This window comes from Corynebacterium sp. NML180780 (assembly GCF_007786415.1).
Classification (GTDB): Bacteria; Actinomycetota; Actinomycetes; order Mycobacteriales; family Mycobacteriaceae; genus Corynebacterium; species Corynebacterium gottingense.
Genome location: NZ_VNKN01000002.1, coordinates 1 through 56,949, shown reverse-complemented (window position 1 = coordinate 56,949; position 56,949 = coordinate 1). Strand labels below are relative to the sequence as shown.

Sequence of the window (56,949 nt, the reverse complement as noted above, 5' to 3'; positions counted from 1 at the left end):
TGTTCGAATCCCTGTGGCGCGGCGAGATCCCCAAGGACATGGCCTCCCACATCCTGCTCGCCACCAACGAGCACAACCAGACCCACTTCGCCCCCACGCTCCGCTTCTTCGAGCAGGGCGAGGACCACATTGCGATCAGCGCGGTGCGCTCGATGGACATTACCCACGGCGCGTCGCACAACCAGCTCGGCGCGTTCATCATGAGCTCCATCGACGTCGTGCTGCAGGCGTTCGATTTCCTGGCCACCTCGTTCCCGACCCTGGTTACATGGGAGGACCCGCACAATGAGCACTAAAGACACACAAACCTACACCTCGCTCGTAACCATTGATCGCATCGCCGATGCGATGAGCGCGCACGGTGTCACGATCGAACCCGACGCCAGCGGCCGCGCCGCGGTGGCCAACCTCAACGGGTTCAACGTCCTCTTCGTCCTGCTGGACTCCGTGGCGATCATCCGCGCGGATGCGTCGACCGAGACCCCGGCGGACAGCCCCGACCCCACGGTTTATCTCGCCGCGAACCAGGTGAACTCGACCTTCCTCGACGCACGCGCGCTCGTGGTCAACAAGGCCGACACGCTCATCGTGCGCACCGAATCGGAGACCCAGGTCGCAGCCGGCATGACCGACGAACAGCTGCAAAGCGCGCTCAAGCTGAGTATCGACGGCGTCTTGCAGGCCCAGGACGCCATGCGCGCGCTTGTCGACGAAATGACGCAGGCCCGCGAGAACCGCGACTAGGACTCGGCGAGGCGCTTGAGTTCCTCGTCCTTGTCAAAGGTGGCTTCCGGCCACGTGAGGTCGAGGGACGCGAGGGCGTCGACAAGCAAGGTTTTGACCACGGCACGGCAATACTTCTTGTTGTCGGAGGGGATGCAGTACCAGGGGGCCTCATCCGTCGAGGTCCTGGTCAGCGCGATTTGGTAGGCGGCCATGTACTGCGACCACAATCTGCGGTCATCAATATCGCCCGGGTTGTACTTCCAGTGCTTGTCCGCCCGCTCGATGCGGTCTTTCAAGTTTTCCGCCTGGAAATCGCGGGAAATGTGCGGCATCACCTTGATGATCTTGGTGCCGCGGGCGGCCGCCTCCCTTTCAAAGTCCACGATCGCGCCGTAGCGGCGCTCGATTTCCTCCGGCGGCGCCATCTGCTTCACGCGCTGCACCAGCACGTCCTCGTAGTGTGAACGGTCGAAAACGCTGACCCCGCCCGGCTCGGGCAGGTGCGGGTAGAAACGCCAGAGGAAGTCGTGCTCTGCCTCCTCCTCGGTCGGCTTGCCAAACGCCTGAATGTGGACGCCCTGGGGATCCATTGTCTGCCCCACCACGTGCCGGATGAGGCCGCCCTTGCCGGACGTGTCCATTCCTTGCAACACCAAGAGGACCGAACCGGCGTCCTCGTTTCCCGCGCGGCCGTTGGCAAAGAGCAGCTTGTGCAGCTCGCTCAGCTCATCGTCGTACGCGTTGAACGCGTCGTCCACGTCGGACACGCCGGGGGTGGCGGCCGGGTCGACATCGTCGAGTTGAAAGTTGGGCCCGACCATGAACGACTTCGCGTCTTCGATCGTCACCTTGGACATGGTTCCTCCTGTGTTGCTCCCCTACGGTGCTGTATCTGTCAACGCAGGATACAGCGAAAGGTGCCCGCCTTTCGGCGAACACCTTTACGTTCTTCCACGTTCTTCCACGTTCTTCTCGTTGCTGCCTAGTTTTCCAGCTTCTCGGCGACAGCGGAGCGCGATTCGGGCGGGACCGCGGCGCCGGCGACGACAGCGGTGACGGCGCGCTGCGCATCATCGGCAGACGTTGCCTCCTGCTCGCCGACACCAGCTTCCTCGGTACCCTCGGCGCCCTCAGCGCCCACAGCATCCTCAGTGTCGTCGGCGAACGGTGCCTCCGGGGCGCCGCGCTGCGCGATACCGTCGAGCACGACGTTGATGTACGGCGACGCCGCCGCACCGGAGTACTCCGCCGCCATCTCCACGCCTTCCTTAATGGAAATCGGCGCGTCAACGTCCTCGTTGTACATGATCTCCCACGCACAGACGCGGAGGATCTGCCGATCCACGGCTGGCAAGCGGAAGAGCTCCCAGTCATCCACCAGGTAGCGCTCAATGGCATCGTCCAGGTCGTCGAGCTGCTCGGCGGCTCCGGAGATGATCTGGCGGGTGTAGTCCGCCACCGGCGCCACCGAGTTCTGTGGGTTTCGGGACAGCTCCGCCCGGTCTTCTACAATTTCCACCGGATCCACGTCGCGCGTTTCGGCCTCAAAGAGGATGTCCACCGCGCGGCGGCGGGCGCGGTAGCGCGCCCCGTGGCGTTTGTAGTCAGGCATTAGTTGCTCACGCGAGAGAGGTACTCACCCGTGCGAGTGTCCACCTTGACCACGTTGCCGGTCTCCAGGAACAGCGGAACCTGGATCTCAGCACCGGTCTCCAGCGTCGCCGGCTTGGTGCCGCCGGAGGAGCGGTCACCCTGCAGGCCCGGCTCGGTGTGCTCGACCTTGAGGTCGACGGAGATCGGCAGCTCGGCGAACAGCGCCTCACCCTCGTGGAAAGAAACCTGCACGCGCATGTTCTCCAGCAGGAAGCGTGCCGCGTCGCCGAACTTGTCAGCGGGCAGCTCGAACTGCTCGAAGGTCTTGTCGTCCATGACGACATAGCTCGTGCCGTCGTTGTACAGGTAGGTCATGTCGCGGCGGTCCACGGTCGCGGTCTCGACCTTCACACCGGCATTCCAGGTCTTGTCAACGGTCTTGCCGGTGACAACGTCCTTGAGCTTCGTGCGCACGAATGCGGGGCCCTTACCCGGCTTGACGTGCTGGAACTCAATGATCTGCTGGAGCTTGCCCTCGTTCTTGAGTACGAGGCCGTTCTTGAAATCGGCGGTAGTTGCCACGTGAAACCTTTCTTCTGGCGTGCCACAAAGCGTGGCTCAACGATGTTGAGACAGTGCGTTCAACAGTGTGCAAACACAACAATGCTACAGCACTGTCAAGTCCTTGGGGAACTTCGTGATCACCTTCGGCGTGCCGGAGGTAATGAACAGGGTGTCCTCGATCCTCACACCGCCGCGCCCCGGAACGTAAATCCCCGGCTCAATGGTCAACGTCATCCCTTCCTGCAGCGTACCTTTGCCGGTCTTCGCTGCGTACGGCGCCTCGTGGACGTTCAGGCCCACGCCGTGCCCGGTGGAGTGGACAAAGTACTCGCCGTACCCGGCAGCCTCGATCACGTCGCGGCAGGCGGCATCCACGTCGACCAGCTTCGCCCCCGGTACCGCCGCGCGAACGCCGGCGAGCTGGGACTGCAGGGTGACCTCGTAGATCTCGCGCAGGAAATCGTTCGGCTCCCCCAGCGCGAACGTGCGCGTCATGTCGGAGTTGAAGCCGAGTCGGAACATGCCGTAATCAATGGTGACCAGGTCGCCCGTTTCCAGCGTCCGCTCGCCTGCGCCGTGGTGCGGCTTGGCAGAGTTCGGCCCGGAGGCGACGATGGTGTCAAAGCTGGGGCGCTCCGCACCGAGTTTGCGCATACGGTATTCCAGGTCCGCGGCGACGTCGCGTTCGGAGCGCCCGGGGGCGAGCTCGTCGGCGTCGATAAGCTGCTCGAGCGCCTGCGTGGCCAAATCGGCCGCCTCCTCGAGTCTGGTCAGCTCGAGCTGGTCCTTGAGCAGGCGGATCTCCTCGACCGCGCCACTGACGGGCACCAGCGTAACGCCCTCCGGGCAGGCCTTGCGCAGCGCTTCCAGCTCGGAGACGCTGACGTAGTCGGCCTCGAAGCCCACGCGGTGGCCGTCCACCACTCCCGCCAGCAGCTCGGTGGCCACCTTGCGGGTGATCGTTGCCGGGACGTCAGGGACCTCTTCCGAAATCTGCGTGGCGTAGCGGCCATCTGTCGCCACCTTCGCGGTACGGTCCTTGGACACCAGCAGGGCGCCGTTGGAGCCGGTAAAGCCGGAGAAGTAGCGCACGTGGATCAGGTGGGTCAGCAACATGTCGTCGATCCGCTGCGCCGCCAGGCTCGAGGCCAGCTTGCGGCGCCGGGTTTCAAAACGAGTATCTGCCAGTGACATTCTTTCCTCCTGACGCGAGTTGTACGTGAAAGTTCTACTCTACGTTGTTGGCAAAATATTCGAGGGCGAGCAGATAGCCCTGCGTGCCAAGCCCTACGATTACACCGCGCGCGATCGGCGACAGGTACGAGTGGTGGCGGAACTCCTCCCTCGCGTGCACGTTGGAAATGTGCAGCTCAATGAACCCGCGATGGTCCGTCAGCTCCACGAGCGCATCGCGCAGCGCCACCGAGGTGTGCGTCCACCCGCCCGGGTTGATGATGACGGGCCAGCGTTTGTCTGCAGCCTCGTGGACCCAGTCCAGCATCTCGCCCTCTTGGTTGGTCTGGCGCACCTCGACCTCCACACCGAGCTCGGCTGCGCGATCGTGCAGCCGCTTCTCGACGTCCCCCAGCGTCTCACTCCCGTACACCTCCGGCTGCCGCTTGCCGAGCCGGTTGAGGTTCGGGCCATTGAGCACAAGAATTTTCACAGTTACGCCTCCTGGGTGGGTTGGGAAATTGCGTCATACGCCGCGCGCATCTCCTCGACGGTTGCATCCTCGAGCCGCGTGCACGAGCCGAGGGCGTTGAGCACCACGAAGCGGATGCGGCCGTCGCGGTTCTTCTTGTCGTGCGTCATCGCCTCGTATAGCTCGTCGAAGGCGCCCGGTTCGTACGTCGTGGGCAGGCCGACAAGGGTGAGGATCTCGCGGTGGAGGTCCAGCAGGGTGGCGTCGATAAGCCCGCGCTCGTGCGCGAGGTGCGCCGCAAACATCATGCCGACACCGACCGCGTTGCCGTGGCGCCAGGTGTATTGCTCGCGACGCTCGATAGCGTGGCCGAGCGTGTGCCCGTAGTTGAGGATTTCGCGCAGCCCGGATTCGGTGAGGTCGCGGCTGACCACGGCCGCCTTGACGGCGACGGAGCGGCGCACCAGCTCCTCCCAATTCCACTCACCGCGGGCGCTGCCGTCGCGGTAGAGGTCGAGGATCTTCGGGTCCGCGATAAAACCGGTCTTGACCAACTCGGCGGAGCCGGACACGATCTCCTCCTCCGGCAGCGTAAAGATCCGCTCGAGGTCAATGAACACGGAGTCCGGCTCATGGAACGCGCCGACCAGATTCTTCCCTACCTCGGTGTTCATGCCGGTCTTGCCGCCCACAGCGGCGTCCACCATCGCGAGCAGCGTGGTCGGAACCTGGATGACCTTGATGCCGCGCATCCACGTCGCGGCGACGAAACCCGCAATGTCTGTTGCCGCGCCGCCGCCGAGGCCGATCACCGCATCCTGGCGCGAGAAGCCGCTCGTACCCAGGAGGTCCCACAGCGTGCTTGCCGTGTCCAGGGACTTGCCCGCCTCCGCGTCCGGGATCTCCGCCATCACCGGCTGAACGCCCACGGCCTCGAGGTCGCCCGCGATGCCACGCGCCACCGCCTTGAGCGCAGCCTGGTGCACGATCGCCACCTTGCGCGCCCCAATCTCTTTGGCGCGAGGCGCGACCTGATCAGTAATGCGGTGCGCGATGTTGATGGTGTACGGCGAAGGCCCGGTGACCTCGACGTGTGCCATAGTGTGCTCCTTTGTGGACGGGTGCGACTGTGGTCCGATTCTTCCCCAGAATGCCCTCGTGCGCCTGCTCCGGCACGCGCTTGTCCGCGCCTACTCCTCCGAGGACTCGATGATCCCCAGAATCTCCGCGACCACACGCTGTGGGGGGCGCTGGTCCGTGCGAACGCGGTAGTCCGCAACCTCGCGGTAGAACGGCTCGCGGGTAGCCAGGAGGTCGCGGTAGTGCTGCGCTGGGTCGTCCGCGTTGAGGACTGGACGCGACGTCTCGTTCGCGGTCCTGCGGATGCCCTCCTCCGCACTCACGTCGATCCACACCACCGTGTGGCGCTGCAGCAGCTGGCGCGTCGAGGCGGTGAGGATTGCCCCTCCGCCCAGGCTCACTACGCCGCCGGTCGCGAGAGCGCGTGCAACGCACCCTGCCTCGATCTCACGGAAGCGCTCCTCACCGACCTCGGAGAAGATTTCCCCGCAGGCTTTGCCCTCGGATTGCTCGATGAGCAGATCAGAGTCCACGATCGGCAGGTTCAGGGCGCTGGCAATCCGGCGCCCGATCGTCGATTTTCCGGCGCCCGGCGGGCCGACCAGCACGATCCTGGGGACGGACGCAACGACGGAGGCCTGCGCAGTGGGCTGGGAATCCGGCGAGGTATCCAGCTCGGGGGTGGTCGCTTCGTCGCGCTCCTGCGCTGACTCAGTGAACGTCATTGGCGTTGCCTTCCTTCTTCTCTCCTGCTGCCTCATGCACCGCGCCGTCTGCAAAATTGAGGCGGCGGCGCACGTCTTCGTTGTACGCGTCGATGTTGCGCTTCGTCTCCTCAAGGCCGTCGCCGCCGAACTTTTCCAGCACCGCGCGCGCAAGCACGAGCGCCACCATGGCCTCGGCGACCACGCCACCGGCGGGGACCGCGCACACGTCGGAGCGCTGGTGAATGCCCGTCGCGGCCTCGCCCGTGGACATGTCGACCGTCTGCAGGGCTCGGGGGACGGTGGAGATCGGCTTCATCGCCGCACGCACGCGCAGCTGCTCGCCATTGGTCATGCCGCCCTCCAAGCCGCCCGCGCGGTTGGTCAGACGGTGCACGCCGTCCTCGTCGCGCACCATTTCGTCGTGGGCCTCGGAGCCGCGACGACGGGCTTCCTCGAAGCCGTCGCCAATCTCCACGCCCTTGACCGACTGGATCCCCATGAGCGCGGCAGCGAGCTGCGAGTCCAGGCGGTGGTCACCAGAAATGTGGGACCCGAGCCCGATGGGCAGTCCATCCACGATGACCTCGACGATGCCACCTAGGGTGTCGCCGGACTTCTTGGCCGCCTCGATGCAGGACACCATGTCCTCTTCGGCCTCCTTGGAGTACGCGCGCACCGGGGACGCATCAATCGCATCAGTGTCCGCGTACGTGGGCGCGGGGCCTGCGTACGGCGCAGACTCGCCGATCGAGATCACGTGCGAGAACACTTCGACGCCCAACGTTTCGCGCAGCAGCGAGCGCGCGACAGTCGCCGCAGCGACGCGTGCCGCGGTCTCGCGGGCGGAGGAGCGCTCCAGGACCGGCCGAGCGGAATCGAACCCATACTTGAGCATGCCGGCAAAGTCTGCGTGGCCCGGGCGCGGGCGAGTCAGGCGCGCCCCGCGCCCGGACGACATCGCCTTTGCCACCTCGTCGTCTTCCATGTCCAGTGGGTGCGGCGACATGATCGTCGTCCACTTCGCCCACTCGGAATTGCCAATTTGAATAGCGATTGGGCTACCGAGCGTTCTGCCGTGCAAAATGCCTGTGAGCAGCGTCAGCTCGTCTGCTTCAAACTTCATGCGCGCGCCACGGCCGTATCCAAGTCGGCGGCGGGCGAGGTGGTGCCCGATCTCCTCCTGGGTCACCGACACTCCGGCGGGCATATTTTCAATGAGCGCAATCAGCGCTTGTCCATGGGATTCCCCAGCGGTAGTCCAACGAAGCATGAAGGCATTGTCTCACAACGCCGCCGCGATCGAGCTCTTTAGCCCAACAAATGTTCCAACGGCCCAAGCCGCTGCCAGCATCTGGGGGCCGTGCGGCAGTGCCGCTCGCCCTGCCATCCACCCGCGCACAACCGTGAGCAGTCCCGCGAGCCCTACCGCGGCGAGCACCGCGAACGGACCTCCAAGCGCAGCGAGAAGCACTCCGAGCGGGACCGCAAGCTTTACATCACCGCCGCCCATGCCGGGGCCAGCGAGGTAGGCGGCAGGCCACACAAGGCCCCACGCGAGGTACGGCGAGGCGACGCAGGCTGCCAGGGCAACGAGCGCGGGCGGGGCCGTCAGCCCATTGGGCAAACGTGAGTGCCTCGTGTCAATGCGCGCGAGCGCCACGCTCCACCCGACGAACGTGCACAGCGCCAGCCAGGTGACGCCGGCTGGCCCAAATAATGCGAATTCCGCGCTGAAGAGCGCTCCCCCAATCCCCATGGGGTGAAAGTCTAGGCCGCCGCCCCGCGCGCCGCAGAGCGAGCACGGTGCTAGCGCGATGCTAGCGCGATGCCCCCGCTTCCCCGGCACCACTGGCCGGCTCGTCCCAGTGGCGCATCAGTGCATCACGCATGGCGTCGCGGGGCGCCGCAACGCCGGTGAACTGTTCGAACTGCGAGTACGACTGCCCGGCGAGCATCGTGAGCCCGCCGACCGTCGGGTACCCGTTCGCGGCGGCTCGCACTGCCAGCGGCGTCGGCCACGGGTTATAGATCACGTCGAGCACCGGCGCGTGGCCAAGCTGCACGTCGTAGGGCGCGACCACAGCAGCCGGGACGGTGGAGACAATGACGTCGGCGCGAACTGCAAGTGCTTCGAGGTCGCCGGTGTAGCCGTGGAATTGGAAGTCCACGCCTTCCACCAGCGAGGCGATCTCGCCCGATCGATCGGAGCGGTTCACCACGTCTATGCGCGCTACACCCGCGTGGCGCAGCGCCCACAGTGCCGGGCGCGCCGTGCCGCCGGCGCCGATGACCAGGGCAGTGCGCGGCGTCGCCGCACCGAGCAGCGCGGAGAGCGCCGCGGCAATTCCCTCGCAATCGGTGTTGTCGGCGTACCAGCCGTCGTCGGTACGCACGAGCGTGTTTGCGGAGCCGATCGCGGTGGCCCGCTCTGACGCCGTGGCAGCAAACTCCAGGGCCGCAAACTTGGCGGGCATGGTGACGGAGAACCCGCGGTATGTGGGATCGGCCCCACCCACAATCGCCGGCAGCGTCTCTGCGGTGCACTCGATGCGCTCGTACACCCAGCCGTCGAGGCCCGCAGCCCGGTACCCAGCGGTGTGGAGCACGGGCGACAACGAGTGTTCGATTGGGCTGCCAAGGACCGCCGCGCGGTGCGTGGGTGGCTGCGTCATGCTGGTCCGCCCCTACCGCTGGGAGTCAAGCACGCCGGAGTCGATCGCGCGGCGCGTGTCTTCCTGGTGCTGCTCGAAGGTTTCGTTGAACACGGTCGTGCCGTCCTTGTCCACGGTGACGAAGAACAGCCAATTGCCGTCGGCGGGGTGCTCCATCGCGTCGAGGGCCTCGACGGACGGCGAGGCGATCGGGGTCTGCGGCAGCCCGTCCATGGCGTAGGTGTTCCACGGGGTGACGCGCTGGCGGTCCTCGTCCGTGGTCGCGACCTCGACGTTGGGCAGGCCGTAGTTCACGGTGGAGTCAAACTCCAGGCGCATCGGCTCGTTGAGGCGGTTCAGGATCACTCGGGCAACCTTGTCAAACTCGCCTGCCGGCGCTTCGCGCTCAACCAGCGAGGCGGCAACCAGCAGCTCGTACGGGCTGAGGCCCACGTTTTCTGAACGGGACGCGATGTCGGTGGAGTTGTACACCTCAGCGGAGCGGGTAATCAGGTCCGTGAGGATCTGCTCAGCCGTTGCACCCGGGTCAATGATGTATTCGCCCGGTGCGATCAGGCCCTCCAGGCGCTTCGCGTCGCCCTTCCGCGCGTCCACCGTCTCGACGGCCCACTCCGGCACGCCCAGGCTCGCCGCGTCCGCATCGGACGCCACGTGGTTGAGGCGCTCGACGTCCACGCAGCCCTGCGCCATCTCACTGCCGCACGTCACGTTCTGAATCATGGTGAGGATGCCTTCGCGCTTCTGCCCACCGACCACGTTGATGTCCATGAGCGTCGCGCCGCCGTAGACCTGGAGCGGGGTGACCTTCTTGTTCGGGTCCAGCAGCGCAGACACGGCGCTCTCCGCGCTCATTTCCTTTTCCAGGCGGTAGAAGCCCGGCTGGATGTTGTCGGAGTCTGGGTCGCTCGCAGCCGCGGCCTGGAACGCCTTGTTGGAGCCGACGATGCCGCGCTCCTCAAGCTCGGGGCCGAGCGCGGAGATATTCGAGCCCTCGGGGATCTCCACGACCTGCTCCTCGCCGTTGCCTTCGCCCTTAAAGTCGTCCGGCGAGGCGGTTTGGTGCGCAATGGCGATCCACGCAATGAGGCCGATGATCAGCAGGATTGAGGCGACAAGGACCGCGATCCCTCGCGTCCGCCGCTGGGCGTTGTTTCGGGAAGTCACGATTCGTTCTCCTTGAGGTAGTTGTGCCGGCCATCAAGCCACGTTTGCAAGATCTCCACTGCCGCCGCTTGGTCGATCACGGCACGCTGGTCCTTTTCGCTGCGGCCGGAGGCCCGCATCGCGTGCGTCGCCGCGACAGTCGTCAGCCGCTCGTCCGCCATCCGTACGGCCACGTCGCCGTTGCGCCGCCGGATACGGAAGGCGATCTCCTTGGCGTGCTTCACGCTCTTGGAGCCGTTTCCTTTGAGGTCGCGGGGAAGCCCGACAACGACTTCGACGGCCCCGTAGGCGTCGATAAGCTCGAGCAACCGCTCGATGTCCTCGCCGTCCCGGTCCTTAAACCCGGTGACGCGTTTGACAGTCTCCACTGGCATAGCCAGCTTTGCGTCGCGGTCCGACGCCGCGACACCAATGCGGACCGTGCCCACATCGATACCGAGTCTGCGCCCCGGGCCGGGGTCTTCGACGCCCGGTGTGTCAGGCTCAACCTTCAAAAGTTTCTCCGATCTACAGGTCGGGGCTCATGCGTACAAGCAATCGCTAGTCGACGCCAGCGTCAAACCGCGTACGGCGCTCACAGCCAAAATACCGTCTACACACAAAAGGCCAGGACACGCCGACGGCGTGTCCCTTGACCAATTTGTTACATTTGCAGCTTACTTGCCGGCGAGCTCCTCGCGCAGCGCGGCCAGGCCAGCCGTAATGCCGTCCGCATTGCTGCCGGAGCCCTGCGCCAGGTCCGGCTTGCCGCCACCCTTACCGTCAATGTAGCCGCCGACCAGCTTGACCAGGTCCCCAGACTTCACGCCGGCGGCGACGGCCTCCTTGTTTGCGGCCACGGCGAACGGGACCTTGCCGCCGTCGTTGGACGCCAGGGCCACCACGGAAGGCTCGGTGCCGAGCTTGCCTCGGACGTCCTGGGCGATGGTGCGAAGATCGCCGCCGGACACTCCGTCCGGAAGGTGGACGGCGACGAGCTTGAACGCACCGACGTGCTCCGCGTTCTTTGCCAGGCCCGCCGTCTGCGCGAGCAGCTGCTGGCGGTGCAGCGCCTCGATCTCCTTCTCCGCGGCGCGGAGGCGCTCGGTGAGCTGCGCGATGCGGTCAGGCAGTTGGTCGGTCGGGGTCTTCAGCTCCGCGGCGATGCCGGAAGCAAGGGCCGCCTCCTTGGAGAAGTAATCGAAGGAGTGCATGCCCGAATAGGCCTCGATACGCCGCGCGCCGGAGCCGACGGAGGACTCGCCCAGCACGGCGACCGGGCCGATCTGCGAGGAGTGCGCGACGTGCGTGCCGCCGCACAGCTCGATGGAGAACGGGCCGCCGATCTCCACCACACGCACCTGGTCGCCGTAGTTCTCGCCGAACAGCGCCATCGCTCCCATTTCCTTGGCCTTGTCCAGGGAGGTCTCGATGGTGTTGACGGCAAAGTCCGCGTCGACCGCCTGGTTGGTCACGGTGGCGATCTCTTTGAGCTGGGCGTCGGTGAGCTGGTCGGTGTAGTTGAAGTCGAAGCGCAGGTAGCCCGGCTTGTTCAGTGAGCCGGCCTGGACCGCGGTGGGCCCAAGCACCTGGCGCAGCGCAGCGTGGATCAGGTGCGTTGCGGTGTGTGCCTGGCGCGCGCCGTGGCGCCAGGCCTCGTCCACCTCCGCCGTCACGGTCTGGCCGAGGTCCAGCCCGCCGTGCTCCACGGTGGCCTTGTGCACCCAGAGCTTCTTGCCCACCTTCTGCACGTCGTTGACGTTGAGCACGGTGTCGCCCACCACGATGCGGCCGCGGTCTGCCATTTGGCCGCCGGCCTCGGCGTACATCGGGGTGACATCGAGGATGACCTCGACCTCGTCGCCTGCCGTCGCCTCGTTCACCTTCGCGCCGTCGCGCACGAGGCCGAGCACCTTGCCCACGTGCGACAGCTCGCCGTAGCCCACGAACTCGGTGGGGTGCGCGTCAACCCACTCGCGGTAGAGCGACTCGTCGATGTTGCCCTGCTTCTTCGCCTTATTGTCCGCCTTCGCGCGCGCACGCTGCTCCTGCATCGCCGCGTCGAACGCCGCCATGTCCACGTCGAGGCCAGCCTCGCGCGCCATCTCCAGCGTCAGGTCGATCGGGAACCCGTAGGTGTCGTGCAGCTCAAAGGCCTGCTCGCCCGGCAGCGTCGTGGCGCCGGACTCGCGCAGCGCGGACGCAGCCTCGTCGAAGCGGCTGGTGCCGGAGGCGAGCGTCTTCAGGAAGGCGCGCTCCTCGGCCACGGCGACGCGCAGGATGCGCTCGCGGTTGTCCGCGATCTCCGGGAACGAAGGCGTCATGGTGTCCATGATCGTGTTCATGAAGACCTCGAGCACCTTTCCCTCGGCGCCAAGCAGGCGGGCGGAGCGGACGATGCGGCGCAGCAGGCGGCGCAGGATGTAGCCGCGGCCCTCGTTGGACGGGGTCACGCCGTCCAGGATGATCATCATGCCGGTGCGGGAGTGGTCCGCAATGACGCGGAAGCGCACATCATCCTCGTGCTTCCCTGCGTCGTACTGGGTGCCGGTGAGCCTGACGGCCTCGTCGATCACCGGCCGCAGCAGGTCGGTCTCGTACACGTTGTCAACGCCCTGGAGGAGGCACGCGACGCGCTCGATGCCCAGGCCGGTATCGATGTTCTTCTTCGGCAGCTCGCCAAGCAGGTCGAAGCCGCCCTTCTTGTCGCCTTCGCCGCGGATGGATTCCATGAACACCAGGTTCCAGATCTCCATGTAGCGGGAGTCGTCCGCCTCCGGGCCGCCCTCCTTGCCGTACTCAGGGCCACGGTCGTAGTAAATCTCGGAGCACGGACCGCACGGGCCGGGCACGCCCATGGACCAGAAGTTGTCCTCCATCCCCATGCGCTGAATGCGCGACTCCGGCACGCCAATCTTGTCGCGCCAGATTTCCAGGGCCTCGTCGTCGTCCAGGTAGACGGTGACCCACAGGCGCTCCGGGTCCAGGCCGAAGCCACCGTCCTCAACCGAGTTGGTCAACAGCGTCCACGCGTGAGTAATCGCACCTTCCTTGAAGTACTGGCCAAAGGAGAAGTTGCCAGCCATCTGGAAGAAGGTGTTGTGGCGGGTGGTCACGCCCACCTCTTCAATATCCAGCGTGCGCACGCACTTCTGAATCGAGGTTGCAAGGCCGTTTTCAAACGGCGGGTTCTGCTGGCCCAGGAAGTACGGCTTGAAAGGCACCATGCCGGCGTTGACAAAGAGCAGCTGCGGGTCGTCCAGGATCAGCGAAGCGCTCGGCACGGGCGTGTGCCCTGCCTGAACAAAGTGGTTGGTAAACCGCTCACGGATCTCATGTGTCTGCACGAGGTGATGTCCTTTCAAAGCTCGTATTTGTCCCGCACTACTCTACCCCGGCGTGTGAATCCGGAGACAGTGCGCGTCGATAAGCAATGCCCGCGCTTAGTCCTTTCCCCGAATCACGCGGCGCAGCCGACCGAGGAAATCGCGGATCCGCTTCTCCGCGCCGTGATCGGTCGGCGTGTAGTACTCCGCGCCCAGCAACTCGTCGGGGAGGTACTGCTGTGTCACCACGCCGCGGGGGTCATCGTGCGGGTACTTGTAGCCGACGGCGTTGCCCATCGCCTTCGCGCCCTCGTAGTGGCCGTCGCGCAGGTGCGGGGGCACCGCGCCGATGTTGCCGGCGGCGACGTCCTGCTGCGCGCGGGTGATCCCCTGGATGACCGACGGCGACTTCGGCGCGGTGGCGAGGTGAATCGTCGCCTGCGCGAGCGGGAGCCGGCCCTCCGGCATCCCGATGAACTGCACCGCGTTCGCCGCGGCGATGGCCGTCTGCAGCGCGGTCGGATCCGCCATCCCGATGTCCTCGGACGCGTGGATGACCAGGCGTCGGGCGATGAAGCGGGGGTCCTCGCCCGCCTCGATCATCCGTGCCAGGTAATGCAGCGCGGCGTCCACGTCGGAGCCGCGGATCGATTTAATAAACGCGGAGACGACGTCGTAGTGCTGGTCGCCGTCCCGGTCGTAGCGCACCACCGCGCGGTTCACGTTGTCGCGCAGCGTATCCACCGTGATCGTCCCGCCGGCGGGCACCGCCTCGGCCGCCGCCTCCAGGTAGGTCAGCGCGCGCCGCGCGTCGCCGCCGGCCAGTGTGATCAGCTGCTCGCGCGCGTCGTCCGCAAGCTCCACCGTGCCGGCGAGCCCGCGCTGTGCCACGACCGCGTTCTCAATCACCTTGCGCAGGTCCTCGCGAGAGAGCGACTCCAGCTTGAGCAGCAACGAACGGGACAGCAGCGGGGCGACGACGCTGAACGAGGGGTTCTCCGTCGTCGCTGCAACCAGCAGGACCGTGCGGTTCTCCACCGCCCCCAGCAGCGCGTCCTGCTGGGTTTTGGAGAAGCGGTGGACCTCGTCAATAAACAGCACCGTCTTCTCGCCCCGGATGAGGTCGCGCCGCGCTTGGTCAATGACCTGGCGCACCTCTTTCACGCCGCTGGACAGGGCAGAAAGGCCGACGAAATTCTGCTCCATCGACTGCGCGATCAGCGACGCGATCGTCGTCTTGCCCGTTCCGGGCGGCCCGTACAGGATGACGGAGGCAGCCCCCGAGCCCTCGACGAGGCGGCGCAACGGCTTCCCCTCGCTGAGCAAATGCGCCTGCCCCGCGATCTCATCAAGCGAGCGCGGGCGCATCCGCGCAGCCAGCGGGGCGGTTTGCCCCGCCTCGAAGAAGCTCGCGCCGCGCAGACCTGCCGCGGGGCCACCGGGGTCACCGGGGTCACCGGGGTCACCGGGGCCGGGAGTTGGCCCGCCGAGCCCGCCGCCAAACAAATCTTCTTGTGCCATTGCCACCCCGCCTACGCAAACCGCTTCGCCACGGTGCGGGCAAAGTCAGCGATCACGAGGTACGCCGTGTCGCGCCCGGTGCCGGCAAACGCGGCGAGCGCCTCGAACGTCTCCTGCAGGTCGCGGCGCACGAGCTGCTCCTCCTCGGTGAACGGTCCCTGGCTCTGCGGGCGGAGGATGTCCGAGCCGCCGTGTAGCGTCTCCGCGCCGCTCGCCGCTTCGCCCTGCGCGGTGAGCCGTTCGCTGTGGGGTGCGACGCCGGCGTCGATAAGCTCTTGCGCGAGCTCGGCATCACTGGCCGCAAGCTCGGCGACGGTGAACTGCCCCATCACGGAGAGGCTGGACAGCGCCCACGCGACCATGGCGCCGGTGATCCGGGCGTGGAGCGTGTCCTCGTGCAGGAATGCGGGCCAGATCCCGCGGACCTCCTGCACCCACGCGCTGATGAACGCCTCGATGGCCACGTCACTGTAGCCCCACGCGGAGACGTAGAGCGGGAACCCGGCGACCACGAACGCCACGTCGAAGGAGACGTCGCGGAAACCCGCCCACTCGTAGTCCAGGAACTGCGTGCGGTCCGCGTAGATGATGTTGTCGGGCGACAGGTCAAAGGGAGTAAACGCCCGCGAGCCCCCTTTGAACAGGCGCTTGCGCACGTTGGCGGCGGTCAGCCGAACCTCCGTCGGCACGTCGAGCCCGCTGCGTTCGAGCATGTCCAGGCCAAAGTCGAAGCGGTGCGCAAGCAGGCGCTCGCGCAGGTGCTGCATCGTATCAGCTCCGCTGCGCTGGCGGGCCGCTTGTGCGAACAGTACGTCGAACGCGTCCTCGCGGCCGGCCGAGCCGACGTGCATCCGCCCCAGCGCAGTGCCGAGGTTGCGCAGCAGCTGCACGTGCTGCTCCTCATCCGCGCTGTCCAGCAGCGTGGCCAGGGTGTCGCCTTCGCCCGAATCGGAAATAATGACGATGCGCTGGTCAATGTCGTAGCCAAGAAGGACCGGGCCTGGCCGGACATCTTCGCTTAACGACGTCGTGAACTGGTAGGCAACCACTTCCCGCAAAAAGGCAGCGTCCTCCAGCACGTTGCCGGTCTCTGGCGAGTACTTCACCACAACGGTCCGGTGCTGCAGGAACGGGTTGTTGGACACGCGGGCACGGAACACACTGGCAACGCCGGAGCCACCCAGACGCTGTACCTCGCCGAGCGTCTGGGTGCCGCCGTAGCGCCGAGTGAGAATCTCCTCCGCCTCGGCGATGATCTGCTCTTGGTCCATGCTGAACCTCTCCTTGCGGGTTACTCGGTTCTCAGTGTGACATACCAGTGGCCCCGGGCGCGACGTTTCCGCCATTCCCGGGGCCGTGGAACCGAATTGGCTCTTACTCAGCCTTTTCGTCGGCCTTTGGCTTGAAATCCACGCCGGACTCCTTGCGCTGCTCCTTCGTAATCGGGGCGGGCGCGTCGGTCAGCGGGTCGACGCCGCCGCCGGACTTCGGGAACGCGATGACGTCGCGGATGGAGTCGAAGCCGCCGAGCAGGGATACGATGCGGTCCCAGCCGAAGGCGATGCCGCCGTGCGGGGGTGCACCGAACGCGAACGCGTCGAGCAGGAAGCCGAACTTCTCGCGGGCCTCTTCCTCGCTGATGCCCATGACGTCGAAGACGCGCTCCTGCACGTCGCGCTGGTGGATACGGATCGAGCCGCCGCCGATCTCGTTGCCGTTGCAGACGATGTCGTAGGCGTACGCCAGTGCCTCGCCCGGATTCTTATCAAAGTTGTCCAAGTACTCCGGCTTCGGCGAGGTGAACGCGTGGTGGACGGCGGTCCACTTCGAGTGGCCGAGGGCGACGTCGCCGGACGCGGTGGCGTCCGCAGACGGCTCGAACAGCGGCGCGTCGACGACCCAGGTGAACGCCCAGTCGCCGTCCTTGATCAGGTCGAGCTTCTTCGCAATCTCGCCACGGGCAGCGCCGAGGAGCGCGCGGGAGGCCTTGGTTTCGCCCGCAGCGAAGAAGATGCAGTCGCCCGGCTTCGCACCGACGTGATCGGCAATGCCGGCCTTCTCCTCGTCCGTAATGTTCTTGGCCACCGGGCCGCCCAGGGAGCCGTCCTCCTGCACGAGGATGTAGGCCAGGCCCTTGGCGCCGCGCTGCTTGGCCCAGTCCTGCCACGCATCGAGCTGGCGACGCGGCTGGGAGGCGCCGCCGTCCATCACAACAGCGCCGACGTACTCAGCGTTGAAGACGCGGAAGGTGGTGTCCTTGAAAAACTCGGTGCAGTCCTGCAGCTGGATGTCAAAGCGCAGGTCCGGCTTGTCCGAGCCGTACTTCTCCATCGCGTCCTTGTAGGTCATGCGCGGGATCGGGGTGGTGATCTCGTAGCCGATCAGCTTCCACAGTTCCGTGACGATCTGCTCGGCCAGGGCGATGACGTCGTCCTGGTCCACGAAGCTCGCCTCGACGTCCAGCTGGGTGAACTCCGGCTGGCGGTCGGCGCGGAAGTCCTCGTCGCGGTAGCACCGCGCGATCTGGTAGTAGCGCTCCATGCCGGCGACCATGAGCAGCTGCTTGAACAGCTGCGGGGACTGCGGCAGCGCGTACCAGCTGCCCGGACGGAGGCGGGCCGGGACGAGGAAGTCGCGCGCGCCCTCCGGGGTGGAGCGGGTCAGCGTCGGCGTCTCGATTTCGGTGAAGCCGTTTTCATCCAGCACGCGGCGGGCGGCCTGGTTCGCCTTCGCGCGCAGGCGCAGCGCGTTCGCCTGACGCTCGCGGCGCAGGTCCAGGTAGCGGTACTTCAGGCGGGTCTCCTCGCCGACCTCGCTGGAGGAGGCGTCCTCGATCTGGAACGGCAGCGCGGCCGCCTTGTTCAGCACGGTGAGCTCGGAGACGTTGACCTCGATCTCGCCGGAGGCCAGGTTCGGGTTCTGCGAGCCCTCCGGGCGCGGTTCAACCACGCCGGTGACCTGGATGACGTACTCGCTGCGCAGGTCGTGCGCGGCCTCCGCCACCTCGGATTCGCGGAACACAACCTGCGCCAGGCCGGAACGGTCGCGCAGGTCGATGAAGATCACGCCGCCGTGGTCGCGGCGTCGGCCCACCCAACCGGTGAGCGTAACGGTCTGTCCATCGAGTTCTTTGCGGAGATCACCCGCAAGGTGAGTGCGCAGCACGGTCTCTTCCACGTCCTTCCACGTGAGGGCAAAACTTGAACGCCAAAAACTCTACCCGTAGGCGTCGTCAAGCGTTGAAGCGCCCCGGTTTGCCTCTACATTGCCGCTACTCTACGCGGCACGGGCGCGGGGATGCAGCGCTGCACGCGGTTTTTTGGCAAGATTTGCAGCATGACGTTTAAGAATGATTTTGGTCAGGGCCAAGGCCGCCGCGCGCAGACGAGTTCCGGCAGCGGCCGGGCTGGAGGCGGCGGCATCCCCATCGCCGTGGGCGGCGGCGGTATTGGCACGATCATTCTGCTGGCCATCGTGTTCCTCCTCAACGGCGGCCTGGGCGGGCTCACCGGCGGCTCCTCTGACCCGCAGGACCAGTCTCAGCAAAGCCCCGGCGCCCAGGGCGACTACGACCTGAGCCACTGCGATGCCCCGGGCGCGGCCAACGAGTACGACGACTGCCGCGCGGAGGCCACCGCCCGCTCTGTCGACCAGGTGTGGGCCGAAGTCCTGCCGGCGCAGGCGAACATTGAGTACACCCCCGCAGACATCAACCTATTCCGCAGCGATGTCAGCACTGGCTGTGGGTACGCAACGGCCGATACCGGCCCGTTCTACTGCCCGAACGACACCACTGCCTACCTCGACGTGTCCTTCTTTGAGCAGCTCGGCCAGCTGGGCGGCTCCGATGGCGCGCTCTCCCAGGAGTACGTCACCGCGCACGAGATGGGCCACCACATCCAGAACCTCGAGGGCACCCTGGGCCTGAGCGATTACAAGAACCCGGGCGAGGACTCCGCCGCCGTGGCCATCGAGCTCCAGGCCGATTGCTACGCCGGCATCTGGGCCAAGCACGCCTCCGAGGGGCCGGACGCGGCGCTCGAGCCGATTACGGACGAGCAGCTTAACCAGGCAATTCAGACCGCGCAGGCGATCGGCGACGACAGCATCCAGCGCAAGTCCGGCGGCGATGTGGATCCGGATTCCTGGACCCACGGCTCCTCCGAGCAGCGCGCCGAGGCCTTCAAGTCCGGCTACACCACCGGCCAGATGTCCGCCTGCGACACGCTCAACCGCGGCGTCTACCAGGACGCCTAGAGCCACATCGCTTATCGACGCCCACGTGCCACCACCGCTACCCTCGTGGGCATGAGCGAAACGTCATCCCCCCAGAACCGCGCCAACCGCGCTGTGCCGTTTATGGCCGCGTTCAACGCCATTGAAGGCTTCCTGCGCGAGGAGTTAGGAGCAAAAAAGTCGGACTCCTTCAAGTGGATGACCAGGCAGGCGGCGAAGAAGGGCGTGGTGAGCCGCGACCAAGCTGACCTGCTTGTGGAGTACGCGGAGCTGCGCAACGCGATCTCACACGGCGAGTACCGCGACCTGCGCCCCATTGCAGAGCCGCTGCAGGAGACGGTGGAAGAGATTGAGCGTTTGCGCGACGCGCTGCTCACCCCGGCGCTGGCCCTCGAAGTGGTCCAGACGCAAGCCGTGATTACGTTCGCCCCGGACGACGACATCCGGGAGCCGCTGCGCGCGCTGCGGGAGACCGGCCACAGGCAGTTCCCTGTCTACGACGCCGGCGCCTGCGTCGGGTTGCTCACCACCAACGCGCTGGCTCGCTGGCTGGCGGGCGAACTGGACGCAAACAACCACCTCACCCCGACCACGGTCAAGCAGGTGCTCGATCTGTCGGGGCGGCACGACCAGCCGGTCTTCCTGCCACGGTCCGTCACCGCCGCAGTAGCCGTTGATGCGCTGACCACGCCGCTGGACAGCGGCGCGCTCCCCCGCCTGGCCATCATCACCGAGTCCGGCTCACCCAGCCAGCGCCCCTTCGCGGTACTGGTGGCTACCGACATTCCTGCCCTGCTGGCGGCCCGCTAACCGCGACGATCAACGGAAAGGACACCCACGGATGCAGTTCGGCGTCTTTACCATCGGCGACGTCACCGCGGACCCCACCAACGGCGCGACCCCGACCGAGAAACAGCGGATCGACGCGATGACACAGATCGCGCTGAAGACCGAGGAGGTCGGGCTCGATGTCTTCGCCACAGGCCAGCACCACAACCCGCCGTTCGTCCCGTCTTCTCCGACGACCCACCTGGCCTACATTGGTGCGAAAACCTCCTCCATCCTGCTCTCCACGTCAACCACGCTGATCACCACCACGGACCCTGTCAGGCTCTCGGAGGATTACTCCTTCTTGCAGAACCTGGTGGATGGCCGCATGGACCTCATGCTCGGGCGCGGTAACACCGGCCCCGTCTACCCCTGGTTTGGCAAGGACATCCGCAAGGGCATCCCGCTCGCGGTGGAGCACTACCACCTCCTGCGCAGGCTGTGGCGCGAGCAGAACGTCAACTGGGAGGGCACGTTCCGCACCCCGTTGCACGGGTTCACCACCACGCCCGCGCCGCTTGAGGGCGTGCCGCCATTCGTGTGGCACGGATCCATCCGCTCGCCGCAGATCGCCGAGCAGGCGGCGTACTACGGCGATGGGTTCTTCCACAACAATATTTTTTGGAACAAGGAGCACACCGCGAAGATGGTCGGCATCTACCGTCGGCGCTTCGCCGCGTACGGGCACGGCGCGGCGGATCAGGCCATCGTCGGGCTCGGTGGCCAGGTGTACATCGCGGATTCTGAGGAACAGGCGAAACGCGAGTTCCGCCCATACTTTGACAACGCGCCCGTCTACGGCCACGGGCCCTCGCTGGAAGAGTTCACCGACATCACCCCGCTGACCGTGGGCACTCCCGAGATGGTCATCGAGCGTACGATGCAGTTCGCTGATTGGGTCGGGGACTATCAGCGCCAGCTGTTCCTTATTGACCACGCCGGACTCCCACTCGAGGTGGTGCTCCGCCAGATCGAGCGCCTCGGCACGGAAGTGGTCCCTGAGCTGTGCAGAAGGATGGAAGCGCGCCGCCCGGTCCACGTTCCGAGCGACCCGCCCACGTTTGCGTCCCTCGCACGTGCAAAGCGCGATGGGAAGAATCTGGCGCACTTTCGCGTTTCACCCGGAGAAGCACAGGAGCAATCCGAGCACGAATAGCCGGGCAATGTAGCGAAGGAGCACCCACCACAGCATGAAGCAGCTCATGGTAGTCACCGCAGGTCTGTCGCAGCCGTCCACCACGAGACAGGTGGCGGATGAGATCGCGGCGGCGGTCCGCTCCGCCGTCGGCGGGCGTGGCGAAGACCTCGAGGTCACCACGATCGAGGTCCGCGAGTACGCCACCGAGCTCACGCAGCTCATGCTCACCGGGATGCCCTCCCCCAGGCTTGATCAGGTCAAACGAGACATGTCCGCCGCCGACGCCCTCGTCGCGGTCTCCCCGGTGTTTCAGGGCAGCTACAGCGGCCTGTTCAAGATGTTCTTCGACGCCCTGGACCCCAACGCGTTGACCGACATGCCCACCATCGTCGCCGCGACAGCTGGCTCCGAGCGCCATTCCCTCGTCACCGAATACGCGCTGCGCCCGCTGCTCACGTACCTGCACGCGACGGTGGTCCCCACCTCACTTTTCGCCGCCACTGCTGACTTCGGCGATGCCAACGGCGCCTCGTTCCAGCGGCGGATCAGCCGCGCTGCCAGCGAGCTCGCAGCGCGCATCGTCACCACCAGCGGCGCGGTCGAAGGATTGAGCGGCCCGCCGGAGGGCGTCACTCGCCGCACCGGCACGGACCCTGCCGAAGATTTCGTCCCGTTTTCCCAGCTGTTGGAAGGCCACACGGGGACGCGGAGCTAATCCCACGATGCGGTATCATCGCGCGCATGCCCCACAATACTGTTAGCGTCGTTGACCTTTTCAGCATCGGTATCGGTCCGTCGTCTTCGCACACGGTGGGCCCGATGCGCGCATCCCTCGCGTTCGTCGAACAACTCGGCGTGCTGCCCGCATTCGTCCGCGTAGAACTGCGCGGCTCCCTCGCCGCCACTGGTGTGGGCCACGGCACCGACCGCGCAACGCTGCTCGGCCTGGTTGGCTACACCCCCACGACCACGTCGGCCGACATCGCCCCGAAACCCGGCGACCCGGTGCCCGAACGCGGTATGATCTCGGGCCCTGCCGGCGAGGTCGAGTACGAGGTGACGTTTAACCCCACTCCGGTCTCGCAGCACCCGAACTGCCTCATCTTTGACGCCTGGGACGCCGACGGCAACCGCATCGCCACCCGCAAGGAGTACTACTCCGTCGGCGGCGGCTTCATCTTGGACCGCACCGGCAGGGAGGAGCACCGCAACGAAGCCGGTGTGGCCACCGTCCGCGACAACGAGCCCGCGCCGTACGAGTTCAATGACGCGAAGACCCTCGTCGCACTCTGTGAAGAAAGCGGCCTGTCCATCGCCGAGCTCGTGCGCGCCAACGAAGAGGCGCTGCATGGCAAAGCGCTTCTCGACGCCCACCTTGACGCCGTCTGGGACGTCATGCAGGAATGCGTCGCCCACGGGTTGAAGACCGAGGGCACCCTGCCTGGCGGCCTCGGCGTGAAGCGCCGCGCCCACCGCCTCCACCGCCTGCTCACCGCGGAGTACGAGGAATCCACTGCCCGCGGCCTCGACGCCATGGAGTGGGTCAACCTCTACGCGCTTGCTGTGAATGAGGAAAATGCCGCCCACGGCCAGGTCGTCACCGCGCCCACGAACGGCGCCGCCGGCATCATCCCCGCGGTGATGCACTACTGCCGCGATTTCACCGACGGCGCGTTCACCCAGGAGCAGGCGCGAAACTTCCTGCTCACCGCTGGTGCGGTGGGCATCATCATCAAAACAAACGCATCGATCTCCGGCGCCGAGGTCGGCTGCCAGGGCGAGGTCGGCTCAGCCTCCGCGATGGCCGCCGCCGGCATGTGCGCGGTCCTTGGCGGTACGCCGGCGCAGATTGAGAACGCGGCCGAGATCGCGCTCGAGCACAACCTCGGCCTCACGTGCGACCCGGTCGGCGGCCTGGTGCAAGTCCCGTGCATCGAGCGCAACGCCATCGGCGGGGTAAAGGCGATTAACGCAGCCCGGCTGGCCAAGCTTGGCGACGGCACCAACATCGTCACCCTCGACGACGTCGTCGAGACCATGGCGACGACCGGCCGCGACATGATGACCAAGTACAAGGAGACCTCGATGGGCGGCCTGGCAGTCCAGCTCGGGCTGCCAGTCAACATCACTGAGTGCTAGCGCAGCTGCGCGATGACCGCCTCGGCGCTGAGCGCCACGGTCTCCTGGCTGTGCGCGGCAAGGTCCTTGATCGCGATCTCGCCGGCCTCTAGCTCGCGGTCGCCGAGAACGAGCGCGTACTTGGCACCGGCGCGGTCGGCACCCTTCATGGCGCCCTTGAGCCCGCGGCCGCCGTAGGCCATGTCGGCGGAGACACCGGCGGCGCGGAGGGCGTCGATAAGCACTGCCATGCGCGCCTGCGCGGCCTCGCCGATGCCGACACCGAACACGTCGACGCGGCGATCCACCCCGTCGAGAGTGACGCCCTCCGCCTCGAGCGCGAGCACGGCGCGGTCCACGCCGAGGCCGAAGCCGATGCCGGAGAGGTCCTGGCCGCCGATCTGCGCCATGAGCCCGTCGTAGCGGCCGCCGCCACCGATGCCGGACTGCGCGCCGAGGCCGTCGTGGACGAACTCGAAGCAGGTCTTGGTGTAGTAGTCCAGGCCGCGGACCATGCGCGGGTTCACCACGTACTCCACGCCCATCTCGTCGAGGGAGGCGCGCACCTGGTCGAAGTGCTTGCGGCAGTCGTCATCGAGGTAGTCGAGCATGAGCGGGGCGTCCGCGGTCATTTCGCGGACCTTCTCGCGCTTGTCGTCAAGCACGCGCAGCGGGTTGATCTCGGCGCGGTGGCGGGTCTCCTCGTCCAGCGGAAGGGAGAACAGGAAGTCCTGTAGCTTCTGGCGGTACTCGGGGCGGCAGTTGCGGTCGCCCAGGCTGGTCAGCTCCAGACGGAATCCGGTCAAACCGATGGACCGGAAGCAGCGATCCGCGAGCGCGATGATCTCCGCATCCAGCAGGGGGTCGTCCACACCGATCGCCTCCACGCCGACCTGCTGGAGCTGGCGGTAGCGGCCGGCCTGCGGGCGCTCGTAGCGGAAGAACGGGCCGTAGTAGTTCAGCTTGACCGGCAGGTACCCTCGGTCCAGGTTGTGCTCGATGACGGCGCGCATCACACCCGCGGTGCCCTCCGGGCGCAGCGTGACCGAGCGGTCGCCACGGTCCGTAAAGGTGTACATCTCCTTGGACACCACGTCTGTGGACTCGCCAACGCCGCGGGCGAACAGCGTGGTGTCCTCGAAGACAGGCAGCTCAACGTGCTGGTACCCGGCCAGGTGAGCCTGCCGCGCGAACTCGTCGCGGACTCGGTGGAATGTCGCCGACTGCGGCGGCACGTAATCGGGCAGGCCCTTCGGGGCAGACAGCGGTTGGAACTTCGGCTGGACCTTCTCGGTCTTCTTCGATTCACTCACGAGTTCAAAGTTTAGCGGTCCGGGTTGGCCTGCAGCAGGAACGGGTTGGTCGCGCGCTCCTGCCCCATCACCGTGGTCGGTCCGTGGCCGGGCAGCACGACGCAAGCGTCGTCGAGGTCCCACACGGGGCCGCGCAGCGACGCGCGCATCGCCGCGGGGTCCGAATGTTCGAAGTCGGTGCGGCCGATCGCGCCGCGGAACAGGACGTCGCCGGAGAAAACCAGCGGGCCGGTCTCCCCCGCCGTTCCCGTCTTGTTCTCCCCTGCGTCTTCCACGAGCAGCACACATCCCGGCGAGTGCCCGGGGGCGTGTCGGACGGTAAAGGTGGTGTCGGCGAGGGTGAGCGAGTGGGCGTCGAGAAGCGAGCGCACCTCGCGCGGGGGTTGCATCGACGCTGCGTCGAAGAGCTGGCGGGTCGAGTCCGGTAGGCCGAGGCCACCGTCGAGCATGAACTCGTCGTCTGGGTGGATGTACACCGGGACGTCGAAACGGGCGGCGTCCCGGGTGTGGTCAAGGTGGCCGTGGGTGCAGACCACGGCGGTGAGCGTCGCCTGCTCGCGGGTGAGAAACTCGGTGACGGGCTCGTAGGCGCCCATTCCGGGGTCGATCACCACCGCTTCGCTCGATTCCTCCGAAAGGAGCACGTAGCAGTTGGTTTGGAACGGGCCTGCGGCAAAACCTGAAAGCTTCATACGGTAATAATAAAGCGGGCGCCCGACCCAGTGGCCGGAAACGCCCGCGTGCGGGGAGCAGACTTACTTACTTCAGCGCGTCCTCTGCTGCCTGGTAGTCCGGCTCGGTGGTGATCTCGGAGACGAGCTCGGTGTGGATGACCTTGTGGTCAGCGTCCGTCACCACGACGGCGCGAGCGCACAGGCCCTTGAGCGGGGAGCCCTCGAGGGTCAGGCCAAAGTCGTCGGCGAAGGAAGAGCGGAACGCGGACAGCGCCTCGACGCTCTCGATGCCCTCGGCGGCGCAGAAACGCTGCTGCGCGAACGGCAGGTCCTTGGAGATGCACAGGACCTCCGTGTTGTCCAGGGACGCGGCGAGCTCGTTGAACTTGCGCACGGAGTTCGCGCACACGCCGGTGTCAAGGGACGGGAAGATGTTCAGGACGAGGCGCTTGCCCGAGTAGTCCGCCAGGGACTTCTCGCTCAGGTCGCCCGCGACGAGCGTTGCGTTGGGCAGCGCGTCGCCGACCTTGGGCAGCTCGCCGGAAGTAGTGGTCTCATTGCCTTCAAAAGTAACGGTAGCCATGGGCGCGATTCTATGGACGCGAGTCAGGCCTCGCAAGGGTTGATCAAGCGGCGGCCCAAGCACTGCTAGGCTTAAGCCCCGAAATTCACCTGCCGAGCGCACCAGCGCTTAGCGACGCTACGCAACACACAAGTGAGGTATCTCAGGTGGCCGACAACCAAAAACGGGGCGAAGAAGCCCTCACCCACCTCAAGCGCGAGCTTGATTCCCGCGACCGCAAGGAGAAGTCCAAGCCGCTCACCGTGGCGGCGCTGTCCGCAGTGGTGATTGCGGTCGTCGGCGGTGGCATCTACTTCGCCGCAACGCAGAACGACGGTGACGATGACGTCACGGCCCAGGACACCACCGCTTCCTCGGAAGCCGCCGAGTCCTCCGAGACCGAGCCCAGCATCGACCCCTCCCAGTTCGAAGCGGTGGCCACCGAGCGCGCGACGGCGCTGCCCGCGACCGTGTCGTGCTCGTACAACGACAGCCCACAGGCTGGCGAAGGCGAGGCAGAAGCTGGCAAGCCGAAGACCGAGGACGTCTCCACAGAGGGCAAGGTCAACGTCGAGCTGGACACCAGCGCAGGCCCGATCGGCATGGAGCTGGACCGCAGCGTCTCGCCCTGCACCGTTAACGCCATCGAGCACCTGGCCTCGGAGAAGTACTTCGACGGCAGTGTGTGCCACCGCCTGACCACCAACGAAGGACTCAAGGTCCTCCAGTGCGGCGACCCGTCCGGCACCGGTTCGGGCGGACCTGGCTTCCAATTTGCCAACGAGTTCCCCACCGACGAGGCCCTCGAGTCCGTCGACGAGTCCCAGCTCCAGATCCCCGAGGGCGTCTCCGACGAGGAGAAGGAACAGTACAAGTCCATGGCGCTGCAGCAGGACCAGAAGCGTTACCCGCGCGGATCCATTGCGATGGCCAACGCAGGCGTAGGCACGAACGGTTCGCAGTTCTTCCTCAACTACGGCGATTCCATCCTGCCCCCGATGTACACCTACTTTGGCCAGATCAACCAGGAGGGCCTTGACACCCTCGACGCGATCGCCGAGAAGGGTACTCAGGACGGTGGCCAGGACGGACCGCCCGCCGAAGAGGTTAAGATCAATTCCGCTACGGTCAAGTAGCGCGCACGATACTTTCTGGTATCGTTGCTCGTGCCGCCAGACACTCTTGAGCGCACCCGACATGACACAAAACGCACGTGAGCAGTTCATTTAAAGTTCATCTTGCGTTGCGAGAACATTGAAGAATTGCCGGGAAAACTGTTGCGTACCCTTTGGTGTCTGGCTAAGGTAATCAACGTTCAATCGAAGATCTCCGAAAGATAGGGAATCAGATGCAGTTCCGCAAGGGCCTCCTCGCCGCCGCAACCGCAGCAGCTGTCATGTCCACCGGCGCAGTTGCAGCTACCGCTGACACCACGGTCACCACCCGCACCACCACCCCGACGGCGACCGCCAAGGCTGAGCCGACCGAAACCACCAAGGCTGAGCCGACCAAGACCACCGAGTCGAAGCCGACCACGACCTCCAAGCCGTCCAACGGCCCGAAGGTCAACACCGGCGACAACAACAAGAAGGACGAGGGTTCCTCCATCAAGGACATGTCCCCGTCTGAGATCCGCGACTGGATCGCAGTGTTCACCGCCGTCATTGGCGCCCTGGGCACCCTGTTCGCGTTCCTCGACAAGTACCTGCGCGCGTAATTGCGGAGTCACCGCGCACCCTTGGGCGCGTGAGCACAGCCCGGCCCCTGTGGCCGGGCTTTTTGCTTGCGATGCTCTGCCCTGCCCGCCGACTCAATGGGTGCCTCGCTTGATGTCATGAGCGGGTTTGGCTTACTTGACGAGAATCGGGTGACGAGGACGTCGCGGTCCCTTCTTCTCGCATCTTCGTCAACCCATTCTCGTCAAGTAGGCGCCGATTGGGCGGTAGAGCCTGTTGGCGGCCCAACGCACCGCTGCTGCCACACCCAGGGTCGAGCGTTCTTCTGGAACTGAGCGTGCCATGCCCCGAAAACGCCGATCCCGGGCACAGATTGTGTCGTTGAACGCGAGCAGCGGCGCCGTCCCACTCTCTCAACATTGAGAGGAGGACGGCGCCGCTGCGGCAGGTTGGGTCCCCTACGGGGAGGCTGCTAGGAAAGCTTTGCGATCGGGCCAAGCACCTGGTCGATCGGACCAGCGAAGACGACGGCCAGCAGGCCGAGGAGGGCGAGCACACCTGCAACGGCGCCCATGATGGTGCCCAGGTTTGCGGTGCTGCCGTCCTGCGCACCCTGCTCGTCGCCCGGCGTCGGCTCCTCGGACGGCTTGGGCTCCTCGGACGGCGCAGGCTTCTCGCTCGGCGCCGGCTCCTCGGACGGCTTCGGGTCAGCAGCCGCCACGGTAACCGGAACCGTCAGCTCGGTGCCAGCGTCGGTGGTGATGCTCAGCGTCTGCTCTCCAGCGGCCTCGGCCGGGATGGCGATGTCCACAGTCGCGCGGCCCTGCTCACCCAGGCCGTTGTCCGCCTTGGTGGTGGAGGCGTCGATGTCGGCGGTCGCGGTGGCGTCGCCAAGCGTGACGGTGGCCTGCTTTGCCATCGGCTCGCCCTCGGACGAGTAGTTGAGGGAGGAGAGCTTGATGGAGGCGGTGGTGCCTGCCTTCAGCTCCTCCGGCAGGACCACGCCGACGTCCTTCTGGCCCTTGCGCACGCCAACTTCGTCGGACTTCAGGTAGTCAACGAACGCCTGCAGGTCGTTGTAGCCAACGTTGAGCAGGTCGCGGACGTCGTCCGGGTTCACAAAGTTGTCGCCGCCAGCGAACAGGAAGGAGGAACCTGCAATGCGGTAGTCCTTGTCGTCCTCGAGCGGCTGACCGTCAATGGTTACGGAGGTGATGCGCTCGCCGGCCTCAGCCTCCGGGTTGTAGGTGTAGGCGACGTTGTTGGACAGGCCCATGTCCAGGCGTGGGCGGCCGGACTTCTCGGCGTCCTCCTTGCTCTGCCACTGACGCTCGAGGGCGTCCTTGATGGCCTTGCCGGACAAGGTTGCCACCGAGATGTCGTTGCCAAACGGCTGGACCTGGAAGGCCTCCTGGTAGGTCACGTCGCCGGCCTCGAGGTCCGCGCGGACGCCGCCAGCGTTCATGATGCCCAGGTCGATGTGCTCGTCGAGCGACTTGTCCATCGCGTAAAGCGCGGACTCAGCGAGCATGTTGTTCGCGGTGGACTCGGTACCACGGTTCGAGCCGGTGTTCTCCCCGGGGTTGGAGCCACGCAGGTAGGTGTCCTGGACGTTGGCCACGACCTCCTCGCCGAGCTTGCCGGCTTCCGCCTTCGCCTCGTCGACGATCTTCTGCACCTCGGCGTCCGGGGTGATGTCCAGGGTGACCAGGGACTCGGCGTCGTACTGCTCGAACGCCGGTGCCTCGATCTCCCCGGTGGTCTTGTTGAAGGTGAAGTCCAGGTCGGTCACGACCTTGCCGTACTCCCAAGACTGTGCGTTCGGCACCGGGGCATCGGCGTTGACCACGTTCACGTGGCTGTCGCCGCCGAACATGAAGTCGACATACTCCGGGTCCAGCTTCGGCGCGCCGGTCTCGACCGGGTCGTGGATGAGGGCGACGACCACGTCGGCCTTCTTCTCATCCTTCAGCTTCTTCGCTTCCTTATTCACCTGCTCGGAGGAGTCGGTGAAGTTCAGGCCGGCGACATTATCCGGGCTGGACTTGCTCTTGGTCAGGTTGGAGGTGGTGCCCACCAGCCCAACCTTCACGCCGTCAATCTCGACGATCTTCGAGGCCTCCAGGTCGCGGGAGCCGTCCTCCTTGAACACGTTCGCGCCGAGCTGGATGTCACCGGTACCCGGGTTGATGCGGTCAATCAGGTCCTTGTAGCCCTTATCAAACTCGTGGTTGCCAGCAGCGGAGCCCGCGGTGCCAACGGCCTTGACAAAGTCCATGGTGTATTTGTCGTCTGAGATCGCGGAGACGAATGCCGAGCCGCCCTGGTTATCGCCCGAGCTGGTGACGATAGTGTTGGCGTTCTTGTCTCGCAGGAAGTTGATGATGCCGGCGATGTTTGCGGCACCCATCTCGTCGCCTTTCTTCGGGGTGACCTCGCCCGTTTCCTTGTCCGTGGACAGGTTCGCCTCGAGGCGGCCGTGGAAGTCGGTGAAGTTAGCGATGCTAATCTGCACCTTCTCATCGTCCGCGGCAAAAGCCGGGACAGCGGTGACCACCAGCGCGGTCGACGTAGTTGCGGCGATCAGCGCGCCGGCGCGACGGAAAGAAAACACTTGGAACTCCTCTGCGTGTGAAATAGGGGTCTCACTGTTTTCTAGCGCGAAATCAGCTCGCTCGCAGCACAACGTACGTACTGTGACAGGTCGGCCTTGAGATTCAAGGCGGACGTCGCCAACAATTCACCCGCTGTTCAACTTCGGCACGCAGAGCGCGCTTTACGACGTCACCCTGTAGATGTCGTAGACGCCCTCCACGTTCCGCAACTGATTCATCAGCGCGCCCAGCTGCTTGGTGTCGGAGACCTCGATGGTGAACCGGACGTTGGCGATCCGGTCGTCCGAGGCCTGGGAAGACAGCGCCAAGATCGGGAGGTTCTGGTCCGTCATGACGCCGGTGAGCTCTGCGAGCAGCCCGTGGCGGTCCAGTGCCTCGACCTGGAGGGTGGCCAGCGAGGCACCGCCTGCCGTGGATTTTGTGGACCACGCGACGTCGATAAGCCGCTCCGGCTCCTCACGCAACTTGGCCGCATTGGTGCAGTCGGTGCGGTGGACCGAGACTCCCCCGCCGCGGGTGACAAAGCCGAAGATCTCATCACCTGGCACCGGTTGACAACACTTGGCCAACTTCGCCATGACGTCTGGGCTCCCCTGCACGAGGATACCGCTGGCGGACTCGCGCGGATCCCGCCGCACCAGTTCCGACATCGGGGCGCGGTCCGCGAGCGCATCGACCGCGTCCTCCTCGTTGCCAAACAGGTCGACGAACATTTTGCCCACGTGCTGCGCGGAGACGTGACCGGCTCCGATCGCGGTATACAGGGCGTCCACATCCGGGTAGTGCAGCTGCTTGGCCACCCTGCGCATCGACTCCGCCGTGAACAGGCGGTACATGGGCAGCCCTCCGCGCTGCACCTCCGCGGCCAGCGCGTCGCGCCCCGCCTCCAGGTGCTCCTCGCGGCGCTCCTTGGCAAACCACTGGCGGATCTTCGTCTTCGCTCGCGGCGAGACCACGAAGTCCTGCCAGTCCCGGCTCGGGCCGGCGTTTTGGTCCTTGGAGGTAAAGATCTCCACCCGGTCGCCGGATTCCAGTTTGGTCTCCAAGGCCACGAGTTTGCCGTTGACCTTCGCACCAATGCACCGGTGCCCCACCTCCGTGTGCACGGCGTAGGCGAAGTCGACCGGGGTGGACCCCGCCGGCAAGTTCACCACGTCGCCCTTCGGGGTGAACGCGAAGAGCTGCTGGCTGGTCAGGTCGTAGCGCAGCGAATCAAGGAACTCGTCCGGGTCAGCCGCTTCCTTCTGCCAGTCCAGAAGCTGGCGCATCCACGCCATCTCATCCACTTCGTTCTGGTTGCCCTTGTGGGAGCCCTTCGTCTCCTTGTAGCGCCAGTGCGCCGCAACCCCGTACTCGGCGTTGTAGTGCATATCGTGGGTGCGCACCTGCACCTCGAGCGGGCGGCCCGTGTCCGTCATCACCGTAGTATGCAGCGACTGGTAGACGCCGAAACGTGGGTTGGAGATATAGTCCTTGAACCGTCCGGGCATGGCCGAGTACAGGGCGTGGACGACGCCGACCGCGGCATAGCAATCGTGCACCGTATCCACCAGGACGCGGATGCCCACCAGGTCGAAGATCTCGTTGAACTCGTGTCCCCGCACCACCATCTTCTGGTAGATGGACCAGTAGTGCTTCGGGCGCCCCATCACCTCGGCCTCGATACCGTTCGCCTTCAGCTCAGACTGGATCTGTTCCGTGAGCTCTTGAAGCGCCCGGTCACGCGAGGGGGCCCGATCCGCCACGAGGCGTACGATCTCCTCGTACTTCTTCGGGTACAGGATTGCAAAGGCCAGGTCCTCCAGCTCCCACTTCACCGAGGCCATGCCGAGGCGGTGTGCCAACGGCGCGATGACGTCGAGCGTCTCCTTCGCCTTCTTCGCCTGCTTCTCGGGTGGGAGGAAGCGCATCGTGCGCATATTGTGCAGGCGGTCCGCCACCTTAATCACCAGCACGCGCGGGTCCTTCGCCATGGCGACGATCATCTTCCGGATCGTCTCCGCTTCTGCGGCCTTGCCCAGCTCCACCTTGTCCAGCTTGGTCACTCCGTCTACCAGGCGGGCCACCTCCGGACCGAAGTCAGCCGTGAGGTCGTCCAGGGTGTAGTCGGTGTCCTCCACCGTGTCGTGCAGCAGCGCCGCGACCACGGTGGTGGTGTCCATGCCGATCTCGGAGCAGATCGTCGCCACGGCAAGCGGGTGCGTGATGTAGGGGTCGCCGGATTTGCGGAACACGCCCTCGTGCAGGCGCTCGGCGGTCCCATAGGCGCGGTTGAGCAGCTCGACGCTGGCCTTCGGGTGGTATTTCCGGTGAATAGATAGCAGCGGGTCCAGGACCGGGTTAATCTTCGGGCGCCCGCCGCCCGTGAGCGAGCGCGCCAGCCGCGCGGAGACGCTACGCACCGTTTGACCTGAGCGCTTAGAAGTTTTCTCTTGCGACACCGGGGCCTCCCGCCAGACTCTGAACCAGACTGCACACCGAAACGAAACTCAGTGTAAGAGTCTGATTCTAGTCGCTTCAGCGCCCTCCGTCGTCCAAAACCACCAACGGGGCGTCGCCGAGGCGCTCGCGGCCGCCGAGCCCGTCGACTTCGAGCACGACCACGTAGCCGACGACTTTGCCGCCTGCGCGCTCGATGAGGTTGGTGGCAGCCACGAGCGTGCCACCGGTGGCAAGGACATCGTCGACAAGCACGACGCGCTTCCCCTCAAGCTGCATGCCGTCTTCGGGGATCTCGAGCGCCGCGGTGCTGTACTCGGTCTGGTACTCCTGGGTGATCACCGGCGGCGGCAGCTTGCCCTGCTTGCGGATGGCCAGGATGCCAACGCCCATGTCAAAGGCGACAGCGGAGCCGAGCAGGAAACCGCGGGCATCCAAACCGCCGATGAGGTCACCGCCGAGCTGCTTGCTGGCCTCAGCCATTTCGCGGATGACGGCGTTGAGCGCGTCGGCGTCGGCAAGCACCGGGGTGAGATCTTCGAACAACACGCCCTCAGCTGGAAAGTCGGGTACGCGGCGCACCTTATCAGCGAGCGCTTCCTGCGCGGACGAATACTTGTTGTCTGTCTTAGCCATGGGCCGGGGCATCCTCGTTTTCAGAGTGTTGGTACGGAGTGAATTCTGGCAGCGGGAACTATTGCTGCCCACCAGATGACGATGGTATTGCATCCTGCGGCATGATGCGCCATCGGTCCATGTTCCAGCCGATTCCCGCCAGACCGGTGTACGGCACGACGTTGCCCACACCGCGGTTCACAGCGAACGTGCGGGGCTGCGCGGCCAGCGGCACCGAAGGCAGCTGCTCCCACAGCGCGTGCTCCTGGGCGCGCAGGCTGCCCACCTGGTTGCCCTGGTTTGCTGCGGCGGGGTACTCCTTCATCGGGTCGACCGGGCGCAGCAGCGCGTCGACCTCGCCGTCGGTGACAAACTGCATACCCTGTTCGTTGGTGGCAAGGTGCGGCAGATCCGCCAGCGTTTTGCCCTCCCCCGTCACGTCCACGATGTTCACGCCGGCGGGCTCGCAACTGCGGCGCATTGCCTCGACCATCGCGGCCTGGCGGGCATTCGGGTACGGGTACGCCACGCGCACCTCCGTCCCGCTCAAAACGCTCGCTGCGTCGATATTGACGTCCATGAAGGGCGCCGCCACGTCCTCCACGCGGGAGGTGAGCGGATCGTCTTGCTGCAGCACGTGGACCGGGGCGGGCGGAACCTGCACGCCGGCGTGCTCGCTCGAAACGGCCGCCACGCCGCGAGGGTCAAGGCACCGCGACAGTGCTTGCCGGTTCTCCGGAATGGCCCAGACCCCGGTCTCAGGGAACGTGAGCATCTCGGAGAGCTGCCCGACCACTGTAGAGATGTCTACCTGGTTATCTTCGGCGTTCACGTCAAACCACGCCGGGTTCGGGTCGTCCAGGTCCGCGACCTTCAGCCCGCCGCCGCGGTACAGCTCGCCGCTGTCCGCGGTGCCCGGCCAGATGACGAGGTGATTGATCGCCGGCCGGTCGCCGTAATAGTGCTCGTTGGCAACCAGGTTCACTTCGCCCTGGGCGCCGAAACTCTCAATCACGTACGGGCCAAAAGAAACCTGAAGTTCCGGATCGAATTGCGCAAAGTCGAACCCGTGGTGCCAGATCTGCGCAATCGGGGCGAGCTGTGCGGGATCCTCGGATTGCAGCGCAGCGTTGAGCTCCTCGACGCTCTTCCCCGCTTTCCGCGCTACAGCGTGCGCGGGCAGCACGGTGCCGGCACCGAAGAGGTCCTGCCACCGGTCCCCGCGGCCCTCCTTGAACACCACGGTGAAGGTCTTACTGCCCGGGGTGCAGTCGAGGGACTCTGTGTCGTCGAAAAGCGGAAGGTGCGACCCGAAGATCTCAGGGTGCTGTCCCGCCGTAAACGCGAGCAGGTAGTCGGTGCACGTCACCGGCGTTCCGTCGGAGAAGACGGCGTTGTCCGAGATGGTGTAGGTTACGCGGCGCTGCGGGCCTGGGAGGGGCTGCGCACTGATCAGGTCCGTGTTGGGGATCATCTCACCGCCCGGCCCCGGCACGAACACGCCCGGGTACAGACGGCCAGACAGGCGGTGCGCCTGCGTGGACGTGCCCTCGAGGCTGCCGGCGTTGGTGGTGAGGAGCGGACCGGACACCTGGTACCCGAAGTGCTGCTCGTCGAGCTTCCCGTTCGGGTCCTCGTCTCCGCCGCTACACGCCGTGAGCGTCCCCGCCAATAGGCAAGCTGCGCTCAGCGACGCGACCGCGCCTCGGCCCACCTGATGTGCGCGCCGTGTTCCGTCTGCTTTCCGGTGTGTTCTCCCGTGCTGTGGCACTGCGTGACTCCCCTTCTGTCTAGCGCCCCGGCCTCCAGGTCGCGGCCCCGCCCGGCGTGTCGCCGAACGAGTCCGCCCCGGCACCCTTGCCAGCGGCGTCAGCTTCGCGGGAGGTGCGCTGGGAAATGGAGCCGACGGTGCGCTTCCCATGCTCCGCCACAGTGCCCTCAAGGCCCTCAGCGCCCTCAGCACCTTCACCGTGCTCGGCGGTGTCACCGTTGCGGAACGCCTGCACCGACGCGTTGTGGTCGCGGAACGTCTTCCGGCGCTCGATGAAGGTCACCAGCAGCGAGGTCGCCAGGAACAGCGACGAGAACACGCCTTCAATCACACCGATGAGCTGGATGAGCGCCAGGTCGCGCAGCGTACCCACGCCGAGCATCCACACCGCCACGATCATCAGCGCAATAATCGGCAGCGCGGAAATCACGGTAGTGGAGATAGAACGCATCACGGTCTGGTTGATCGCCAGGTTCGCCTGCTCCGCGTAGGTGGACCTGCGCGAATCAAGGATTCCGGAGGTATTCTCCTTCACCTTGTCAAACACGATGACCGTGTCATAAAGAGAGAAGGTGAGCACCGTGAGCAGGCCGATGATCATCGCCGGGGTGACCTCGAGCCCGAAGAGCGCGTAGAAGCCCATAATGAGGACGGCGTCCACCACGAGCGCGGCCAGTGCGGCCAACGCCATCTCGCGCTGCAGGCGCACTGCCACGTACACGGCCGCGGCGATGACGAACACGAGCATTGCCAGCAGCATGCGCTGAGTAATCGTGTCGCCCCACGACTCGGACACGGTTGAGTCACCGATCGCGTTCGCGGTAACGTCGCCCTTCTCGTCCTTCGGCTGGTACTGCTCAAAGATTGCCTGGCGGGCCTGGTCGATCTGCTCCTGGCTCAGGTGCTCGGAATTGATCTCCAGGGTGCGCGCGTCACCAGCGCCGACGATCTGCGTCAGCTCCGGGGTCACCCCGGTGGCGTCAACAAACGTGTCCTCGACTTCCTCGGCGACGAGGTCGCCAGCGGGCATGGACATCTTCGTGCCGCCCTCAAAGTCGATACCCAGGTTGAACCCACGTGCCAGCATCGCCACGACGGCGACGACCAGCAGGCCGAAGGTGATGGAGTACCAGAGCTTCCGGCGTCCGACGAAGTCGATGGCGCCGTCCTCGGTGTGCAGCCGCTCGCGCCGGTCCATCTGAGCCGCGGGCGCGGTGTTCGCAATAGAACTCGTCATGGTTACTTCTCCTCAGAGTCGTCGCGAGTGGGGGCCAGTTGCTTATCGACGCTTCCCTCGCCGACCTCAACCACCGTCGACCCTGTCGATTCGGCGGCCTTGGTCCGAGCTGTGTCAGTGTCCTTCTTCCTGTTCGCAGTGGCAAACGCCTTGGACATACCGCTGACGGACGGCCTGCCCCAGAACTTACTGCGGGACGCCAGGATGAGCAGCGGCGCGGTGACCAGGAAGGTGACGAGGAGGTCGAACACCGTGGTCAGACCCATGGTGAACGCGAAGCCCTTCACGTCGCCCACAGCCAGGAAGTAGATGATCACCGCGCCGATGAGCGTGACCATGTTGCCGGTCACCACGGTCTCCTTCGCGCGGTCCCAGCCGGACGCTGTGGCGGAGCGGAACGTCTTGCCCTTGCGGACCTCATCCTTGATGCGCTCGTAGATCACCACGAAGGAGTCGGCCGTCGTACCGATACCGATGATCAGACCGGCGATGCCGGACAGGTCGAGCGAGTAGCCGATCCAGCGACCGAGCAGCACCAGGGACCCGTAGACCAGGACGCCGGAGACCGCCAGGGTGGCCAGCGAAATCAAGCCGTACAGGCGGTAGTACGCGAACACGAACAGGGCGACCAGTGCCAAGCCAACCAGGCCGGCGTACAGGCCCGCCTTGAGCGAGGCCAGGCCGAGTGACGGCGGGACGGTCAGCGCGGTGCCGCCCGGCTCGCCGTTTTCACCGGCAAAGGACAGCGGCAGCGCACCGTAGCGGAGGTTGTTGGCCAGCCCCTCGGCCTCTTCCTGCGTGAAGTCGCCGGTGATGGCGGTGGCGGAGCCGACCGGGGTCGCGCCCTGGATCTGCGGTGCGGAGATGACCTGGGAGTCCAGGGTGATGGCGATCTGCTTGCCAATCATCTCGCTGGTCAGTGCAGCCCAGGTAGAAGAGCCATTGACGTCGCCGTTCTGGCTAAACGCAAAGCTGATCTCCATCTGCGAGCTCTGCGGGTTGTAGCCGCCCGTAATCGGGCGGGCGGTGTCGATCTGCTCTCCGGTCAGGCGCGGACCGTCTTCCTCGGTCACGCCCTCCAGCAGCGGTACCTCGCCGAGGAGCAGCGGCTGGCGCGTCGAGGAATCGCAGGCGACCAGGGGGCGATCCTCTGCGTCAGTACCCGCGAGCGGGTCGACCTCCTGGGTGGCGCACTTCTGCGACAGGAGGATGAAGGACGCGAACTGCTTCGTCGGGTCGTCGGACTGGCGGGACTCGCGGAGCATCTCCGTCACCTCGGAGCGGCGGTCGGCCGCTTCAACCGGCCCCTCGGGCTCGGGCAGCGGATCGGCTTCGATCTTCGGCGTATTCGGGTTCGGCTGGCCGTCCTGGCCGCCCATCGACTGGTCGAGGAGCCCTTGCGCCTCTTCCTTCGTCATCACGCCGTACTTGACCCACTCGTTTGCCATGTCCAACACTGCCGGGCCAATTGCGGCGGCATCCGGAGAGGGCATCTCCTCCACCGGGCGGAACAGCAGCTGGGACGTCTGGCCGATGTTGCGGACCTCGGAGGTGTCGTCGCCGGCGGCGGTGATGACGATCGTGTTGCCGTCCACCACGACGGTCGCGCCGGAGACGCCCATGCCGTTGACGCGGTTCTCCAGGATACGGCGGGCGTCGTTAAGCTGCTCGCGCGTTGGCTCCTCACCCTGCGGAACGAGGGTGACTCGGGTACCGCCCTGCAGGTCAATGCCGAGCTTCGGCGATGCCGACTTGTCGCCGGTAAAGAAGACTAATGCGTACACGCCGATGACGATGAGCAAAAACAGCGCCAGGGCTTTGCCTGGCCACGTACGTTTTGATCTCAATTCGCCGGAACGCCGAGTGTTTGAGGACACTGAGCTGACTCCTCTGCTGTTCTTTGATCTTTGCTGCCCAGGGCACCCGAGACGGATGTCCGGCACTTGCACAACGGATTATGCTACGGCATTGGGGCAAAAAATTGGTGCCCGACCCCTCCCCCGGCATCTGGGAGGCGTCGGGCTGGGTGCCAGGTGCGCTGGCTATTCGGCGTCGGCCGGCACGTCTGCCTGGGTGGAACCCTGCGGATCCACTCGCTTCATCACGCCCGCGGTTTCCATCGTGACCACGACGTTCGGGGCCAGCTCCACCCGCAGTGTCTCGCCGTTGTTCTCCACCACGGTGCAGTGGAAGCCGGCGACGTTGACGATCCGGTCGCCGGGAGCAATCGAGCGTTGCATCTCCTGCATCTGGCGTTGACGCTTCTTCTGGCTGCGCATCATCAGCAGCGAGGGGAGCAAGAAGATGGCCAGGACGATGAGGATGTAAACAATTTCCATGCGCCCATTGTTTCATAGGCCGCAGGTGTGCCTACGAGAGGTTGAGCTGGCCCGGCGCTTCCGGAGGCGGCGTGATGCCCAGGTGCTGCCAAGCCGCCGCCGTGGCGACGCGGCCGCGGCCCGTCCGCGCCATCAACCCAGCGCGCACGAGGTAGGGCTCGCAGACCTCCTCGACGGTCGAGGGCTCCTCGCCGACCGCGATGGCCAGGGTGTTCACACCCACCGGCCCACCACCGTGGCCACGGATGAGCGAGTCCAGCACGGCACGGTCGAGGCGGTCAAGGCCGCGCTCGTCCACGTCAAACACCGCCAGCGCCGCCTGCGCGGCCGCGAGGTCCACGTGGCCGTCGCCATTCACATCGGCCCAGTCCCGCACGCGGCGCAGGAGGCGGTTGGCAATACGCGGCGTGCCGCGCGAGCGCGAGGCGATCTCCACCGCCGCGTCCTCGTCAATGCTCACTCCCAAAATGGAGGACGCGCGGGTGACCACCTTGGTCAGGTCCTCGGCGTCGTAGAACTCCATTTGCGCGGTAAACCCGAAGCGGTCGCGCAGCGGTCCGGTGAGCATTCCGGCGCGAGTCGTCGCGCCGACGAGGGTAAACGGCGGGATCTCCAGGGGGATCGACGTGGCGCCGGGGCCCTTGCCGACGATCACGTCAATCCGGAAATCCTCCATCGCCATATAGAGCATCTCCTCGGCCGGGCGGGCGATCCGGTGGATCTCATCAATGAAGAGGACGTCGCCCTCCATGAGGTTGGACAGCATCGCCGCCAGGTCGCCCGCGCGCTCCAGTGCCGGGCCTGAGGTCATGCGCAGGGAGGTCCCCAGTTCCTGCGCGATGATCATGGCCATCGTCGTCTTCCCCAGGCCCGGCGGGCCGGACAGCAGAATGTGGTCCGGGGTGACGTCCCGGCTGCGTGCCCCAGCGAGGACCAGGCCCAGCTGCTCACGGACCTTCGGTTGGCCGATGAACTCGCTGATGGATTTCGGGCGCAACGACTTTTCGGCGTCACGCTCTTCGGGTTGCGAGGTGGCGTCGATAAGCGAATTGCCCGGGCGCGCCATGCCGTCCGGGAGGGAAAATTCAGTCTTTTCTACATCTGACATTGGGGCCTCACTTCTTGCCCAGCTGGGTCAGGGCCGCGCGCAGGAGCGCGGAGCTGGCCGCGTCCGGTTGCTCTGCCGCGACCGCGTCAACGACCGGGCGGGCACTGCGCTCCGGGAAGCCGAGTCCGACGAGCGCCTCAACGACCTGCTCCGTGGCGAACGAGGTTGTGGCGGCGGGGGCGGGTGCTTCTTCCTCGGGAGCAGCCAGGGTGGCAACTTTGTCCTTGAGTTCGAGCACGATGCGGTCCGCCATTTTCTTCCCCACGCCGGGAATCGTTTGGATGCGCTTGGCATTTTGCTCCGCGATGTGGGTGGCCAACTCAGCGGGGCTGAAGACGGAAAGCGCGGCGAGCGCCAGCTTGGGCCCCAGGCCCGTGACGCTTTGCATGCGGTGGAACATCTCGCGCGCATCGTCGTCAGCGAAGCCGTAGAGCGTCACGCCGTCGTCTTTGACCACCATGGAGGTGAGCACGCGGCGCTGCTCACCACGGGTCAGCGCGGCCAGCGTGGGTGGGCTTGCCAAGAAGCGGTAGCCGACGCCGGCGCACTCGATGACCGCGTGGTCCAACCCGATCGAGATGACCTCGCCGTTGAGGGAATCAATCATGCCTTCTCCTTTGTCCTTGTGCGCTGCGCCTGGGCCAGCCGCTCAGCGTGCGCGCTCCGTGCGAGCAGCGGGGCCCGCCAGCAGTGGCACACCGCGATGGCCAGCGCGTCCGCCGCGTCCGCGGGCTTCGGCGGCTCCGAAAGCCCAAGGATACGGGTAATCATGACCGTCATTTGCTTTTTGTCCGCGCGTCCGTTGCCGGAAATGGCCTTCTTCACCTCGGACGGGGTGTACATATGCACCGCGATGCCACGCTCGGCCGCCGCGAGGACGAGAACCCCGACCGCGTGGGCGGTGTGCATGACGGTGGAGACGTTGCCGCGCTCAAAAATACGTTCCATGGCGATCACGTCTGGGCGGTACTCGTCCATCCATTCCGAGACCGCGCGCGACAGGCGCAGCAGGCGCTCGGAGAGGTCCGCGTCGGACGGGGTGCGCACCACTCCTACCGAGATGGGAAAGATCTGGCGACCTCGCCCGGCCTGCACCACGGAAAGGCCGCACCGGGTCAGGCCTGGGTCAATCCCCATGACGCGGAGCCCCTCGAGCTGCATTCCAACCTCCCACGAGCAATGAACCATCTAACACAAATGTTCTACCACAGGGCGTCGATAAGCGCGAAAGCCCCGCCGGGCACCCGTACGAGTCGGGCGCGCGGCGGGGCTGCGCTGCGGAGGCTAGTCGTCCAGCTGGGCGGCGACCTCGTCGGAGATGTTCATGTTGGTGTACACGTTCTGCACGTCGTCCGAATCCTCGAGCGCATCGATGAGGTTGAGCGTCTTCTTCGCGGCGGCGACGTCGGCGTCGACCTCGATGTCTGCGCGGAAGTCCTGATCCGCGCCCTCGACCTCGATGCCCTCAGCCTTGAGCGCGTCGCGCACGGCCTGCGTATCGGAGGGTTCGCAGACGACCTCGAACTCCTCGCCCAGGTCGTTGACTTCCTCGGCGCCAGCGTCGAGCACAGCCATGAGCACGTCGTCCTCGGTCAGCTCACCCTTCTTCATGGTGACGATGCCGGTGCGCTTGAACATGTAAGCAACGGAGCCGGAATCGCCCATGTTGCCGCCGTTCTTGGTCATCGCGGTACGGACCTCAGTAGCCGCGCGGTTGCGGTTGTCGGTCAGGCACTCAATGAGTAGCGCGATGCCGTTCGGGCCGTAGCCCTCGTACATCACGGACTCCCAGTTCGCGCCGCCAGCTTCCTCGCCGGAGCCGCGCTTGCGGGCGCGCTCGATATTGTCGCCCGGCACCGAGGCCTTCTTGGCCTTCTTGATCATGTCATCGAGCGTTGGGTTGCCTGCAGGATCGCCGCCGCCCGTACGAGCGGCCACCTCGATGTCCTTGATCAACTTCGCCCACAGCTTGGAACGCTTCGCGTCGTTCGCAGCCTTCTTGTGCTTGGTAGTAGCCCACTTTGAGTGGCCCGACATCTGGCACCCCTTTTTCGTCGCGAGTAGATGAACTTGGCTAAGTATACGTGTCTCCCGCTCACCCCGTTCCGGGGGCCTGCTTGGGGCGCTACTTTGGTTCCGGGCGAGGATCCCGCTCGGGCACGGCGTGGGCACCCTCGCGAAGGTTGCGCGTCAGCCCCTCCTGCACCACCACGGCGACCAGGCGCCCCTGCTGGTCGAAGATGCGGCCGTGGGTCAAAGCCCGGCCGGCGTGCGCAGACGGCGAGATCTGGTCGTAGAGCAGCCACTCGTCGGCCCGGAACGGACGCAGGAACCACACCGCGTGGTCCAGCGAGGCCAGCTGGACCTGGTGGCCGGAGTGCGCGGCAAGCGCCGAGTGCAGCAGCGTCATGTCTGACATATAGGTCAGCGTGCACGCGTGGAACGTGTCCTCGTCCGGCAACCTCCTCGTCGATCGGAACCACACCACCTGTTGGCTCGTGGTGTATTGGTTCGGCGAGTACATCTCCGGCGGCACCACGCGGATGTCCCACTCGTTGAGGTCGTGGCGCGACCCTGGCCCAAGGTTGGGCGCTTTCGCCTCGGCGGGCAGCTCGTCCGGCGCGGGAACCGCTCGCATCTCGTCTGAGTGCTCCGGGCCTTCATCGCCGGTGCGGTGGAAGCTGGCTTGCATGGAGAAGAGCACTTCCCCGCCCTGGAGTGCCTCGACGGTGCGGGTGGCAAAACTGCGGCCGTCGCGCGGGCGGCCGACGCGATACTCGGTTTCCGCATTCGCGTCCCCGGGGCGCAGGAAGTATCCGTGCAGCGAGTGGACCTTTTTACCCTCCACTGTGCGCGTGGCGGCCACGAGCGCTTGACCAGCGACGTGTCCTCCAAACGTGCGGACGAAATGGTCCGAGTGCATTGCCGCACCGCGGAAGGTGTCTGGCTCGTTTCCGTCACATCGCTCAAGATCCAGGATGCGCTGGATGTAGGTCGGGGACTCCGAAAGGTTCGAAAGTGTAGCGCTCATGTGACACGACCTTACGCATTTCGCGCGGGGGCGGGGCCCTCCAGCTCGGTCATCGTTGCGTATTCCGGCAGTGCCGCGGTACCGCCGAGGTGCAGCGCGCGCACAAGTGGACGCAGCCGCAACGCCCGCGTGTCTGACACCGCCTCGTTGTAAAAACGCAGCGCGAGGAAGACGCGGGTCTCCGCGTCACGGAGGGAGTGTGCAACCTCCGGTGCGCTCCCCGCGCACTCTTTCTGCACGCGCGTGAGCGCCACGGACAGCGCGTCCTCCCGCCGGAGACGGTGTGCAATGTCTCGCGGGTCCAGCCGCACTTCCTCCGTTGCCCGCGCCTGATCGCGCAGCGCGGGCAGTGTCGCCGCGACGACAGCGCACCGCCTGTCGAGCGCCGCCTGCAGCGCGTCACGGGTGCGGTCCACCCTCATGTGCAACCGGTCAAGCCGCTGCGCCGTGAAGTACGCCCAGGCAAGGAACGCGGTGACCGCCACCGCAGCGCACACAGCTAGCCAGGTCATCGCACCGACACCTTCTCTGCCGCCCCGGGCCCGACCGGCGCCACCGTCTCGTAGACCGCCATGATCCGATCGGCCACGGTAGCCCAGTCGTACTCGCGGGCTCGCTGCGTGCCGCGCGCAACCAACTGCCTGCGCAGCTGCGGGTTTGCAACGAGCGCGCGAAGGCAGTCTGCGAGCGCGTCCTCGTCGCCGACGGGAAACAGCACCCCTGCGGGGTGCGCAGTATCAGCGCCGCACACGCGCGCGAATGCCTCCAAGTCACTCGCCACCACGGCGCAGCCGGCGGCCATCGCCTCTACCAGCACGATGCCGAAGGACTCCCCGCCCGTGTTTGGCGCGACGAAAATGTCCGCGCGCCCGAGGATCGCCGCCTTTTCCGCGTCGCTCACCGCGCCGACGAACCGCACCCCCGGCACCGGCCGGTGGTGCCCCGCACCCATCACCGTCACCCGTACCGGAAGACCAAGCTTTTCCACACCACCCAAAAAGGTCCCCAACCCCTTCCTCGGTTCATCCAGCCTGCCCAGAAACACGATTTCCATCGCGTCCGTGTGGGCGTTGGCCTTCCACCTGTCCGCCGATTCTCGCGCTCCACGGAACAGCGCCGTATCCACCCCGTTCGGGATGACAATCGGGTCCGTCCCCACTTGCTCCACTTGCCAGCGCCTCGCAAGCTCGCTCACCGCGATCCCGCCGCGGATCTTCTCCAAATTTCCGCGCAGCATGGGCAGCGCGAACCTCAGCGCGTAGGAGCTACGGGCGGACGCGTGGTAGGTCGCAACAATTGGCCCCCGCGCCAGTCGGGTCGCCACCATGGAGTAGCTGGGAGAGTTCGGTTCGTGCACGTGCAGGACGTCGAAGTTGCCGTTCCGCAGGAATTCTCGGGTCACTCGGCTCACCTGCGGCCCGAAGGCGATGCGCGCCACCGAACCGTTGTAGCGCAGGGGTACCGCAAGCCCGCCGCGCCTCACCCATGTTGGCAGTGGAGTGCTCGCCGACGCCGGCCCCAGCACCCGCACGTCGTGCCCGCGGGCGCGGAAGACGCGCGCGAGATCGAGCACGTGCGACTGCACCCCGCCGGGCTTGTCAAAGGAATACGGGCAAACCATGCCAATGCGCACTTACGCCTCCCCACCCTGTGCAATAGGCTCCCGCCGCGGGTGCGCCTGCTTGCGCCACGCCGCATCCGCGGGCCAAATGGGCTGCAGCGCATGCCAATCCCGCGGGTGCTGAGCGATGTTCGCGGCGAACACGTCCGCGACCCGCTGCGCGGTGACCGCGAGCCCCTCCTGGCCGGCGCCCGGCGTCGCCTCCGGCACCTCAATACCGGTGACGCTGAACCCCCATCGCGGCAGCGTCAGGTCTCGCTCGAACCACGAGTGGGCGACACACAGCGCTGCCCCCGTCTCCTGAGCGAGCTTCGCCGGCCCCGCAGGGATGGTGGTTTCCTCGCCGAAAAAGTCAACTGCGATCCCCTTCCCGGTAAGGTCGCGCTCGCCCATGAGGCAGACGATCCCGTTCCCGCGGAGGACCTCTTTCAGCCGTGCAAACGGAGGGCGCTGCCCGCCGGTGAGCGGGAGGACCTCAAAGCCGAGCTGCTCCCGAAAGTCCACGAACGCATCAAACAAGGCCTCCGGCTTGACCCGTTCAGCGACAGTCGTGAATCCCCCGTAGCGCTGCGCTAACCACATGCCGGCCATGTCCCAGTTCCCGGCGTGGGGCAGGGTGAGGATCAAGCCGTGCCCCTTGTCCAGAGAAGCGTCGATAAGCGCCCGCCCCTGCACGCCTGCATCGAGCTCGGTGAGCAGCCCGGGCTGGCCGGCAAGCTGCGGCAAGCGGAACGCCTCGTGCCAATAGCGCGCGTAGGAACGCATCGCGTCGCGTACGAGCTCGCGCGTCACGCGCTCGGGGCCGACGACGCGGGTGAGGTTGCGGCGGAGCATCTCCGGCCCCGCCCCGTTGCCGGACGCCCAATCGGCGCCCCGAGCGAACACCCGGCCAGTGACGGATTCGGGCAGCCGTCCCACGAGCTTCCAACCGGCGAGGTACCCCGCCGTCACCGGGTCGAGTACTGCCATCTACGCCCCCGCGGGTGGTGCCAGCTTGCCGTCGGACTTGGGGTCGCGCGCCGCGTACAGCAGGCGCTGGCCCACCGTGAACGCGGAGCCGACGAGGAGGACCCACAGCGACACCTCGATGGCGTGGTGCACGCCGAAGCCCTCGAGGAAAAGCCCCGCCAGGGCGATAATGAGCCGTTCGGGGCGCTCGATGAGCCCACCGACGATGCGCAACCCGCCGGCCTCTCCGCGCGCCTTGACGTAACTAATCACCTGCGAGAGCACCAGCACGGCAAGGCAGACGGCCACGTTATACGGCTTCGCGTTGTCTACGTAGACGAGCCACATGGCGATGGCGGCGAAGAGCGCACCGTCCGTGATGCGGTCGCAGCTGGCGTCCAGCGTCGCCCCGAACGCGGTGCCCCCGCCGCGCAGTCGCGCCATCGTGCCGTCGACCATGTCGAACGCGGCGAAGAAGATAGACAGCAACGCAGCCCAAACGAGGTGGCCGGTGGGGATGAGCACAACGGAGGCGAGCACGGTCGCCGCGGTGCCCACAAGCGTAGTGACGTTTGGGGTCATCCCGACCTTGAGCAGCGCCTTGGCAACCGGTTTGACCACCACGGCAGCGGGTTTACGCCCGTGGACGCTCAGCATCGTCGCCTCCTTCCGGCGCCTCGGCGGAGTCGGTGTCGCGCTCGAGCGCCACCCAGGCGTCCGCGAGGACTGCGCGCGTCTCGCGCAGCAGCTGCGGCAGCACCTTCGTCCCGCCGATCACAGTCATAAAGTTCGAGTCTCCCGCCCACCGCGGAACCACGTGCAGGTGCAGGTGATCGCTCACCGATCCGCCCGCCGCCTTGCCCAAGTTCAGGCCCACGTTGATGGACTCCGGGTTGGACACAGACTTGAGCGTGCGGATGGCGCGCTTGGCAAACACCATGAGCTCCGCAGTTTCCGCGTCGGTCAGCGCCTCAAGCTCCGCAACCTTGCGGTACGGCACCACCATCAGGTGGCCCGCGTTATAGGGGTAGAGGTTGAGCAGCGCGTAGACGGTTTCACCACGTGCGATGATCAGCCCGTCCTCGTCGCTCCCCTTCGGGATCTCCACGAAGGGGTCCGCGCTGCGCTCCGGCATCGCTGCAATGTAGTTGGACCGGTACGGGGCCCAAAGTCGCTGCAGCCGGTCCGCGTCGCCGGCTCCCGAGTCCACGTAGTCGCGCGGGCTCGAGCTTGCCGACGCCACGTCGTCCCTACCCTCGGCGCGCTGCAATGGCTTCCTCGCTCGGCTGCGCATTGAGCTTCTCAGCAACCCAGTTGGTAATCAGCTCGACGGCCTCGTCCACCGGCACGCCGTTGACCTGGGTGCCGTCCAGGAAGCGGAAGCTGACCGCGCCGGCCTCCACGTCCCGTGCGCCAGCGAGCAGCATGAAGGGCACCTTTCCGGTGGTGTGGGTGCGGATCTTCTTCTGCATGCGGTCGTCGGAGTGGTCGACCTCAGCCCGGATCCCGGACTCGCGCAGCTTGCTCACGATGCCCTCGAGGTGGTCCGCAAACTCGTCGGCCACGGGAATGCCCACCACCTGGTGCGGTGCGAGCCAGGCGGGGAACGCACCGGCGTAGTGCTCGAGCAGCACGCCGAAGAAGCGCTCGATGGAGCCGAAGAGCGCGCGGTGGATCATCACCGGGCGGGTCTTAGCGCCGTCCGGGCCCGTGTACTCCAGGTTGAAGCGCTCCGGCAGGTTGAAGTCCAGCTGCACGGTGGACATCTGCCAGGTGCGGCCGATGGCGTCGCGCGCCTGCACGGAGATCTTCGGGCCGTAGAAGGCCGCGCCCGCCGGGTCCGGAACGAGCTCCAGGCCAGACTTCTCCGCCACGGAGCGCAGGATGTTGGTGGAGCGATCCCAGATGTCGTCGTCGCCGATGTACTTCTCCGGGTCCTTGGTGGACAACTCCAGGTAGAAGTCATCAAGGCCGTAGTCCTTGAGCAGCGAGATAATGAACTCCAGGACGCTGGTCAGCTCCTCTTCCAGCTGGTCCTCGGTGCAGTAGATGTGGGCGTCATCCTGCGTGAAGCCGCGCGCACGGGTCAGGCCGTGGACCACGCCGGACTTCTCGTAGCGGTAGACGGTGCCGAACTCGAACAGGCGCAGCGGCAGCTCGCGGTAGGAACGGCCGCGGGAGTCGAAGATGAGGTTGTGCATCGGGCAGTTCATCGGCTTGACGTAGTAGTCAACGGCCTGCTTGGTCACATTGCCGTCCTCGTCGACCTCGCCGTCGAGCTGCATCGGCGGGAACATGCCGTCCGCGTACCAGTCCAGGTGGCCCGACTTCTTGAACAAGTCACCTTTGGTCACGTGCGGGGTGTTTACAAAGGAGTAGCCGGCCTTCAGGTGGCGCTGGCGCGAGTGCTCTTCCATTACCATGCGGACGATGCCGCCGTCCGGGTGGAACACCGGCAGGCCGGAGCCGACCTCGTCGGGGAAGGAGAACAGGTCCATCTCGTTGCCCAGGCGGCGGTGATCACGTTTCTCCGCCTCCTCCAGCATGGTCATGTACTCGGCGAGCTTTTCCTTGGACTCCCAGGCTGTACCGTAGACGCGCTGCAGGCCGGCGTTTTTCTGGTCGCCGCGCCAGTACGCCGCAGACGAGCGGGTGAGCGCGAAGGCCGGGATGTACTTGGTGGTGGGCACGTGCGGGCCGCGGCAGAGGTCAAACCACTCGACGTCGCCGGTGCGCGGGTTGACGTTGTCGTAGTGCGTCAGCTCGCCCGCCCCGACCTCGGTCGCCTCGTCCGAATTCGGGTCAACGTTGCCCTTGTCCTGGATCAGCTCGAGCTTGTAGGGCTCGTTCGCGAGCTTTTCCGACGCCACGTCAGTGGACTCGTACACCCCGCGGACAAACTTCTGGCCCTGCTTGATGATCTTCTTCATCCGCTTTTCCAGCTTCTTCAGGTCCTCCGGCGTAAAGGGCTCGGCAACGTCGAAGTCGTAGTAGAAGCCGTCATTGATCGCCGGACCGATGCCCAGCTTGGTGCCCGGGAACTCCGCCTGCACGGCCTGCGCGAGTACGTGCGCGCACGAGTGGCGGATGACGGAGCGGCCGAGCTCCGTGTTGGCGGGGACCGGCGTGAAGGTGGCGGTTTCGGACGGAACGTGCGAGAGGTCCTTGAGCTCCCCCGCCTCGTCCTGGACAACAACGATGGCGTTGTCGCCCTTGTTGGGCAGGTCTAGCTCGCGCATTGCGGCACCGACCGGGGTCCCAGCGGGGACCTCGAAGGGGGCGAACTCTACCTGTACATTCTCATCGGCCTCATCGGCTACGTCGGTTACATCGGTGGCCATTGGCGCTCCTTTGCGCGTCAAAGGGGTCCGCCATACCTGGACGCACCCCACGTGTTCGTTCCGTCCTGCGCCGGGCACAGCGGGCCCGGCACATCGTTGGTAATACTACCCCGCCGGGGTTGGTTGGACTGGGTGGGTGGGGTGCGAGTGGGCGTCGATAAGCAAACTAGTCCTGGAGCAGGCCCTGGCCCCAGTACTCGCCCGCCGCCGTGCCGCGCGGGATGTAATAGACGGCAGAGCCGATGTGGGTGATCCACTCGTTGAGGCGGTCCGCCTCATCGAGGTGAGTGAGCAGCGGGGTGAAGCTCGCGTCCGGGTCCTGCTGGTAGGCCATGAAGATAAGGCCGACGTTGGAAAGCTCGGTCGCACCCGGCTCCGGCGGCAGGCAGTAATTGTATGGGCGGCGCAGAATCTTGGCGCCGGTGGCGCGGGCGCGGGCCATGTGCGAGTTCGGGTCGATCACCGGCAGCCCGTAGGCGTCTCGGGCCTGAAGGTCGGGCTCGGTGAACTCGTCGCCGCCGGTCAGCGGAGCACCAGTGGCTAAAGTGCGGCCGACGACCTCTTCGCGAGAGCGGCGGTCCAGCAGCTCCCAGGTGTCAAGGTGCATCGCAATCCTGCGCACCACCAGCGAGGTCCCACCCGCCAGCGGGCCTTCGTTGATCCACACCTGCTGCGCGAAATCCTCGTCGGTGCGCGGGTTCACGGTGCCGTCGACCTGGCCGAAGAGGTTGCGCGGGGTCTCGCCTTCCGGCGTCGCCCCGTGCGCGTTGACAAACCCTTGCTGCACCCAGGCGGTACGCACGTAATCTACGCCGGCGCGCGTCATGTGCCGCATCGCCCACGCGCCCATCACCGGGTCGTCGCAGCAGATCTGGAGCACCAGATCAGTCTGCCCCCACTGTGGGTCGAGCTGATCGCGAGACAGCGCGGGGATGCCGTGAAGCCATGCGGGCGCGACATGCGGCGCCGCGACCTGGAAGATCCGCGGACCAAACCCGCAGGTGATGGTGAGGTTCGCCGGCCACGTGGTGAGCTCCGGCTCGAGGCTTCCCAGCGGGTTTTGCCCCGCGGTCAGCCGCCGCGCGTCCTCCGTCCACAGGCGCATGAGCCGCACGATTGCCTTTGCGTCCACGCCTTGGTTCAAGCGGAAACCGATGAGGTTCAGGCTCGCCTGCGCGGGCTGTTGCACGCCTGCCTGGTGCGCGCCGTCGAAGGCGATGGAGGCGCTGCGCAGCGGGGGCTCCTGCGGCGCGGCGCCCGGTTGTTCGGCGCAGGAGGAGAGCATCCCTATCGACGCCACACCGACCCCTCCCGCACCAGCCACCAACAACCCGCGCCGCGAAACCTCCATCGTCGTGCCTGCCCCTTCTTGCCTAGTGACTGTCCGCGTGCTCGTGGGCGGTCATCTCGCCGCCGTCGCCGTACTCCTCGCCACCGGGCAGCATGGAGCGTACGGCCACGCCTTGGACAACGATGCCCTGCTCGCCGCCCTCCGCGTCGGACGTTTCAAAGAACACGTCCACGGTGTCACCTGCAGCGATCTCGGGCGCATACCCCATGATCATGAGGTGATCGCCGCCGGGCGCGAGCTCGTCGGACCCGCCGGCCGGAATGGTGATGCCGCCCTCCTTCTGCTGCATCGTCCCGTCGACGGTCTCATGGATCTGGTAGTCCGCCTCCCCCAGCGAGGTGGAGAACCCGGTGATGGTGATGTCGTGGTCCGAGGTGTTGTGGATGGTGCCGAAGACCGCGGTCATGTCCGAGCCCTCGGCGCTATCGGCCGCCGCCTTCGCGCGCACCGTGGCGTCCTCGAGCTTGATGTCGCCCGCGCCCTGCAGTTGCGCCTCGGCGTCATCCGCCATGCTCGGCTCCGTCGCCGCGCTCAACGCCGCAGTTGTGCTTGGCCGCGTCGACTCCTCCTGGTTTGAGGGGCTGCAGCCCGCAACTCCGAGGGCGGTCGCCGCGACAAGCGCGACTACAGCTGTACGCGTGAACTTCATGGTCTGCTCCTTATCGCTTTTCGCTTGTCGACGCCGCGCCGTCATCATTCAACGCACGGAACTTCCGGGACTTCGCCAGCGCGGCGACGGCGGCACCAGCGCAGACGAGCACGCCGAGCAGGATGCCCAGAATGGTCAGCAGGCCCGAATTGCCGCCCTCTTCGTCGGCGGCTTCGGTGTTGTCGGCGTTGTCTGCGGCGTCGGACGCGCCCGGCTCGAAAGTGAAGCTGGACATCCCCTTCGTCGAGTGACCATCGGAGGAAATGATCTGATAGCCGACCGTGTACTCCCCCGGCTCGGCGTTGGTTTCAACCTCGTCGGGGACGTCGATGGTGACAACGCGACCGTCGATCTCCGGCTCGCCGGTAAAGAGCACCTCGCCGTCCGACGCACGGGAAAGCGCTACGGTGTTGAAGCCCTCCTGCGGCTGCCCCGAGAACTCCAGCGAGATGGTGTCGGGGAAAGCTTGGACGGTGGACTCGTTGTCGGGAGTGCCGCTGATCACCGAGTCATGGGCGTAGGCGGTTGGTGCTGCCAGCGCCAACGTTCCGATGACAGCGGCGGCGGCTGTGATGGTGCGTTGCATAAGCTCTCCTTTTGACGTCACGCGAACGTAACGGGTTGTTTACGTTCATGGGAGAGTAGTCGCGCAGAGCTGCCATAAGGTTCCCGGCACCCCAACTTTCGGTTGATATACCCCAATGCGGGGCTAAGGATCCACAGCGTTGCATCAGGATCGTACCCGGTCTCCCCGTCTCCCTGTCTCCCCGACACTGAGGAGATGAAAAAGCACCGGCACACCTTCCCCTTCAGCGGGGATGGTGCCCCAGTGCTGCACTTCGCGGTATTACCCGCGGTTTACAAGGTTTCCTGCGGGTTCAGGATGCCCAGGTTGCTCTGGATCTGAGAGTTTGCACGCTCCAGATCTGCAGAGACGTTCTCTACAAAGTCGGAAACGCCCGCGATGGACATCTGGGCCACAGTGTGTCATCTCCAAATGGCGCGTATAACGCGCCCAGGTCGGTGTGTGAACGACTGGAACTCTAGGAGGTACACTCATGTCCATTTCACCCACCCAAAGGCTTACAAGCGCTAATAAACCCTAAGTATGGATTGGATGCCTTGCTTGTTACAACGAAGGTCGCCTGGTCGGCGATTGGGTTGACGCGGTTGATGCCGATGAAGTTGACCAAGCCACGGTGCACAAACACCCGGAGCTGGCAGCGTATCGCAACAATGCCAGTCACGACGAGCTGTGGTGCTTCGATCACGACTGCTTACCCATGAGTGGAGAAATCGCACCGCACGACGCTGTCGCATGGGGCGAGCGTTATGAAGAACTCGAAGACAGCCAGTGGGAACCATACCTGCGCTGGTGTACCGACGTACTCCACGAAACCACCACGCCACCAGATGCCGAGGAATTCCGCATTGCATGGCGGGGAGAATGGGTAGACTTCAGCGACTTCGCCTGGCAGCAATTCCAAGAACTCGGAGTCACCGACGGCATGACAGAAGAACAAGCGCGTTACTTCAATTTTGAGCAGTGGGCCAGCGATTACGAGATGGACTTCCATGTCCACCCTGCAGCCCGCAGCGGGCACGTTTGGATCTACAACGCCTACGCATAGGAAAATTCCCGCACCATAACGGTGCGGGAATTTTCCTATGCAACGCGTTCACAACGTCGTGGGGAAGTACGCGCCCGAACCATCGATGGGCTCGAGACGAATGCTAGTAGAGCACGGCAGTCATCGGGGAGTTGTTAATTATGGCTGTCTTGGCTTCTAACTCAGCATGTGAAGGGGAAACCTCGATAGGGGAGCTCTTACATCTAATTTTCGTATCATGGAAAATACGATAACTAAATCCAACCGTAACCGTCCCACCATCCCTCACTAACGCTTTGTCTCTTCCCCAGTGACAATTGCTTACGATCCCATCGCACTCAACGCGCGGGAACGTAAAAATCTTGTGGAACCACCAGCTCACCCAAGTTGGTTTGAAAACCGTACGGATTTCACGGCAGTCCACAAAGTTCTCTACGTTTTTATCGTCTTCCAACTCTAGGTACCTTTTCTCAACAGGAATGGTCGAAGCCCTTGTCTTCTCGGCTTCATTGTAGACACCCGCTGAATAATTGTGGGGTTGCCGCAGATTTTCGTTAGCCATATTTTCTCCTAATTACTCGATTGTCATTCTACAGATCCGGCTACAGATCCGGCTGAAAGCTAGGCCGGACCTGCTGATGTGGCGAAGACTGCTGGCGTTTGCGAATCTTCATACTCACCGACTGGTAACGCTCCCGGAGGCGATCAGAAACCAAGTCGTTACGGAACTCGTCAACGATCTCGTCGACCGCTTGAGAGGCCTGACCAAATCCCCCCTGCCAGCCCTTTTCCAGAGCAGCATCGCGCGCACGCCTCGTCTCGGCACGAATTTGCTGCGCCTCGGCATCGACCTGATCGCGCATCTCTTGTGCCTCTTGAAGCAGTTGTTCACGCTTCAGCTGCGCCTGACTGAGCAGACGCTTCACTCCGAAGCAGAACGTGGCCGCAGCGAAGCGTTTCCTGGCCAAGGCCGTCAGATCCAATGCGTCAGCCGGGTATCCCAGAGTGATCAACACTGATAAAGCACCCTCCCTAGCCAGGGCAATCGCCGAGTTGAAGTCAGAGGGAATCTGCCCGCCAACAGTGGAACACCGGCAGGTGAAATACCTCAACAACATCCTGGAAGGCGACCATGGTCGACTGAAGCGGATCCTCGGTCCGAAAGGCGCGTTTAAGAACCGGACATCTGCATATCGGACGTTGAAAGGGATGGAGGCGATGCACTCATTGCGGAAAGGGCAAGGCGCGATGTTTGCCTACGGGCAACCGAACCCGGATGCGGTGATCGTCAACCGGGTCTTCGAGACGGCCTAACAACGCCCATACGCAGCGGCCGTCAGGGAATGAGAAACTGAGTCTTCGCTGATCTCCGCCCAACTTTGCAACAACACCAGGTGGAGACTGCGAGTACGCGCTTGACCCCGCCAACAGTGCCGCCAAGCACCTGCAGGTAATACAAGCGGAGTTGCCTGCCACTTCCCCACTGGCCCGCGACGCCGGCATACTCGCCAAGTTCGTACGCGCAGCACAACGAAATCTGTCTCAACAGCGATCCGAAGATAACCCAGATGAACTTCTAAGCTTAGCCACCAGCCTCAAAGAGAAGCTGAAAGGCTCGCAATTATACGGTTCCCCTGCCGTTAGACAGTTAGATAAAACCTCACGTGAAGAAAATCGGCATGCTCTGTGCTATCCATTTTCACCCCTGCTTTCTACCGGTGCCGGAAACAGTAAGGTGGGCGCCGCGCAGCGTGAAAAACATCCCGACAATCAATGAACCAGCCGCCACTGCGAAACTCAAGGTAGTTGAGTTACTAAACACCACAGCGATAACCGCAGGGCCCATAATTTGCCCCAAGCTGTACCATGTCGTCAGGGAAGCCGCCGCAACTGGGCTCCCCGCTTTGAGACCCGCTTCAATAGTCAGCATCGTTACCCCCATGAAGGTAGCTCCGAACAAAAACGCCGACACAAACAAAAGACCGGGCCCAGAGCTGAAGACTGCCACGACAGCACCAGTAACCTGCAGGAAATAGCATCCAGCAAGCGCTTTGAAGGTTCCCACCCGGTTTGCCGCATACGACCAAAACAACGGGGATGGAGCGGTGGCGCATCCAGCTACCAGCCACGTCGAGGCGGCGGCTGTTTGCCCGAAAACCGGCTGCGCTAGAACCACCAGATATGTACCGATGATGATGTAGCCTGCGCCTTGGAAGAGATATCCAGCAGATAACCACCGCAATGGTTCAAGCGAAGATTCCTGTCCTTGGTCACTTCGTGGCCGAGTAGAAGAATCGGAGCGATTCTCACGTATTGGCCAATTCCATGCAAGAAGCGAAAGTGCTGCACTCACTGCTGCGCAGATAAGCCACAGTGCCCGCCATGAGATAACGCTTCCCCCCATGAGGACAATTCCTCCGGAGATGAGAATGCCTAACCCAACCCCAGCGTAAATTATTCCACCATCATGGGCTCGGCGTTTGACCACGGGAATATTCTGCGTCACCGAGACGAAAACTAGAGCTGAGATGGCACCAGCAAAAAAGCGGACCGCTATTTGCCACCACGGTGAGCCAGAGAAAGCAACCGCCGCCAGAAGCACTGTCGTCAACACAAGGGCTGCCCTGTGTAACCTTCTAGAAATCGGCACCCACCCTCGGGAGGCCGCCAAAGAACCCGCAAAATACCCGGCGTAGTTGGAGGTGGCGATCCACGCGCTGGACTGTCCCGACCAACCCAGGGAACCTACCATCAAAGGCAAAATGGGGGTATAAAAGAATCTACCCAAGCCCATGGCTACTGCTAGGCCGGCGGTACCACGCGACACCAAAAGAGCATCCCGGTGGGTAGTTTCAGTCGCAGCGGAGTGAGCGTCTCCTTCAGGCTTCCCCATTGTTTTCCTCTCGTGCAATGCCCTGGCCGATTTTTGCTCCTTCTACTGCAGCCGGCATTCCAGCCGCCAACACAACATTTTTGACCACTACTGTGTGCCCATCAGAGTCCATGAGAGCGTATGCTCCCTCTTGATCGGAAATAGATAGCACTCGCGTGGGCACTAAGTGAATATCTACATAATCTCGATAGGCAGTAACTACCTGAGAAGCTGCCCAGTGAAGATAAGCACCATAGAGAGCCCTAGATGTATAGGTGTCTGGCCCCGTTTGCAGAGCCTCTTCCAAAAGGACAGGATCTGAGTGTAGGAAGGCAGAGGCATTCTCAGATTTCAGCCATTCGTAAAATGTGGGACCTTCGAGATACCTCCCCTCGATACCGGCGCTGGAATCAGGGAAACCACTGAGCTGAGATGCCACAGTATTCATGAGGAGAGCAGGGGTCTGATAAGGATTCCACACCTTGCCGGATCCGAAGGATGAATCATCAAACCAGACCAGTACGGGTGTTTCTTCTCGATCATTACTGTGCGCCAACCGGTCCAGGGTTCTTTCGATGACCGCCAGCCCTCTCGGCCCCCCGCCCACAACAGCTACCTGGGCAGCCAGAGGAACGGCTCGACCGACGCCTAGAGAAGTAGAATATGGGGTCAGCTCATCAACAATATCGGCCGCGGGTGCCGAATGGGCGCACCCGTAGTTCACTCCCGCCCAAAGGTTAAGGCTTTCTACATCGCCAGCGGAATTAGCATTTGCTCTTAACTCTGAAGTCAAATGGTGAAGTTCCGGATACATCGACGGAGCGGACTGGGAGTACTTTTCAGTAAAAGTATTGGTGATGGTGCGAGCCGGTCTTCCGGTGAAGGCCTTAGTAAGGGTGGTCGGTCGACCGCGTAACTCTTTCAGAGCAATCTTGTGGGTCTGTTTCGTCCCCGCCTCATCTGCGAGAAGAAAATGGGTGCCTACCTGTATGGCCCATGCACCCCGGCGAAGGAGTGCGAGGGCTTCTTTTGCAGTCGCGATACCACCTGCAGCAATAACAGGCTTACTTACTTTAGATAAGGCATATTCCAGCAGTTCAGAAGTAGAATGAGTCGATCCCTCACTCTCGGTAGAGAGCACAGTCGCTCGATGGCCTCCAGCTCCTGCCCCCTGAACACATATAGCGTCACACGAGGTGGATGCAAGAAAGTCGATCTCATGAGGCGTTGTCGCATTTAAAACAACACTTTTCCCCGCTTCTTGAAACTCATGGATCAACGTTTCATTAGGGTAGCCAAACGTAAAAGAAACTACTTGAGCCTGCGAGCTTAAAGCAATGTCTATCTTTTCCCGATAAAAGTCGTCCCCCGTAAAGGGTTGATCAGGTAACTCCGCAAGTATCTGGGGATCCTTTTCGAGTAAGACGCGGTACCGCTTCCATAGGTCCTGATCCTTAGAAGAACGCTCTCGATCCGGAGGCGGGCAGAATATATTTATCCCGTACGGGCCGTCCGCTTCACTTTCAACCTGTTGAATTGCCGATATCAGCTTTTCTGGAGTTAAGTAACCTGCAGCAATATTTCCCAAACCGCCGGCATTCGTTACCGCGACACAAAGTTCAGGAGTAGAAGGCCCCCCTGCCATTGGCGCCAAAATCAAGGGTCGCTTCAAGGTGATCATGAATGAAAATCCTTACTCAGTGAGATTCACGGCGTGATTCATGGTACACGATTCCCCCCCCCCCCTCACACCCCCCCGCCCCGCTGTCTGTGCGTTGCTCCCCCCCTCCCCCCCCCCCCCCCCCCCCCCCTCCCCCCCCCCCTCCCCCCCCCCCCCCCCCGCCCCGCCCCCCCCCCCCCCCCCCCCCCCCCCGCCCCCC

General features: G+C 64.9%; 55 protein-coding genes and 1 pseudogene (1 of these 56 only partly in view). 11 read left to right on the top strand and 45 right to left on the bottom strand.

The features are described from left to right. A protein-coding gene (locus FPP74_RS01470) for a YbjN domain-containing protein (protein ID WP_233125449.1) crosses the window boundary here: on the top strand, positions 1-296 show its 3' portion. 256 nt of this gene lie to the left of the window's left edge; only the last 296 of its 552 coding nucleotides appear in the window; the start codon falls outside the window, past its left edge; it ends in the stop codon at positions 294-296. Then, positions 286-744, top strand: coding sequence for a YbjN domain-containing protein (locus FPP74_RS01465; RefSeq protein ID WP_095536635.1), 459 nt, complete (start codon positions 286-288; stop codon positions 742-744). The genes FPP74_RS01470 and FPP74_RS01465 overlap by 11 nt, the downstream gene beginning before the upstream one ends. Here the strand turns inward: FPP74_RS01465 and FPP74_RS01460 are convergent. The 16 genes from FPP74_RS01460 to aspS all read right to left on the bottom strand — a co-directional run bounded on the left by FPP74_RS01460 (position 741) and on the right by aspS (position 18,142). Then, positions 741-1,583, bottom strand: coding sequence for a PPK2 family polyphosphate kinase (locus FPP74_RS01460; RefSeq protein ID WP_144716932.1), 843 nt, complete (start codon positions 1,581-1,583; stop codon positions 741-743). The two genes, FPP74_RS01465 and FPP74_RS01460, sit on opposite strands and share 4 nt — an antisense overlap. Before the next feature lie 125 nt (positions 1,584-1,708). Beyond that, complete coding sequence (gene nusB / locus FPP74_RS01455) at positions 1,709-2,338, bottom strand: transcription antitermination factor NusB (RefSeq protein ID WP_095536637.1); 630 nt, start codon at positions 2,336-2,338, stop codon at positions 1,709-1,711. Beyond that, a complete protein-coding gene (efp, locus tag FPP74_RS01450) occupies positions 2,338-2,901 on the bottom strand; it encodes an elongation factor P (RefSeq protein ID WP_095276375.1) in 564 nt (187 codons plus the stop codon). The genes nusB and efp overlap by 1 nt, the downstream gene beginning before the upstream one ends. A gap of 84 nt (positions 2,902-2,985) precedes the next feature. Continuing rightward, entirely contained in the window at positions 2,986-4,077 is a 1,092-nt protein-coding gene (locus FPP74_RS01445; protein WP_144716930.1) for an aminopeptidase P family protein, read from the bottom strand. Between the two features lie 34 nt (positions 4,078-4,111). Then, complete coding sequence (gene aroQ / locus FPP74_RS01440) at positions 4,112-4,549, bottom strand: type II 3-dehydroquinate dehydratase (RefSeq protein ID WP_095276369.1); 438 nt, start codon at positions 4,547-4,549, stop codon at positions 4,112-4,114. 2 nt (positions 4,550-4,551) lie between these two features. Next, on the bottom strand, positions 4,552-5,628 hold the full coding sequence (gene aroB / locus FPP74_RS01435; protein WP_144716928.1) for a 3-dehydroquinate synthase: 1,077 nt from the start codon (positions 5,626-5,628) through the stop codon (positions 4,552-4,554). A gap of 90 nt (positions 5,629-5,718) precedes the next feature. Further along, positions 5,719-6,333 (bottom strand): shikimate kinase, encoded by a 615-nt coding sequence (locus FPP74_RS01430; protein WP_095536641.1) that lies wholly within the window; start codon positions 6,331-6,333, stop codon positions 5,719-5,721. Then, positions 6,320-7,585 (bottom strand): chorismate synthase, encoded by a 1,266-nt coding sequence (gene aroC / locus FPP74_RS01425; protein WP_144716926.1) that lies wholly within the window; start codon positions 7,583-7,585, stop codon positions 6,320-6,322. Before aroC ends, FPP74_RS01430 begins: the two co-directional genes overlap by 14 nt. A gap of 12 nt (positions 7,586-7,597) precedes the next feature. After that, complete coding sequence (locus FPP74_RS01420) at positions 7,598-8,071, bottom strand: A24 family peptidase (RefSeq protein WP_144716924.1); 474 nt, start codon at positions 8,069-8,071, stop codon at positions 7,598-7,600. A 61-nt stretch (positions 8,072-8,132) separates the two neighbouring features. After that, the gene (locus FPP74_RS01415) at positions 8,133-8,987 is read right to left on the bottom strand and encodes a shikimate dehydrogenase (protein WP_144716922.1); all 855 of its coding nucleotides are present in this window, start codon (positions 8,985-8,987) and stop codon (positions 8,133-8,135) included. Between the two features lie 12 nt (positions 8,988-8,999). Then, positions 9,000-10,151, bottom strand: coding sequence for an endolytic transglycosylase MltG (gene mltG, locus FPP74_RS01410; protein ID WP_144716920.1), 1,152 nt, complete (start codon positions 10,149-10,151; stop codon positions 9,000-9,002). Further along, a complete protein-coding gene (ruvX, locus tag FPP74_RS01405; protein ID WP_095536644.1) occupies positions 10,148-10,645 on the bottom strand; it encodes a Holliday junction resolvase RuvX in 498 nt (165 codons plus the stop codon). Before ruvX ends, mltG begins: the two co-directional genes overlap by 4 nt. 162 nt (positions 10,646-10,807) lie before the next feature. Next, entirely contained in the window at positions 10,808-13,477 is a 2,670-nt protein-coding gene (alaS, locus tag FPP74_RS01400; RefSeq protein ID WP_144716918.1) for an alanine--tRNA ligase, read from the bottom strand. Positions 13,478-13,573: 96 nt separating this feature from the next. Beyond that, entirely contained in the window at positions 13,574-14,977 is a 1,404-nt protein-coding gene (locus tag FPP74_RS01395) for a replication-associated recombination protein A (RefSeq protein ID WP_095536646.1), read from the bottom strand. A gap of 11 nt (positions 14,978-14,988) precedes the next feature. Next, positions 14,989-16,248: a phosphotransferase gene (locus tag FPP74_RS01390; protein WP_095536647.1), complete on the bottom strand. Its 1,260-nt coding sequence runs from the start codon at positions 16,246-16,248 to the stop codon at positions 14,989-14,991. Positions 16,249-16,351: 103 nt separating this feature from the next. Then, positions 16,352-18,142 (bottom strand): aspartate--tRNA ligase, encoded by a 1,791-nt coding sequence (gene aspS / locus FPP74_RS01385; RefSeq protein ID WP_095276754.1) that lies wholly within the window; start codon positions 18,140-18,142, stop codon positions 16,352-16,354. 171 nt (positions 18,143-18,313) lie between these two features. Here aspS and FPP74_RS01380 point away from each other — a divergent pair, with 171 nt between their 5' ends. The 5 genes from FPP74_RS01380 to FPP74_RS01360 are packed head-to-tail and all read left to right on the top strand — an operon-like array spanning position 18,314 to position 23,318. Continuing rightward, positions 18,314-19,234, top strand: a complete 921-nt coding sequence (locus FPP74_RS01380; protein ID WP_144716916.1) for a neutral zinc metallopeptidase — start codon at positions 18,314-18,316, stop codon at positions 19,232-19,234. A gap of 51 nt (positions 19,235-19,285) precedes the next feature. Further along, positions 19,286-20,023: a CBS domain-containing protein gene (locus tag FPP74_RS01375; RefSeq protein ID WP_144716914.1), complete on the top strand. Its 738-nt coding sequence runs from the start codon at positions 19,286-19,288 to the stop codon at positions 20,021-20,023. A 31-nt stretch (positions 20,024-20,054) separates the two neighbouring features. Beyond that, positions 20,055-21,197, top strand: a complete 1,143-nt coding sequence (locus FPP74_RS01370; RefSeq protein WP_144716912.1) for a CE1758 family FMN-dependent luciferase-like monooxygenase — start codon at positions 20,055-20,057, stop codon at positions 21,195-21,197. Between the two features lie 34 nt (positions 21,198-21,231). Then, entirely contained in the window at positions 21,232-21,894 is a 663-nt protein-coding gene (locus tag FPP74_RS01365; RefSeq protein WP_144716910.1) for an FMN reductase, read from the top strand. A gap of 26 nt (positions 21,895-21,920) precedes the next feature. Then, positions 21,921-23,318 carry an L-serine ammonia-lyase gene (locus FPP74_RS01360; protein ID WP_144716908.1) on the top strand — a complete coding sequence of 466 codons (1,398 nt, stop codon included), beginning with the start codon at positions 21,921-21,923 and terminating at the stop codon, positions 23,316-23,318. Here FPP74_RS01360 and hisS read toward each other — a convergent pair. The 3 genes from hisS to tpx form a co-directional block, all read right to left on the bottom strand. Further along, positions 23,315-24,610, bottom strand: coding sequence for a histidine--tRNA ligase (hisS, locus tag FPP74_RS01355; protein WP_144716906.1), 1,296 nt, complete (start codon positions 24,608-24,610; stop codon positions 23,315-23,317). The two genes, FPP74_RS01360 and hisS, sit on opposite strands and share 4 nt — an antisense overlap. 11 nt (positions 24,611-24,621) lie before the next feature. Beyond that, the gene (locus FPP74_RS01350) at positions 24,622-25,302 is read right to left on the bottom strand and encodes an MBL fold metallo-hydrolase (RefSeq protein WP_144716904.1); all 681 of its coding nucleotides are present in this window, start codon (positions 25,300-25,302) and stop codon (positions 24,622-24,624) included. 67 nt (positions 25,303-25,369) lie between these two features. Then, on the bottom strand, positions 25,370-25,867 hold the full coding sequence (gene tpx / locus FPP74_RS01345) for a thiol peroxidase (RefSeq protein WP_095276315.1): 498 nt from the start codon (positions 25,865-25,867) through the stop codon (positions 25,370-25,372). 146 nt (positions 25,868-26,013) lie between these two features. On the opposite strand from tpx, the gene FPP74_RS01340 reads away from it, so the two are divergent. After that, positions 26,014-26,982 carry a peptidylprolyl isomerase gene (locus tag FPP74_RS01340; protein WP_144716902.1) on the top strand — a complete coding sequence of 323 codons (969 nt, stop codon included), beginning with the start codon at positions 26,014-26,016 and terminating at the stop codon, positions 26,980-26,982. Positions 26,983-27,194: 212 nt separating this feature from the next. Then, on the top strand, positions 27,195-27,563 hold the full coding sequence (locus FPP74_RS01335; protein WP_144716900.1) for a hypothetical protein: 369 nt from the start codon (positions 27,195-27,197) through the stop codon (positions 27,561-27,563). Between the two features lie 431 nt (positions 27,564-27,994). Here the strand turns inward: FPP74_RS01335 and FPP74_RS01330 are convergent, their stop codons facing one another. The 22 genes from FPP74_RS01330 to FPP74_RS12380 form a co-directional block, all read right to left on the bottom strand. Next, complete coding sequence (locus FPP74_RS01330) at positions 27,995-30,136, bottom strand: 5'-nucleotidase C-terminal domain-containing protein (protein WP_144716898.1); 2,142 nt, start codon at positions 30,134-30,136, stop codon at positions 27,995-27,997. A 162-nt stretch (positions 30,137-30,298) separates the two neighbouring features. Then, positions 30,299-32,578: a bifunctional (p)ppGpp synthetase/guanosine-3',5'-bis(diphosphate) 3'-pyrophosphohydrolase gene (locus tag FPP74_RS01325; RefSeq protein WP_095548142.1), complete on the bottom strand. Its 2,280-nt coding sequence runs from the start codon at positions 32,576-32,578 to the stop codon at positions 30,299-30,301. A gap of 76 nt (positions 32,579-32,654) precedes the next feature. Then, positions 32,655-33,212 (bottom strand): adenine phosphoribosyltransferase, encoded by a 558-nt coding sequence (locus FPP74_RS01320; protein ID WP_095545803.1) that lies wholly within the window; start codon positions 33,210-33,212, stop codon positions 32,655-32,657. A 58-nt stretch (positions 33,213-33,270) separates the two neighbouring features. After that, positions 33,271-34,863 (bottom strand): ABC transporter substrate-binding protein, encoded by a 1,593-nt coding sequence (locus FPP74_RS01315; protein ID WP_144716896.1) that lies wholly within the window; start codon positions 34,861-34,863, stop codon positions 33,271-33,273. Between the two features lie 118 nt (positions 34,864-34,981). After that, positions 34,982-36,199, bottom strand: a complete 1,218-nt coding sequence (gene secF / locus FPP74_RS01310) for a protein translocase subunit SecF (RefSeq protein WP_095555593.1) — start codon at positions 36,197-36,199, stop codon at positions 34,982-34,984. Positions 36,200-36,201: 2 nt separating this feature from the next. Further along, entirely contained in the window at positions 36,202-38,076 is a 1,875-nt protein-coding gene (gene secD / locus FPP74_RS01305; protein ID WP_243389158.1) for a protein translocase subunit SecD, read from the bottom strand. Positions 38,077-38,241: 165 nt separating this feature from the next. After that, the gene (gene yajC / locus FPP74_RS01300; protein WP_095555591.1) at positions 38,242-38,538 is read right to left on the bottom strand and encodes a preprotein translocase subunit YajC; all 297 of its coding nucleotides are present in this window, start codon (positions 38,536-38,538) and stop codon (positions 38,242-38,244) included. 31 nt (positions 38,539-38,569) lie between these two features. Then, a complete protein-coding gene (ruvB, locus tag FPP74_RS01295) occupies positions 38,570-39,646 on the bottom strand; it encodes a Holliday junction branch migration DNA helicase RuvB (RefSeq protein WP_095276291.1) in 1,077 nt (358 codons plus the stop codon). 7 nt (positions 39,647-39,653) lie between these two features. Then, on the bottom strand, positions 39,654-40,253 hold the full coding sequence (gene ruvA, locus FPP74_RS01290) for a Holliday junction branch migration protein RuvA (RefSeq protein WP_144716894.1): 600 nt from the start codon (positions 40,251-40,253) through the stop codon (positions 39,654-39,656). Next, positions 40,250-40,807 (bottom strand): crossover junction endodeoxyribonuclease RuvC, encoded by a 558-nt coding sequence (gene ruvC / locus FPP74_RS01285; RefSeq protein ID WP_095548135.1) that lies wholly within the window; start codon positions 40,805-40,807, stop codon positions 40,250-40,252. The genes ruvA and ruvC overlap by 4 nt, the downstream gene beginning before the upstream one ends. A gap of 123 nt (positions 40,808-40,930) precedes the next feature. Beyond that, a complete protein-coding gene (locus FPP74_RS01280) occupies positions 40,931-41,683 on the bottom strand; it encodes a YebC/PmpR family DNA-binding transcriptional regulator (protein WP_095276283.1) in 753 nt (250 codons plus the stop codon). A gap of 88 nt (positions 41,684-41,771) precedes the next feature. Further along, the gene (locus FPP74_RS01275; RefSeq protein ID WP_144716892.1) at positions 41,772-42,677 is read right to left on the bottom strand and encodes an acyl-CoA thioesterase II; all 906 of its coding nucleotides are present in this window, start codon (positions 42,675-42,677) and stop codon (positions 41,772-41,774) included. A gap of 11 nt (positions 42,678-42,688) precedes the next feature. Next, positions 42,689-43,189 (bottom strand): hypothetical protein, encoded by a 501-nt coding sequence (locus FPP74_RS01270; protein WP_095276279.1) that lies wholly within the window; start codon positions 43,187-43,189, stop codon positions 42,689-42,691. After that, the gene (locus FPP74_RS01265) at positions 43,186-44,298 is read right to left on the bottom strand and encodes a glycosyltransferase family 4 protein (protein ID WP_276289691.1); all 1,113 of its coding nucleotides are present in this window, start codon (positions 44,296-44,298) and stop codon (positions 43,186-43,188) included. The genes FPP74_RS01270 and FPP74_RS01265 overlap by 4 nt, the downstream gene beginning before the upstream one ends. Positions 44,299-44,310: 12 nt before the next feature. Next, complete coding sequence (locus FPP74_RS01260) at positions 44,311-45,267, bottom strand: phosphatidylinositol mannoside acyltransferase (protein WP_144716890.1); 957 nt, start codon at positions 45,265-45,267, stop codon at positions 44,311-44,313. Next, the gene (gene pgsA, locus FPP74_RS01255; RefSeq protein WP_144716888.1) at positions 45,268-45,903 is read right to left on the bottom strand and encodes a phosphatidylinositol phosphate synthase; all 636 of its coding nucleotides are present in this window, start codon (positions 45,901-45,903) and stop codon (positions 45,268-45,270) included. It lies immediately after the preceding gene. Then, positions 45,881-46,516 carry an HIT domain-containing protein gene (locus FPP74_RS01250; RefSeq protein ID WP_255456027.1) on the bottom strand — a complete coding sequence of 212 codons (636 nt, stop codon included), beginning with the start codon at positions 46,514-46,516 and terminating at the stop codon, positions 45,881-45,883. Before FPP74_RS01250 ends, pgsA begins: the two co-directional genes overlap by 23 nt. After that, positions 46,497-48,587 carry a threonine--tRNA ligase gene (gene thrS / locus FPP74_RS01245; protein WP_144716884.1) on the bottom strand — a complete coding sequence of 697 codons (2,091 nt, stop codon included), beginning with the start codon at positions 48,585-48,587 and terminating at the stop codon, positions 46,497-46,499. Before thrS ends, FPP74_RS01250 begins: the two co-directional genes overlap by 20 nt. A gap of 166 nt (positions 48,588-48,753) precedes the next feature. Then, positions 48,754-49,938 carry a Dyp-type peroxidase gene (locus tag FPP74_RS01240; protein ID WP_095536671.1) on the bottom strand — a complete coding sequence of 395 codons (1,185 nt, stop codon included), beginning with the start codon at positions 49,936-49,938 and terminating at the stop codon, positions 48,754-48,756. Positions 49,939-49,960: 22 nt separating this feature from the next. Beyond that, the gene (locus FPP74_RS01235) at positions 49,961-50,587 is read right to left on the bottom strand and encodes a copper chaperone PCu(A)C (protein WP_095276264.1); all 627 of its coding nucleotides are present in this window, start codon (positions 50,585-50,587) and stop codon (positions 49,961-49,963) included. Positions 50,588-50,597: 10 nt separating this feature from the next. After that, positions 50,598-51,173: a copper resistance protein CopC gene (locus FPP74_RS01230; RefSeq protein WP_095276262.1), complete on the bottom strand. Its 576-nt coding sequence runs from the start codon at positions 51,171-51,173 to the stop codon at positions 50,598-50,600. A 272-nt stretch (positions 51,174-51,445) separates the two neighbouring features. Continuing rightward, entirely contained in the window at positions 51,446-51,568 is a 123-nt protein-coding gene (locus FPP74_RS12380) for a hypothetical protein (protein WP_255396001.1), read from the bottom strand. A 131-nt stretch (positions 51,569-51,699) separates the two neighbouring features. On the opposite strand from FPP74_RS12380, the gene FPP74_RS01225 reads away from it, so the two are divergent. Further along, positions 51,700-52,218 carry an antirestriction protein ArdA gene (locus FPP74_RS01225; RefSeq protein ID WP_095276260.1) on the top strand — a complete coding sequence of 173 codons (519 nt, stop codon included), beginning with the start codon at positions 51,700-51,702 and terminating at the stop codon, positions 52,216-52,218. A 103-nt stretch (positions 52,219-52,321) separates the two neighbouring features. Here the strand turns inward: FPP74_RS01225 and FPP74_RS01220 are convergent, their stop codons facing one another. After that, positions 52,322-52,759 (bottom strand): hypothetical protein, encoded by a 438-nt coding sequence (locus tag FPP74_RS01220; protein WP_133064687.1) that lies wholly within the window; start codon positions 52,757-52,759, stop codon positions 52,322-52,324. Between the two features lie 40 nt (positions 52,760-52,799). Beyond that, entirely contained in the window at positions 52,800-53,213 is a 414-nt protein-coding gene (locus FPP74_RS01215; RefSeq protein WP_144716882.1) for a hypothetical protein, read from the bottom strand. Between FPP74_RS01215 and FPP74_RS01210 the strand changes: the two are divergent. After that, positions 53,122-53,511 (top strand): annotated as a pseudogene (locus FPP74_RS01210) (DDE-type integrase/transposase/recombinase); the annotation flags it as partial. The gene FPP74_RS01215 and the pseudogene FPP74_RS01210 sit on opposite strands and share 92 nt — an antisense overlap. A 385-nt stretch (positions 53,512-53,896) precedes the next feature. On the opposite strand, the gene FPP74_RS01200 reads toward FPP74_RS01210, so the two are convergent. After that, the gene (locus tag FPP74_RS01200) at positions 53,897-54,991 is read right to left on the bottom strand and encodes a YbfB/YjiJ family MFS transporter (protein WP_255396003.1); all 1,095 of its coding nucleotides are present in this window, start codon (positions 54,989-54,991) and stop codon (positions 53,897-53,899) included. Between the two features lie 85 nt (positions 54,992-55,076). Beyond that, entirely contained in the window at positions 55,077-56,750 is a 1,674-nt protein-coding gene (locus tag FPP74_RS01195; RefSeq protein WP_165765510.1) for an FAD/NAD(P)-binding protein, read from the bottom strand. Positions 56,751-56,949 lie beyond the last annotated feature (199 nt).

Coding starts and splice junctions, on each gene's coding strand:
- FPP74_RS01465 (WP_095536635.1), top strand. CDS start 286: ATGAGCACTAAAGACACACAAACCTACACCTCGCTCGTAACCATTGAT.
- FPP74_RS01460 (WP_144716932.1), bottom strand. CDS start 1,583: ATGTCCAAGGTGACGATCGAAGACGCGAAGTCGTTCATGGTCGGGCCC.
- nusB (WP_095536637.1), bottom strand. CDS start 2,338: ATGCCTGACTACAAACGCCACGGGGCGCGCTACCGCGCCCGCCGCCGC.
- FPP74_RS01445 (WP_144716930.1), bottom strand. CDS start 4,077: ATGTCACTGGCAGATACTCGTTTTGAAACCCGGCGCCGCAAGCTGGCC.
- aroB (WP_144716928.1), bottom strand. CDS start 5,628: ATGGCACACGTCGAGGTCACCGGGCCTTCGCCGTACACCATCAACATC.
- FPP74_RS01430 (WP_095536641.1), bottom strand. CDS start 6,333: ATGACGTTCACTGAGTCAGCGCAGGAGCGCGACGAAGCGACCACCCCC.
- aroC (WP_144716926.1), bottom strand. CDS start 7,585: ATGCTTCGTTGGACTACCGCTGGGGAATCCCATGGACAAGCGCTGATT.
- FPP74_RS01420 (WP_144716924.1), bottom strand. CDS start 8,071: ATGGGGATTGGGGGAGCGCTCTTCAGCGCGGAATTCGCATTATTTGGG.
- FPP74_RS01415 (WP_144716922.1), bottom strand. CDS start 8,987: ATGACGCAGCCACCCACGCACCGCGCGGCGGTCCTTGGCAGCCCAATC.
- FPP74_RS01395 (WP_095536646.1), bottom strand. CDS start 14,977: ATGGCACAAGAAGATTTGTTTGGCGGCGGGCTCGGCGGGCCAACTCCC.
- FPP74_RS01390 (WP_095536647.1), bottom strand. CDS start 16,248: ATGGACCAAGAGCAGATCATCGCCGAGGCGGAGGAGATTCTCACTCGG.
- FPP74_RS01380 (WP_144716916.1), top strand. CDS start 18,314: ATGACGTTTAAGAATGATTTTGGTCAGGGCCAAGGCCGCCGCGCGCAG.
- FPP74_RS01375 (WP_144716914.1), top strand. CDS start 19,286: ATGAGCGAAACGTCATCCCCCCAGAACCGCGCCAACCGCGCTGTGCCG.
- FPP74_RS01370 (WP_144716912.1), top strand. CDS start 20,055: ATGCAGTTCGGCGTCTTTACCATCGGCGACGTCACCGCGGACCCCACC.
- FPP74_RS01365 (WP_144716910.1), top strand. CDS start 21,232: ATGAAGCAGCTCATGGTAGTCACCGCAGGTCTGTCGCAGCCGTCCACC.
- FPP74_RS01360 (WP_144716908.1), top strand. CDS start 21,921: ATGCCCCACAATACTGTTAGCGTCGTTGACCTTTTCAGCATCGGTATC.
- FPP74_RS01350 (WP_144716904.1), bottom strand. CDS start 25,302: ATGAAGCTTTCAGGTTTTGCCGCAGGCCCGTTCCAAACCAACTGCTAC.
- tpx (WP_095276315.1), bottom strand. CDS start 25,867: ATGGCTACCGTTACTTTTGAAGGCAATGAGACCACTACTTCCGGCGAG.
- FPP74_RS01335 (WP_144716900.1), top strand. CDS start 27,195: ATGCAGTTCCGCAAGGGCCTCCTCGCCGCCGCAACCGCAGCAGCTGTC.
- FPP74_RS01320 (WP_095545803.1), bottom strand. CDS start 33,212: ATGGCTAAGACAGACAACAAGTATTCGTCCGCGCAGGAAGCGCTCGCT.
- secF (WP_095555593.1), bottom strand. CDS start 36,199: ATGACGAGTTCTATTGCGAACACCGCGCCCGCGGCTCAGATGGACCGG.
- yajC (WP_095555591.1), bottom strand. CDS start 38,538: ATGGAAATTGTTTACATCCTCATCGTCCTGGCCATCTTCTTGCTCCCC.
- ruvB (WP_095276291.1), bottom strand. CDS start 39,646: ATGTCAGATGTAGAAAAGACTGAATTTTCCCTCCCGGACGGCATGGCG.
- ruvA (WP_144716894.1), bottom strand. CDS start 40,253: ATGATTGATTCCCTCAACGGCGAGGTCATCTCGATCGGGTTGGACCAC.
- ruvC (WP_095548135.1), bottom strand. CDS start 40,807: ATGCAGCTCGAGGGGCTCCGCGTCATGGGGATTGACCCAGGCCTGACC.
- FPP74_RS01280 (WP_095276283.1), bottom strand. CDS start 41,683: ATGTCGGGCCACTCAAAGTGGGCTACTACCAAGCACAAGAAGGCTGCG.
- FPP74_RS01275 (WP_144716892.1), bottom strand. CDS start 42,677: ATGAGCGCTACACTTTCGAACCTTTCGGAGTCCCCGACCTACATCCAG.
- FPP74_RS01270 (WP_095276279.1), bottom strand. CDS start 43,189: ATGACCTGGCTAGCTGTGTGCGCTGCGGTGGCGGTCACCGCGTTCCTT.
- FPP74_RS01265 (WP_276289691.1), bottom strand. CDS start 44,298: ATGGTTTGCCCGTATTCCTTTGACAAGCCCGGCGGGGTGCAGTCGCAC.
- FPP74_RS01260 (WP_144716890.1), bottom strand. CDS start 45,267: ATGGCAGTACTCGACCCGGTGACGGCGGGGTACCTCGCCGGTTGGAAG.
- pgsA (WP_144716888.1), bottom strand. CDS start 45,903: ATGCTGAGCGTCCACGGGCGTAAACCCGCTGCCGTGGTGGTCAAACCG.
- thrS (WP_144716884.1), bottom strand. CDS start 48,587: ATGGCCACCGATGTAACCGACGTAGCCGATGAGGCCGATGAGAATGTA.
- FPP74_RS01240 (WP_095536671.1), bottom strand. CDS start 49,938: ATGGAGGTTTCGCGGCGCGGGTTGTTGGTGGCTGGTGCGGGAGGGGTC.
- FPP74_RS01235 (WP_095276264.1), bottom strand. CDS start 50,587: ATGAAGTTCACGCGTACAGCTGTAGTCGCGCTTGTCGCGGCGACCGCC.
- FPP74_RS01230 (WP_095276262.1), bottom strand. CDS start 51,173: ATGCAACGCACCATCACAGCCGCCGCCGCTGTCATCGGAACGTTGGCG.
- FPP74_RS01220 (WP_133064687.1), bottom strand. CDS start 52,759: ATGGCTAACGAAAATCTGCGGCAACCCCACAATTATTCAGCGGGTGTC.
- FPP74_RS01200 (WP_255396003.1), bottom strand. CDS start 54,991: ATGGGCTTGGGTAGATTCTTTTATACCCCCATTTTGCCTTTGATGGTA.
- FPP74_RS01195 (WP_165765510.1), bottom strand. CDS start 56,750: ATGATCACCTTGAAGCGACCCTTGATTTTGGCGCCAATGGCAGGGGGG.